Origin of the sequence: Mycobacterium sp., assembly GCF_032162605.1 — a bacterium.
Classification (GTDB): Bacteria; Actinomycetota; Actinomycetes; order Mycobacteriales; family Mycobacteriaceae; genus Mycobacterium.
Window position 1 is genome coordinate 1 of sequence record NZ_JAVROT010000600.1, and the last position, 41,705, is coordinate 41,705.

40 protein-coding genes and 3 pseudogenes are annotated in these 41,705 nt (G+C 68.2%); 16 read left to right on the forward strand and 27 right to left on the reverse strand.

Going from position 1 to position 41,705, the window contains the following annotated elements; genetic code table 11:
* The 7 genes and pseudogenes from QOI01_RS34075 to QOI01_RS34105 form a co-directional block, all read right to left on the reverse strand.
* Positions 1 to 442, reverse strand: a pseudogene (locus tag QOI01_RS34075) (apolipoprotein N-acyltransferase); the annotation flags it as partial.
* A complete protein-coding gene (locus QOI01_RS34080; protein ID WP_526388323.1) occupies positions 435 to 2,048 on the reverse strand; it encodes an amidohydrolase in 1,614 nt (537 codons plus the stop codon). The gene QOI01_RS34080 and the pseudogene QOI01_RS34075, both read right to left, overlap by 8 nt.
* A gap of 1 nt (position 2,049) precedes the next feature.
* On the reverse strand, positions 2,050 to 2,556 hold the full coding sequence (locus tag QOI01_RS34085) for an FxsA family protein (protein WP_526388325.1): 507 nt from the start codon (positions 2,554 to 2,556) through the stop codon (positions 2,050 to 2,052).
* Between the two features lie 33 nt (positions 2,557 to 2,589).
* Positions 2,590 to 2,997, reverse strand: a complete 408-nt coding sequence (locus tag QOI01_RS34090) for a PPOX class F420-dependent oxidoreductase (protein WP_526388327.1) — start codon at positions 2,995 to 2,997, stop codon at positions 2,590 to 2,592.
* A 3-nt stretch (positions 2,998 to 3,000) separates the two neighbouring features.
* Entirely contained in the window at positions 3,001 to 3,384 is a 384-nt protein-coding gene (locus tag QOI01_RS34095; protein ID WP_526388329.1) for a PPOX class F420-dependent oxidoreductase, read from the reverse strand.
* A gap of 34 nt (positions 3,385 to 3,418) precedes the next feature.
* The gene (cobN, locus tag QOI01_RS34100) at positions 3,419 to 7,015 is read right to left on the reverse strand and encodes a cobaltochelatase subunit CobN (protein ID WP_526388331.1); all 3,597 of its coding nucleotides are present in this window, start codon (positions 7,013 to 7,015) and stop codon (positions 3,419 to 3,421) included.
* Between the two features lie 308 nt (positions 7,016 to 7,323).
* The gene (locus tag QOI01_RS34105) at positions 7,324 to 7,926 is read right to left on the reverse strand and encodes a hypothetical protein (protein ID WP_526388333.1); all 603 of its coding nucleotides are present in this window, start codon (positions 7,924 to 7,926) and stop codon (positions 7,324 to 7,326) included.
* 255 nt (positions 7,927 to 8,181) lie between these two features.
* Here QOI01_RS34105 and QOI01_RS34110 point away from each other — a divergent pair, with 255 nt between their 5' ends.
* The 5 genes and pseudogenes from QOI01_RS34110 to QOI01_RS34130 all read left to right on the forward strand — a co-directional run bounded on the left by QOI01_RS34110 (position 8,182) and on the right by QOI01_RS34130 (position 13,233).
* Positions 8,182 to 9,123: a TauD/TfdA dioxygenase family protein gene (locus QOI01_RS34110; protein WP_526388335.1), complete on the forward strand. Its 942-nt coding sequence runs from the start codon at positions 8,182 to 8,184 to the stop codon at positions 9,121 to 9,123.
* A 4-nt stretch (positions 9,124 to 9,127) separates the two neighbouring features.
* Positions 9,128 to 10,246 (forward strand): precorrin-3B synthase, encoded by a 1,119-nt coding sequence (cobG, locus tag QOI01_RS34115; protein ID WP_526388337.1) that lies wholly within the window; start codon positions 9,128 to 9,130, stop codon positions 10,244 to 10,246.
* Between the two features lie 9 nt (positions 10,247 to 10,255).
* Complete coding sequence (locus tag QOI01_RS34120) at positions 10,256 to 10,882, forward strand: precorrin-8X methylmutase (RefSeq protein ID WP_526388339.1); 627 nt, start codon at positions 10,256 to 10,258, stop codon at positions 10,880 to 10,882.
* Positions 10,879 to 12,393 (forward strand): precorrin-2 C(20)-methyltransferase, encoded by a 1,515-nt coding sequence (locus QOI01_RS34125; RefSeq protein ID WP_526388341.1) that lies wholly within the window; start codon positions 10,879 to 10,881, stop codon positions 12,391 to 12,393. Before QOI01_RS34120 ends, QOI01_RS34125 begins: the two co-directional genes overlap by 4 nt.
* Before the next feature lie 53 nt (positions 12,394 to 12,446).
* Positions 12,447 to 13,233: pseudogene (locus tag QOI01_RS34130) on the forward strand (phosphotransferase family protein).
* On the opposite strand, the gene QOI01_RS34135 reads toward QOI01_RS34130, so the two are convergent.
* Genes QOI01_RS34135 through dprE2 form a run of 4 tightly spaced genes read right to left on the reverse strand, consistent with a single transcriptional unit; the run spans position 13,220 to position 16,656 of the window.
* Positions 13,220 to 13,942, reverse strand: coding sequence for a cobalt-precorrin-6A reductase (locus tag QOI01_RS34135; RefSeq protein WP_526388343.1), 723 nt, complete (start codon positions 13,940 to 13,942; stop codon positions 13,220 to 13,222). The pseudogene QOI01_RS34130 and the gene QOI01_RS34135 overlap by 14 nt on opposite strands.
* A complete protein-coding gene (gene cobM, locus QOI01_RS34140; protein ID WP_526388345.1) occupies positions 13,942 to 14,697 on the reverse strand; it encodes a precorrin-4 C(11)-methyltransferase in 756 nt (251 codons plus the stop codon). The genes QOI01_RS34135 and cobM overlap by 1 nt, the downstream gene beginning before the upstream one ends.
* On the reverse strand, positions 14,694 to 15,872 hold the full coding sequence (cbiE, locus tag QOI01_RS34145; protein WP_526388398.1) for a precorrin-6y C5,15-methyltransferase (decarboxylating) subunit CbiE: 1,179 nt from the start codon (positions 15,870 to 15,872) through the stop codon (positions 14,694 to 14,696). The genes cobM and cbiE overlap by 4 nt, the downstream gene beginning before the upstream one ends.
* 31 nt (positions 15,873 to 15,903) lie before the next feature.
* Positions 15,904 to 16,656 (reverse strand): decaprenylphospho-beta-D-erythro-pentofuranosid-2-ulose 2-reductase, encoded by a 753-nt coding sequence (gene dprE2 / locus QOI01_RS34150; protein WP_526388347.1) that lies wholly within the window; start codon positions 16,654 to 16,656, stop codon positions 15,904 to 15,906.
* A gap of 35 nt (positions 16,657 to 16,691) precedes the next feature.
* Here dprE2 and QOI01_RS34155 point away from each other — a divergent pair, with 35 nt between their 5' ends.
* Genes QOI01_RS34155 through QOI01_RS34165 form a run of 3 tightly spaced genes read left to right on the forward strand, consistent with a single transcriptional unit; the run spans position 16,692 to position 17,778 of the window.
* The gene (locus QOI01_RS34155; protein WP_526388349.1) at positions 16,692 to 17,108 is read left to right on the forward strand and encodes a F420-dependent biliverdin reductase; all 417 of its coding nucleotides are present in this window, start codon (positions 16,692 to 16,694) and stop codon (positions 17,106 to 17,108) included.
* Positions 17,109 to 17,168: 60 nt separating this feature from the next.
* The gene (locus QOI01_RS34160; protein ID WP_526388351.1) at positions 17,169 to 17,399 is read left to right on the forward strand and encodes a FitA-like ribbon-helix-helix domain-containing protein; all 231 of its coding nucleotides are present in this window, start codon (positions 17,169 to 17,171) and stop codon (positions 17,397 to 17,399) included.
* Entirely contained in the window at positions 17,377 to 17,778 is a 402-nt protein-coding gene (locus QOI01_RS34165; protein WP_526388353.1) for a type II toxin-antitoxin system VapC family toxin, read from the forward strand. The genes QOI01_RS34160 and QOI01_RS34165 overlap by 23 nt, the downstream gene beginning before the upstream one ends.
* 34 nt (positions 17,779 to 17,812) lie before the next feature.
* On the opposite strand, the gene QOI01_RS34170 is transcribed toward QOI01_RS34165, so the two are convergent.
* On the reverse strand, positions 17,813 to 19,021 hold the full coding sequence (locus QOI01_RS34170; protein ID WP_526388355.1) for a M24 family metallopeptidase: 1,209 nt from the start codon (positions 19,019 to 19,021) through the stop codon (positions 17,813 to 17,815).
* A 17-nt stretch (positions 19,022 to 19,038) separates the two neighbouring features.
* Positions 19,039 to 19,428, reverse strand: a complete 390-nt coding sequence (locus tag QOI01_RS34175) for a VOC family protein (RefSeq protein WP_526388357.1) — start codon at positions 19,426 to 19,428, stop codon at positions 19,039 to 19,041.
* Positions 19,429 to 19,474: 46 nt separating this feature from the next.
* Here QOI01_RS34175 and QOI01_RS34180 point away from each other — a divergent pair, with 46 nt between their 5' ends.
* Both QOI01_RS34180 and QOI01_RS34185 read left to right on the forward strand, forming a co-directional pair.
* Positions 19,475 to 20,332, forward strand: a complete 858-nt coding sequence (locus QOI01_RS34180; protein WP_526388359.1) for a hypothetical protein — start codon at positions 19,475 to 19,477, stop codon at positions 20,330 to 20,332.
* A pseudogene (locus QOI01_RS34185) lies at positions 20,329 to 21,279 on the forward strand (5'-3' exonuclease); the annotation flags it as partial. The gene QOI01_RS34180 and the pseudogene QOI01_RS34185, both read left to right, overlap by 4 nt.
* Before the next feature lie 62 nt (positions 21,280 to 21,341).
* Here the strand turns inward: QOI01_RS34185 and QOI01_RS34190 are convergent.
* The 7 genes from QOI01_RS34190 to pafA all read right to left on the reverse strand — a co-directional run bounded on the left by QOI01_RS34190 (position 21,342) and on the right by pafA (position 29,950).
* Positions 21,342 to 22,100, reverse strand: a complete 759-nt coding sequence (locus tag QOI01_RS34190) for a DUF4333 domain-containing protein (RefSeq protein WP_526388361.1) — start codon at positions 22,098 to 22,100, stop codon at positions 21,342 to 21,344.
* Positions 22,101 to 22,410: 310 nt separating this feature from the next.
* A complete protein-coding gene (locus QOI01_RS34195; RefSeq protein WP_526388363.1) occupies positions 22,411 to 25,206 on the reverse strand; it encodes a DEAD/DEAH box helicase in 2,796 nt (931 codons plus the stop codon).
* Positions 25,190 to 26,140 carry a twin-arginine translocase subunit TatC gene (gene tatC / locus QOI01_RS34200; RefSeq protein ID WP_526388365.1) on the reverse strand — a complete coding sequence of 317 codons (951 nt, stop codon included), beginning with the start codon at positions 26,138 to 26,140 and terminating at the stop codon, positions 25,190 to 25,192. The genes QOI01_RS34195 and tatC overlap by 17 nt, the downstream gene beginning before the upstream one ends.
* A gap of 59 nt (positions 26,141 to 26,199) precedes the next feature.
* Complete coding sequence (gene tatA, locus QOI01_RS34205; RefSeq protein WP_526388400.1) at positions 26,200 to 26,502, reverse strand: Sec-independent protein translocase subunit TatA; 303 nt, start codon at positions 26,500 to 26,502, stop codon at positions 26,200 to 26,202.
* 30 nt (positions 26,503 to 26,532) lie between these two features.
* The gene (locus tag QOI01_RS34210; RefSeq protein WP_526388367.1) at positions 26,533 to 27,516 is read right to left on the reverse strand and encodes a helix-turn-helix transcriptional regulator; all 984 of its coding nucleotides are present in this window, start codon (positions 27,514 to 27,516) and stop codon (positions 26,533 to 26,535) included.
* A gap of 30 nt (positions 27,517 to 27,546) precedes the next feature.
* Positions 27,547 to 28,542, reverse strand: coding sequence for a helix-turn-helix transcriptional regulator (locus QOI01_RS34215; protein ID WP_526388368.1), 996 nt, complete (start codon positions 28,540 to 28,542; stop codon positions 27,547 to 27,549).
* A gap of 49 nt (positions 28,543 to 28,591) precedes the next feature.
* Positions 28,592 to 29,950 (reverse strand): Pup--protein ligase, encoded by a 1,359-nt coding sequence (gene pafA, locus QOI01_RS34220; protein WP_526388370.1) that lies wholly within the window; start codon positions 29,948 to 29,950, stop codon positions 28,592 to 28,594.
* Positions 29,951 to 30,075: 125 nt separating this feature from the next.
* Between pafA and QOI01_RS34225 the strand changes: the two genes are divergently transcribed.
* The 3 genes from QOI01_RS34225 to QOI01_RS34235 all read left to right on the forward strand — a co-directional run bounded on the left by QOI01_RS34225 (position 30,076) and on the right by QOI01_RS34235 (position 32,113).
* Positions 30,076 to 30,354: a DUF7162 family protein gene (locus QOI01_RS34225; RefSeq protein ID WP_526388372.1), complete on the forward strand. Its 279-nt coding sequence runs from the start codon at positions 30,076 to 30,078 to the stop codon at positions 30,352 to 30,354.
* Positions 30,351 to 31,820, forward strand: coding sequence for an alpha/beta hydrolase (locus QOI01_RS34230; RefSeq protein WP_526388374.1), 1,470 nt, complete (start codon positions 30,351 to 30,353; stop codon positions 31,818 to 31,820). The genes QOI01_RS34225 and QOI01_RS34230 overlap by 4 nt, the downstream gene beginning before the upstream one ends.
* A 62-nt stretch (positions 31,821 to 31,882) precedes the next feature.
* Entirely contained in the window at positions 31,883 to 32,113 is a 231-nt protein-coding gene (locus QOI01_RS34235; protein ID WP_526388376.1) for an Rv1893 family protein, read from the forward strand.
* A gap of 61 nt (positions 32,114 to 32,174) precedes the next feature.
* Here QOI01_RS34235 and QOI01_RS34240 read toward each other — a convergent pair whose 3' ends face one another.
* On the reverse strand, positions 32,175 to 32,735 hold the full coding sequence (locus QOI01_RS34240) for a TetR/AcrR family transcriptional regulator (protein ID WP_526388378.1): 561 nt from the start codon (positions 32,733 to 32,735) through the stop codon (positions 32,175 to 32,177).
* Between the two features lie 233 nt (positions 32,736 to 32,968).
* Here QOI01_RS34240 and QOI01_RS34245 point away from each other — a divergent pair, with 233 nt between their 5' ends.
* On the forward strand, positions 32,969 to 33,127 hold the full coding sequence (locus tag QOI01_RS34245; RefSeq protein WP_526388380.1) for a hypothetical protein: 159 nt from the start codon (positions 32,969 to 32,971) through the stop codon (positions 33,125 to 33,127).
* Here the strand turns inward: QOI01_RS34245 and prcA are convergent.
* From prcA to dop, 4 genes are all read right to left on the reverse strand, one after another.
* A complete protein-coding gene (gene prcA / locus QOI01_RS34250; RefSeq protein WP_526388382.1) occupies positions 33,124 to 33,891 on the reverse strand; it encodes a proteasome subunit alpha in 768 nt (255 codons plus the stop codon). The genes QOI01_RS34245 and prcA overlap by 4 nt on opposite strands.
* The gene (gene prcB, locus QOI01_RS34255; RefSeq protein ID WP_526388384.1) at positions 33,888 to 34,793 is read right to left on the reverse strand and encodes a proteasome subunit beta; all 906 of its coding nucleotides are present in this window, start codon (positions 34,791 to 34,793) and stop codon (positions 33,888 to 33,890) included. Before prcB ends, prcA begins: the two co-directional genes overlap by 4 nt.
* The gene (locus QOI01_RS34260) at positions 34,790 to 34,984 is read right to left on the reverse strand and encodes a ubiquitin-like protein Pup (protein ID WP_526388386.1); all 195 of its coding nucleotides are present in this window, start codon (positions 34,982 to 34,984) and stop codon (positions 34,790 to 34,792) included. The genes prcB and QOI01_RS34260 overlap by 4 nt, the downstream gene beginning before the upstream one ends.
* An 83-nt stretch (positions 34,985 to 35,067) precedes the next feature.
* Complete coding sequence (dop, locus tag QOI01_RS34265) at positions 35,068 to 36,564, reverse strand: depupylase/deamidase Dop (RefSeq protein ID WP_526388388.1); 1,497 nt, start codon at positions 36,562 to 36,564, stop codon at positions 35,068 to 35,070.
* A gap of 82 nt (positions 36,565 to 36,646) precedes the next feature.
* Here dop and QOI01_RS34270 point away from each other — a divergent pair, with 82 nt between their 5' ends.
* The gene (locus QOI01_RS34270) at positions 36,647 to 37,792 is read left to right on the forward strand and encodes a hypothetical protein (protein ID WP_526388390.1); all 1,146 of its coding nucleotides are present in this window, start codon (positions 36,647 to 36,649) and stop codon (positions 37,790 to 37,792) included.
* 164 nt (positions 37,793 to 37,956) lie between these two features.
* Positions 37,957 to 39,018 (forward strand): hypothetical protein, encoded by a 1,062-nt coding sequence (locus tag QOI01_RS34275; protein ID WP_526388392.1) that lies wholly within the window; start codon positions 37,957 to 37,959, stop codon positions 39,016 to 39,018.
* Here QOI01_RS34275 and QOI01_RS34280 read toward each other — a convergent pair.
* Together QOI01_RS34280 and arc are read right to left on the reverse strand one after the other, a co-directional pair.
* Positions 39,015 to 39,743 carry an SDR family oxidoreductase gene (locus tag QOI01_RS34280; protein ID WP_526388394.1) on the reverse strand — a complete coding sequence of 243 codons (729 nt, stop codon included), beginning with the start codon at positions 39,741 to 39,743 and terminating at the stop codon, positions 39,015 to 39,017. The genes QOI01_RS34275 and QOI01_RS34280 overlap by 4 nt on opposite strands.
* 16 nt (positions 39,744 to 39,759) lie before the next feature.
* Positions 39,760 to 41,559 carry a proteasome ATPase gene (gene arc, locus QOI01_RS34285; protein WP_526388396.1) on the reverse strand — a complete coding sequence of 600 codons (1,800 nt, stop codon included), beginning with the start codon at positions 41,557 to 41,559 and terminating at the stop codon, positions 39,760 to 39,762.
* Between the last annotated feature and the right edge of the window lie 146 nt (positions 41,560 to 41,705).

Consider the following 41,705-nt stretch of genomic DNA (forward strand, 5'->3'; position numbering starts at 1 on the left):
GCAGCAGCGGCACGTAGAAGGCCACCCCGAACAGGAATCCGTAGCCGAAGCCGCCCGCCTTGGTGGTCGATTCGTGGGTCATCACCCACGTGAGAAGCGCGAAGGCGACGAACGCCAAGAACCACCAGTTGAAGGGCGGAAAGCTGGTGCACACCATCAGTCCGGCGGCGATCGAGGCGGCAATCCGCAACGCCCGCGGGCCCAGGGTTCGGCGCAGCCGGCCGATCACGCACGACGCGACGGCGGACAGGCGTGACCGCGCGTCGGGTTCCGGAGGCGCCGAACCGCCCTGCTCCGGCTCCGGTGCGTCGACGTGTTCTGCGGAGCCTTCCTCGGACTCCATGGTTTCGTTCCAGGGCTCGTCCTCCCCGTCGACGGCGGGGAAGGTGTCGGTGTCGTCGCCTGCCCGTGACCACTCGCGTCGATGACGTCGCTCAGCCATGAATCGCGGCACCCCGGTGGACCGTCTTGCGGCAGACGGGCAGGGGCCCGTCGGGGGCCAGTCTCGGCAGAGCAGGAATCCGGGAGCGTGGATCGGTGGACCACCGTTGTACGGCGTCGGCAGGGGCGGCGACCTCGAGGGCGCCCAGCCCGCCAGGGACGTCCCACACCGCGTACGACCCTGGCGCGCCGGGAGCCAACGTGCCTGCGACTCCGTCGCGGACACCGCCCGCCCGCCAGGCGCCGCGGGTGGCGGCCGCGAATGCGGCCCGCGCCGACATGGCGCTCCCCTCCGTGTGGTGCGCGGTCGCGGCACGCACGGTCTCCCAGGGATTCATGCTGGTGACCGGAGTATCGGAACCGAAGGCGAGTGGCACGCCTTGGGATGCTAACAGCGCGAGGGGATTCAACGGACCAGCGCGCTCGGCGCCCAACCGCTGCGCATACATGCCGTCGGGTCCTCCCCAGAGCGCGTCGAAGTTGGGTTGCATGCTCGCGATCACGCCCCAGGTTCCGAGCAGTCCCGCCTGCTCCTCGGAGACCATCTCGAGGTGCTCGAGCCGGTGGCCGCAGCGTGCGACGGCAGGAGCGCCGTAACGGTCCACCACGCGCGCCAACGCATTCACCACCGAGGTGACCGCGGCGTCGCCGATCACGTGAAAACCGGCGGTGATTCCCGCCTCGGTGCACGAACTCAGGTGCGCCTCGATCGCGGCGGCGTCGAGGTAGGCGTTGCCGACGCAGTCAGGCACATCGGCGTATGGCTGGTGCAGCCACGCCGTGTGCGACCCGAGCGCACCGTCGACGAACAGGTCGCCTGCCAGCCCTCGCACCCCGGTGTCGCCGATCAGCTCGCGGGCGTGGGCGGCCGTCGCCACCGCCTCACCCCAGTAGCCGACGACTTCGACGCCGTGCTCGAGCGCATTGAGCTCCTGCCAGTCGTCGATGCCCCCGATCTCGGGTCCGGCGCACTCGTGCACCGCGGCGATGCCGGACCGGGCAGCCAGGTCGAGGGCGGCGAGCCGGGCCTCCTGGCGCTGCGGCGTCGTCAGCAGAGCTCTGGCCGCTGCCCGCACCAGATGATGGGCGTCCGCGGTCAGGGGCAGTTGGTCGTGGTGTCCGTTCGCGGTCGTCAGATCGCGCACCGTGCGCCGCAACGCAGTTGATGCCATCGCCGAGTGCACGTCCACGCGCGCGAGATAGGCGGGTCGGTCGCCGAGAAGGCGGTCGAGGTCGACGGTGGTCGGCGCGGCAGGCCGAGGCCACTGCGATTCGTCCCAGCCGTGCGCCCAGATGGGCCCGGTCGGGTAGCGACGGGCGTATACACCGATGAGCCGCAGTGCGTCCTCGAGCGAGGTGGCGTGGCGCAGGTCGAGGCCGACGAGCGCGAGGCCGGTCGCGGTGACGTGGACGTGGCTGTCGACGAAGGCAGGCGTCACGAAGCCGCCGTCGAGGTCGACGACCCGGGCATCCGGGAACTGGCCGCGGCCGACGTCGTCGGTGCCCAGCCACGTCACGATGGGGTCGGGGCCGTCGCTGACCGCCATGGCGGTCGCCTCGGGCATGACCGGGTTGTAGACCTGGCCGCCGACCAGAAGCGTCGTCAAGCTAGTCGGGGTGTTTCGGCAGGCGGGGCGGCTCCACGTCGGTCACGTCGATGACCTCTCCGTCGATGTAGTCACCGCGGGCCCGCCGGTGCAGATCCCCCGGTCGCTCCGCTCCTGCCCGCCGGTGCAGATCCCCCGCCGTGGTGACGATCAGTGGAACACGGCCGAGACCGCGGGCGGCGAGCGCCGTCACGGCAGGGCGAGCCGCGGCCCGTGTCGGCGGCAACAGGAGCAGCAGCCCCAGAGCGGACGTGACGAGGCCGGGAACGACGGTCAAAACGGTGCCCAGCGCGACCAGGGCGCCGTCGGACACCGCCCCTTGCGGAGAGGCCAACCCTGACTGCAGACGTTGGACCTGGCGCTTCACCTGCGAACCCGCCAGGGCGAGACCCAGCGCGAAGGTGCCGACCACCAGCAGGAAGGTCCACCCGAACCCAATCGTGGACACCAGACCGACCACCACCGCCAGTTCGACGAGGACGTACACCAGGAAGAGCCGCATAGCCATGACGTGACAACGTTCCGCGGGACCCGTGGGTTCCTAGCCGGCCGCATCCGGGACGGAACGCACTGCTTCAACCTCGATGGCGGCGTGCACCTTGTCGATGCCCCCGCGCAGGAGGGCCTGCGGGATGAAGTACCACGCATGGTTCCAGTAGCGCTTGATGATCTTGTCGAACACCGGCCGCGTCTCTGACTTCGGCAGCATCCGTGCGGACGCCTCCGCCGGCTCGCCCTTCACCTTGCCCAGCATGCCGCATTTCTGGATGGTGACCCGTGGAGTGATGTTGATGCGCTTGGTCTTCCACAGGCCGTCGTCGGTGATGATCAAGAGCCTGTCGCCCTCGGGCACGCCCCACACCGCGGTGGGCTTGGGCTTGCCGTCCTTGGTGAACGTGGTGAGCAGCAGGTACTTCTCGCCGTAGACGTCCTTGAAGGTGGGTGCCACTCGTCAGCTCACCGCCTTCAATTCGATGGTCACGTTCTTCTCCATGCCGCCGCGCAACTTCGAGAAGAGGTTGAAGGTCTTACCGATCAGCCCGTACCTCTTGCCGATCGCGTCATAGGTGGCGCCGTTGACCGACTTTTCGAGGATCGCAGCGGTAGCTTCCACAGCCTCGCCGTTGGGCTTGCCGCCCCGATCGCATCCGGCGATCGTCACGCGCGGCGTGTTCCGGATGCGCTTGACCTTCCACGACTGCTCCTGGGTGATCACGACAAGACCGGCGCCCCTCGACGCTGCCCAGATCGCCGTGGGCTTGGGCCTGCCGTCCTTGGTGAATGTGGTCAGCAGGATGTACTCGGACTTCGCGACCTCGGCGAACGTGACGGGCATGCCCACCAATCTAGCTGCATCGATCCCGCGGCACTCAGCCCTCGAGATCGCCCTCGGTCTCCAACAGCACCTGCCGCAAGCCGTCGAGCGTGGCGACGTCCGGTTCGGCCCACATGCCGCGTCCGGCGGCCTCGAGCAGTCGCTCGGCCATGCCGTGCAGTGCCCACGGGTTGGACTCGTCCATGAATTTGCGGTTCTCGTCGTCGAGCACGTACTCCCCCGCCAGGCGCTCATACATCCAGTCGGCCATCACCCCGGCCGTGGCGTCGTAGCCAAACAGGTAGTCGACGGTCGCCGCCATCTCGAAGGCCCCCTTGTAGCCGTGCCTGCGCATGGCGGACATCCAGCGCGGGTTCACCACCCTGGCCCGGAACACGCGGGTGGTCTCCTCGGAGAGGGTGCGGGTGCGGACCGCATCGGGCCGCGTGTTGTCGCCGATGTAGGCCGCCGGGTCGTGACCCGTCAGCGCACGCACCGTGGCGACCATCCCACCGTGGTACTGGAAGTAGTCGTCGGAGTCGGCGATGTCGTGTTCACGGGTGTCGATGTTCTTGGCCGCGACGGCAATCCGGCGGTACTGCCTGCTCATGTCGTCGGTGGCCGCCGCCCCGTCGAGTCCGCGGCCGTACGCGAATCCACCCCACGCCGTGTACACCTCTGCCAGGTCTGCGTCGTCGCGCCAGTTCTGGCTGTCGATCAGCTGCAGCAGGCCTGCGCCGTACGTGCCCGGTTTGGAGCCGAAGATCCTCGTCGTCGAACGGCGCACGTCGCCGTGCTCGGTGAGGTCGGCCTGGGCGTGCGCACGGACGTAGTTGTGCTCGGCGGGCTCGTCGAGGTCGGCGACCAACGCCACCGCGTCGTCCAACATCGTCACGACGTGCGGGAAGGCGTCGCGGAAGAAGCCCGAGATCCTAACCGTCACGTCGATGCGTGGGCGCCCCAGCTCGGCCAGGTCGATGGACTCCAGGTCGACGACCCGTCGGGATGCGTCGTCCCACACCGGCCGAACCCCCAGGAGGGCGAAGACTTCGGCGATGTCGTCGCCGGAGGTCCGCATCGCGGAGGTTCCCCAGACCGAGAGACCGACCGAACGGGGCCACTCGCCGTGGTCGGTCCGATAGCGCTCCAACAGTGAATCCGCCAGCGCGACACCGGTTTCCCACGCCAACCGCGACGGCACGGCCTTGGGGTCGACGGAGTAGAAGTTGCGGCCGGTGGGCAGCACGTTGACCAGGCCTCGCAGCGGTGAGCCCGAAGGCCCAGCCGGGATGAAGCCACCGTCCAGCGCGTGCAGGATCTGGGAGATCTCGCGATCGGTCTCCCGCAGTCGGGGCACCACCTCGGTGGCGGCGAAGCGCAACACGTCAGCGACCGCCGAGTCCTCGGCGATGCCGTCGACCGCGTTTGCGTCCCAACCGGTTTCGGCGAGTGCGGCCACCAGTTCACGCGCCCGGGTCTCGGCGACGTCGACCGCGCCCCTGAGGTCCGTGCCGTCCTCGGCCAGGCCAAGCGCCTGGCGCAGCCCTGGCACCGACTGCTCGCCCCCGAACAGCTGCCTGGCCCGCAGGATCGCCAGCACCAGGTCGATCTCCGTCTCCCCGGCGGGCGCCTGCCCGAGGATGTGCAGCCCGTCCCGGATCTGGACGTCCTTGATCTCGCACAGCCAGCCGTCGACGTGAAGCAGCATGTCGTCGAAGGAGTCCTCGTCGGGACGGTCCTGAAGACCCAAGTCGTGGTCCATCTTGGCCGCCCGCATCAGGGTCCAGATCTGCTGACGGATGGCGGGCAGCTTGCCGGGGTCGAGCGCGGCGATGTTGGAGTGCTCGTCGAGCAGCTGCTCGAGGCGGGCGATGTCCCCGTAACTCTCGGCTCGCGCCATCGGCGGGATGAGATGGTCGACGAGCACGGCGTGGGCTCGGCGCTTGGCCTGGGTGCCCTCACCGGGGTCGTTGACCAGGAACGGGTAGATCAGCGGCAGATCGCCGAGGGCGACGTCGGTGCCGCACGTCGAGGACATGCCGAGCGTCTTGCCGGGCAGCCACTCCAGGTTTCCGTGCTTACCCAGGTGCACCACCGCATCGGCTTTGAAGTAACCAGGGCAACCGTTTCCGAATTCTCCATCGAGCCAGCGGTAGGCCGCGAGGTAGTGGTGACTGGGCGGCAGGTCGGGGTCGTGGTAGATCGCGACCGGGTTCGCGCCGAACCCGCGTGGTGGCTGCACGATGATCACCACATTGCCGGATTGCATTGCGGCGATCACGATTTCGCCGTCAGGATCTTGGCTGCGGTCGACATAGAGTTCGCCAGGGGGCGGCCCCCAGTGCTTGACGACGGCGTCGGCCAGCTGGGTGGGCAGCGTTGCGAACCACCTCCGATAGTCCTTGGCAGACACCCGGATCGGGTTGTCCGCCAGCTGCCCATCGGTCAGCCATTCGGGATCCTGCCCGCCGCGTTCGATCAGCGCGTGGATCAGCGCGTCACCGTCTTGGGCGTCCACCCCGGGCACCTCACCGATCTGGTAGCCGGCGTCGCGCATCGCGCGCAAGAGCGAGACGGCACTGGCAGGCGTGTCGAGGCCGACCGCGTTGCCGATGCGCGCGTGCTTCGTCGGGTACGCGGAGAACACCAGCGCGACCCGCTTGTCCCGCGCGGCAACGTGACGAAGTCGGGCGTGACGGACCGCGAGACCCGCGACTCGCGCGCAGCGCTCCGGATCGGCGACGTACGAGATCAGTCCCTCGTCGTCGATCTCCTTGAACGAGAACGGCACCGTGATGATCCGGCCGTCGAACTCGGGCACGGCCACCTGCGTCGCGACGTCGAGTGGACTCATTCCGTCGTCGTTGTCGCGCCACTGAGTGCGCGCGCTCGTCAGGCACAGTCCCTGCAGGATGGGAATGTTCAACGCTGCGAGGTGTGCGACGTTCCAGGTGTCGTCGTCGCCACCCGCGCCCACCGTCGCCGGAACGGCGCCACCAGCCGCCAGCACCGTCGTCACCATCGCGTCGACGGTGCCGAGAAGCTCGAGCAGATCGGACTCGGGAGTGCGCAACGACGCGCAGTACACCGCCACCGGCTGCCCACCCGCCGCCTCGATCGCCTGGCACAGCGCCTCGACGTAGGCCGTGTTGCCCGCCAGCTGCTGCGCGCGATAGAAGAGGACCGCGACCCGCGGGCCGCCGATCGCAGGAGCGGGCCGCTCCATCACACCCCAGCGGGGGGTCGACTCTGGCAGGGCGAAACCGAAGCCCGTCATCAGCAGGGTGTCGCTGAGGAAGGCGTGGAGCTGGCGGAGGTTCGTCACCCCGCCCTGGGCCAGGTAGACGTGCGCCTGTAGGGCCACGCCCGCGGGCACCGTCGAGTGGCTCATCAGATCGGCATCGGGCGACTGTTCCCCACTGAGGACGACGGTGGGGACGCCCTTGCCGACCACGGTGTCGATGCCGTCCTGCCAGCTGCGGTACCCGCCGAGGATCCGCACGACGACGACGTCGGCCCCGTCCAGCAAAGAGTCGAGCTCACCGTCGACGAGCCGGGACGGGTTCACCCACCGATAGCGCGCGCCGCTGGCCCTGGCCGTCATCAGGTCGGTATCCGACGTGGACAGCAGTAGAACGGTGGGCTGGTGCACCCACCATTCGTACCGCACCGGCCCCGACCGCCGTCAGCTCGGTGCGGCACGCCTGATCAGCGGTCGTAATTCACCCACCGGCCGTACCACGAGTCCCGGTAGGGAAGACCGAGGATCGCGAGCAGCAGCACTACCAAAGCGGCGAAGGCGAAGAGTCCGAACATTTGGTTCCTCCCGAGTCATCCGCGTGCCTTACGGAGTAGCCGGCAAACGGAGGTTCAGAAAGGAAGCTAGTACCGGCGGTACCGCTTCCGGGGGTTTCGTGTGGGACGGAACACACTCGTCCCGGAGGTGACGTAGGTCACCCCTCACGCGGTGCGAACGTCGAAGTCTCGCGTGTCGGGCGTCCGGAGCAGCGCCCGATGCCGCCCGGGGCGCCACGGGAACAACTCAGGAAGTCCGTCCTTACCCAGGTACCAGCTCGAGCAGCCGGTTACCCAAACCGTCTGAGGCATGCCCGATTTCATCTCGACGTTGTACTCCTTGGTGGCCGCCTCCGTTGGCGCGGCCGAGACCACCCGGCCATCTGCAATCCGCTTGATCCACCACACGGCGTAGTCGGCCTGATCCTCGGCGATCGGGGTCAGCGACTGGCTGCCGACCGGAGAGTGCGGACCCATCAACATGAACATGTTGGGGAAACCGGGTACCGCAACGGACCGGTAGGCGCTGGGCCCGTCGCTCCATGCGTCGGCGAGTGTCGTTCCGTCCTGCCCCACGACGTTCATCGGCCGCACGTAGGCGCGGGCGTCGAAGCCGGTCGCCAGCACCAGGACGTCCAATTCGTGCAGGGTTCCGTCGGCCGTCACGACGCCCGCGCCCTCCACGTGGTCGATGGAGTCAGTGACGAGTGCGACCCCCGGCTCTGGATCGACCGGTAATAGCGACTTGCGAGCACCAGCCGTTTGCACATGGCCTGGTAGTCGGGGGTGAGGCTTCGACGCCGGCCATGCAGATACCCGACATTCCGGCACCGATGATCGCCACCGCCGGCCTCTCCCCCGGCTTCATCACGCGGACCCCTCGCCACCTGCGGATGAGCCGACGCTACGCCCGTCGACCTCGACTATTGACGGGATCGGCCCTCTTCTTGCGCGCGACGCGTAATTCGAATCGTCGTCAGCCTAAGACTGGCAAGGAACCGCGGATTGTGCGGCAATTGACCCATGTCCAACTCCCCAGTCGTCGTCAAGCTCGGCGCCCACATCGGAGCGCGCGTCGACGGCGTCCGGCTCGGCGGCGACCTCGCCGCGGCCACCGTCGAGGCGATCAACGATGCGCTCCTGACGCACAAGGTGATCTTCTTCCGCGATCAGCAGCACCTCGACGACGAGAGCCAGCTCGCCTTCGCCAAGACGCTCGGGACGCCAACGATCGCGCATCCGACGGTGACGTCGCGGGGCGCCGACATACTCCCCATCGATTCCCGCTACGACAAGGCCAACTCCTGGCACACCGACGTCACGTTCGTCGATCGCATCCCGAAGGCCTCACTGCTGCGGGCCATCACGCTGCCCGAGTACGGCGGCACCACGACGTGGGCGTCGACCGAGGCTGCGTACGACCAGCTGCCGCCCCCACTGCGGGCCCTCGTCGAGAACCTGTGGGCGGTCCACACCAACGACTACGACTACATCAAGGACTTCGCAGAAGTTCAGGCCGAGTCCCAGCGACCGGATGAGGACACCGTCCGCCAGTACCGCGAGGAGTTCGTCTCCGACATCTATGAGACGGAACATCCCGTCGTGCGGGTCCACCCCGAGACGGGACGACGGGTCCTGTTGCTCGGACACTTCGTGAAGCGCTTCGTCGGGCTGGGATCGACGGAGTCGACGACGCTGCTTCAGCTGCTCCAGGCGCGGGTCACCAAGCTGGAGAACACGATTCGCTGGAACTGGCAGCCGGGCGACCTCGCCATCTGGGACAACCGAGCCACCCAGCACTACGCCGTCTCCGACTACGACGACCAGTACCGGCGCCTGAGCCGGATCACCCTGGCAGGCGACATCCCAGTCGACGTTCACGGCACACCGAGCCGCGTCATCACCGGCGATGCGTCGCACTACTCGGAGGTCGTGGCGCCGGCACGTCTGGTCGCCGTACCGTAGGTGGGTGCCCCGTTCCCGCGATGACGACGCGTGCCCCGGCGCGCTTCAGGTGCATCAGGCGGCCGACGGCGCCCTGGCCCGGGTGCGGCTGCCAGGCGGAATGATCGACGCGTACCAGCTGGAGGCGCTCGCGCTCGTCGCCGACCGGTTCGGCTCCTCGACAATGGAACTGACGTCGCGCGGCAACGTCCAGATTCGCGGCGTCACCGACCCCGTGGCACTGGCCGACGCGATCGCCGATGCGGGTCTGCTGCCGTCCAGCAGCCACGAACGCGTCCGCAACGTCGTGGCGTCGCCACTGACCGGACGCCACGGCGGGCGCGCGGACGTCCGTGATCTGGTGCGCGAGCTCGACGCCGCGATCCAGGCCAGCGGCGAGCTCGCCACCCTGCCCGGCCGGTTCTGGTTCTCGGTCGACGACGGGAGCGGCGACGTGTCCGGGCTGGGCGCCGACGTCGGCGCCCAGCTCCTCGACGACCACACGGCGGCCCTCCTGGTGGCAGGCGTCGACACCGGCATTCGCACCGACGACGTCGTGTCGACACTCGTCGGCGTGGCGGAGCAGTTCAATAGAGTGCGTGGAAATGCTTGGCGCACAGGTGAACTCACCGACGTCGGGCCCCTCCTGGTCGGGTTGCCGCGCACCGCCGAGCCGGGTGCCACCTGGCCCGCCGTGACGCGACCTCCGGTGGGTTGGATCCAGCAGGACGACGGACGGGTCGCGCTCGGCGGGGCCATCCCCCTCGGCGTGCTGAGGGCACGGGTCGCCGAATACCTGGCGGCGGTGAACGCCCCGCTAGTGATCACGCCGTGGCGTTCGGTCCTGCTCTGCGACCTCGACGACGGGGTCGCCGACGCGGCGCTGCGGGTTCTCGCCCCGCTCGGACTGGTGTTCGACGAGAACTCGCCGTGGCTGGACGTCAGCGCCTGCACGGGAAGTCCCGGATGCGCACACTCGGCCACCGACGTTCGTCAGGACGCCACACGGGCGGTGTACGACATCGGCGGCGCCGAAGAGGGGATTCACCGGCACTACGTCGGTTGCGATCGGGCGTGCGGCAGCCCATCGACCGGTCAGGTGCTGGTGGCGACCGCGAACGGCTACGAGCCGCGTCACCCGTAGGGTGATCGGGTGCTCGACTACATCCGCGACGCAGCCGAGATCTACCGCCAATCGTTCGCGACGATCCGTGCCGAGGCCGATCTGACCCGGTTTCCCGACGACGTCTCCCGGGTCGTGGTCCGGCTGATCCACACCTGTGGCCAGGTGGACGTCGCCGAGCACGTCGCCTTCACCGCCGACGCCGTCGCGTCGGCTCACCGCGCCCTCGCCGCCGGAGCGCCGGTGCTCTGCGATTCCTCGATGGTCGCCGCCGGCATCACGCGGTCGAGGCTCCCCGCCGACAACGAAGTGGTGTCGCTCGTCGCCGACCCTGGGGCGGCCGACCTCGCCGCGCGACTCGGCAGCACGCGGTCCGCAGCAGGCGTCGACCTGTGGGCCGACCGACTCGGCGGCGCGGTGGTGGCGATCGGCAACGCCCCAACTGCCCTGTTCCGATTGCTCGAACTCCTCGACGACGGCGCACCGGTGCCGGCGGCCGTCCTCGGCGGTCCGGTCGGGTTCGTCGGCTCGGCGCAGTCCAAAGAGGAATTGATCGAAAACCCGCGCGGCATGGACTATCTCGTCGTGACCGGCAGGCGCGGGGGCAGTGCGATGGCGGCCGCGGCCGTCAACGCGATCGCGAGTGAACGCGAATGAGCACGAGTCGCACCCCGAGAGGAACGCTGTGGGGCGTCGGGTTGGGTCCAGGCGATCCGGAGCTGGTGACGGTCAAGGCGGCCCGCGTCATCGGCGAGGCCGACGTCGTCGCCTATCACAGCGCCCGGCACGGACGCAGCATCGCGCGGGCCATCGCCGAGCCCTATCTGAGGCCGGGTCAGATGGAGGAGCACCTCGTCTACCCGGTCACCACCGAGGGCACCGATCACCCCGGCGGCTACGCCGGAGCGATGGAGGACTTCTACGCCCTCGCCGCCGAACGCATCGCCGCCCACCTGGACGCGGGCCGCGACGTGGCGCTGCTGGCCGAGGGCGACCCGCTGTTCTACAGCTCGTACATGCACATGCACACCCGGCTGACGGAGCGATTCAAGGCCGTCATCGTGCCGGGGGTGACGTCGGTGAGCGCCGCGTCGGCGGCGACCGGGCAACCGCTCGTCCAGGGCGACGAGGTGTTGACCATCCTTCCCGGAACGCTGGCACCCGACGAGCTCCGGCGGCGTCTGATCGACAGCGACGCCGCCGTGGTGATGAAGCTCGGGCGCTCGTATCCGGCTGTGCGGGAAGTTCTTTCCTCCATCGGCCGGCTCGACGAGGCGTACTACGTCGAACGCGCGAGCACACCGCAGCAGCGGGTGCTTCCGGCCGGCGAGGTGGACGAGACGACCGTGCCCTACTTCTCGCTGGCCATGTTGCCGGGGATGACGGCATTTCCCCCGTCGCTTCGCTCGCCCTTGGCGCGCAAGGATCCCGTCGGCAGCGTCGCCGTCGTCGGCCTGGGGCCCGGCGACGTGGACTGGATGACGCCGCAGTCGCGCCGTGAGCTCGCTGCGGCGACCGACCTCATCGGCTATGGCCCCTACCTGGACCGGGTCCCCGTCCGCGTCGGTCAGACGCACCATCCGAGCGACAACACCGACGAGCCCGCCCGGGCGCGGCTGGCCTGCACGCTGGCGCAGCAGGGGCGCGCGGTCGCGGTGGTCTCGTCCGGCGACCCCGGCGTGTTTGCGATGGCGACGGCCGTGCTCGAGGAGGCGGAGCAGTGGCCCGGCGTCGACGTCAGGGTGGTCCCGGCGATGACGGCGGCCCAGGCCGTCGCGAGCCGGGTCGGCGCGCCACTGGGACACGACTACGCAGTGATCTCGCTGTCCGACCGGCTCAAGCCCTGGGACGTGATCGTCGGCCGGTTGCGCGCCGCCGCGGCGGCCGACCTGGTCCTGGCGATCTACAACCCAGCGTCGAAGAGCCGCACCTGGCAGGTCGGCGCCATGCGTGACCTGTTGCTGGAACACCGTGATCCGGGCACCCCCGTCGTCATCGGCCGCGACGTGTCGGGACCCCGCGAGGAGGTCAAGGTGGTCCGGCTGGCCGAATTGGCCCCCGAGGACGTCGACATGCGATGCCTGCTCATCGTCGGGTCGTCGCGGACCCAGTGGCAGTCCCTCGATGACGGCGACCGCGTCTTCACCCCGCGTCGCTACCCGACTTGACTACTGTCAGAGATCGTTGACAGCTGTCAGCACGCCGATTAGTGTCCGGCGTCATGACCAGGCCCTGGCCGCGGGCCCTGTCCATCCCTCGCAGCCCGACGGACGTGACGCCGCAATGGTTGGAATCCGTGCTGCAGAGCGAGGTGCGCTCGGTTGAGGTGACTCCGATCGGAACCGGTCAGACGGGTGCCACCTACCGCCTGGCGGTGGGCTACGGGTCCGACCTGGTGCGACCCCAGGTGGACCGACTTCCCCGGCCTGGCCATGTCACTGGCGAGCGAGGACGCCATCAAGGGCCTCGGCGACATCGCGGTGATGGCAACGCAGATCACGCTGGAACGGCTCGGGGCGCGGATGACGGCCGAAGACCGCGAGACCGCGACCGAGGCCATGTCGATGGCCACGCCCTGGCTGATGGCCGACCGGCAACGATTCTCGCTGATGCACGGCGACTACCGGCTCGACAACATGCTCTTCGATCCCGACCGAACAAAGGTCACCGTCGTCGACTGGCAGACGCTGGGAGTCGGTCTGCCCGCCCGCGACCTGGCCTACTTCACGGGCACCAGCCTGCTTCCCGAGGCGCGGTCGCGGGCGGACCAGGACCTCGTCACCGCCTACCATTCGGAGCTGCTGGCCTACGGCATCACGGATTACGACCGCGACACCTGCTGGCGTGACTACCAGGTCGGCATGCTGCAGGTGCCCCTGCTCACCACCCTGGGCTGCGCGTTCGCCATCTCCACCGAACGCGGTGACGACATGATGCTGGTGATGCTCGAGCGGGGTTGCCGGGCCATCAGGGAACTCGGCAGCCTGGACCTCGTCAGAGCGCTCTGACCCACGCCGCAGCACCCGCCACGGTGGACACCGTCCGGAGGCCTGCGGGCAGTTTCGGCCGATCGACCATCACGACGGGAATTCCCAGCTCGTCGGCGGCATCCACCTTCGACCGCGTCATGTCGCCACCGCTGTTCTTCGTCACCAGTACCTCGATGCGGTAGTCCACCAACAGCTTCCGCTCGTCGAGGTAACGGTACGGGCCGCGCGAGAACAGCAGTTCGTGTCGCCTTGGCAGGGTGTCGCCTTCCGGCGCGGTCACCGCTCGGATCAGGAACCACGCGTCGACGCCCGCGAACGCCGCGCTGCCCGAACGCCCCGTGGTCAGGAACACCCGCGAAAAGTGCTTCCGCGCTACGACGTCCGCAGCAGCGACGTCCGAGTCGACCACGATCGCGTCACCCCGCGGCCACGCCGGACGGGCCAGCACGACATGCGGCACGCCCAACTCCCGGCATGCCTCGGCGGCGTTGGCCGTGATCGTGGCGGCGAACGGGTGGGTGGCGTCGACCACCGCATCGACTCGACCATCGCGCAGCCAGCGACGGATTCCGTCGGCCCCACCGAACCCGCCGATGCGGACCTCACCCACCGGCAGCGCCGGATCGGGAACCCGGCCTGCTAGCGAACTCAACACCCAAACTTCCGGATGCAACTCGGCGGCGAGCCTGCGCGCCTCCGCCGTGCCGCCGAGCAGCAGTACCCTCACTAGTGTCTGCTCCCACGACGGCGCCCCGTCGAATACAGGTAACTGTCGGCGAATCCGTCGGCGGCGAGAACGTCGCCGACGATGATGACGGCGGTGCGGGTGACACCCGCGGCGTGCACCTCCTTGGCAAGCTCGCCGAGGCCGCATCTGAGCACCTTCTCCTGCGGCCACGACGCGAAGGCGACCACCGCGCAGGGGGTTTCGGGGCCGTACCCGCCGGCGAGGAGGTCAGGCACGATCGCGTCGATCTGCGCGGCCGCCAGGTGCAGCACCAGCGTGGCTCCCGGCGCCGACAGCGAGCGCAGGTCCTCCCCTTCGGGCATTGCGGTCGACAGGGTTGCGACCCTTGTCAGCGTGACGGTCTGCGCAACCCCCGGCGCCGTGAGCTCACGGCCGAGTGCGGCCGCTGCGGCAGCGAAGGCGGGCACGCCGGGCACGACTTCGTAGTCGACCCCTTTCGCGTCGAGTCGGCGGCACTGCTCGGCGAGCGCGCTGTAGATCGACGGGTCGCCGGAGTGAAGTCGGGCCACGTCGAGACCGGCGGCATGGGCGTCGGTGAGCTCCGCGACGATCTGATCCAGCGTCAGTGGCCCGGTGTCGATCACGCGCGCGTCCGGCGGGCAGAGTGCCAACAGGTCCTCGGGCATGATCGAGCCTGCGTAGAGACACACGGGGCACCGTCTGAGCAGTCGCTCGCCGCGGACGGTGATCAGATCGGCGGCACCGGGTCCCGCGCCGATGAAGTAGACGGTCATCGCTTGGTCACCGCCCACTGGGTGACGGGCATCGCGGGGCGCCATCCGGTGAAGTCGCCGACGGGCTCACCGCGATAGTGCTGAAACCGACGGAGTTCACCACCTACGCGCGAATACCATTGCGCAAGAACGGCTTCAGACTCGAACGTGACCGCGTTGGCGACGAGTCGGCCACCGACCGGGAGCCGCTCGAAACAGGCGTCGAGCAGCCCGGGCTGGGTCAGTCCACCACCCACGAAGATCACCAGGGGCGCCGGCACCACGTCGAACGCCCCTGGTGCGCCCAGACGCACGTCGACGTGGACGCCGAATGCGTGCGCATTCTCGGCGATGCGTTTGCGGCGCCCCTCATCGCGCTCGAACGCCACGGCCCGACAGCCAGGTCCGCTGCGACTCCACTCGATCGCAATACTGCCCGAGCCCGAACCCACGTCCCAGAGGAGCTCGCCGGGCCTTGGCGCCAACGCGGCCAACGTCACCGCACGCATCGACTGCTTGGTGAGCTGCCCGTCGTGCGCGAACGCGTCATCGGGCAACGTCGCAAACCGCCGATCCTCGGGCAGGTAGCGCACGGCCATGACGTTGAGGGGGTCCATGTCGCCCGGCGGCCGGGTCGCCCACTCTCGCGCGGTGGCCGAGCGACGCAGTTCCCTTGGCCCACCGAGTTGTTCGAGCACGGTCATCTCGGAGTCCCCCCGTCCGGTCTTGGTGAGCAGCTTCGCCAGCGCGGCTGGACTGGTTTCGTCGCGAGACAACACGACGGCCTGGCCGCCGCGGCGCACCGCCGTGTGGGGTTGAGCCGTGACGAGGCTGATGACCTCGGTGTCCTGCACCGCCCAGCCAACCCGTGAACACGCCAACGTCACCGACGACACGTGCGGCAGGACGGCGACCACGTCCCGCCCGTGCAGGCGGATGAGTACGCTCCCGACTCCGTGCAGCAGCGGGTCACCGCTGGCGACCACGTGTACGTCGCCCTCGGTCTCCTCGAGCAAGGTGCGCAGCGCGGGCAGCATCGGCGAGGGCCACGAACGCCTCGCGGCGGAGATGCTTTCGTCGAGTAGGTCGAGTTGGCGTCGCGAGCCGTAAACGACCGTCGCCCTCATCAATTCATTCCGTGACGACGGCGGTAGGCCCGCCATCCCGTCGGCGCCAATGCCAACCACGATGATCACTGGTGCCCCCTGCTCTTCGCGCAAGCACTACTCATCGCGGCAACCTCCGCCACATCGCCCTCGGCACCAACCGCAGCCCGAACACGAGTGCGCCCAGCGTCCGAGGCACCCAGATCTCGTCGCGGCCCTTCGCCAGCGCCCGCGCCGCCGCGTCGCCCACCTGCTGCGGTGTACTCGACAGCGGGGCCGGTGACATGCCCTCGGTCATGCGGCCGACGACGAAGCCGGGCCGGACGAGCAACAGCCGAACCCCGGAGCCGTGCAACGCGTCGGTCAGGCCGCGGGCGAACCCGTCCAAACCCGCCTTGGCCGAGCCGTACACGTAGTTGGCCCTGCGCACGCGGGCGCCCGCCACCGACGAGAACACCACGATGGCGCCCCGGCCCGCCGACCGCATCGTCGCGGCCAGCACCGTCAGCAGGCTCACCTGCGCGGTGAAGTCGGTGTGCACGATCGCGGCGGCGTGGGCGGGGTCGGTCTCGGCGCGGGTCTGCTCACCCAGGATCCCGAACGCCAACACCGCGACCCCGATCGGACCGTGCTCGGCGACGATCGACTCGACGAGCGGGCCGTGCGAGGCGAGGTCGTCGGCGTCGAACTCCGCGACGCGAACGCCCGCGGCGCCCGCCGCCGTCACCGCGGCGATCTCGTCGGTCAACCGGTCGGCGCCCCGCGCGGCGAGCACGACGGTGCTGCCTCGAGCCAACCTGGTCGCCAGTTCGAGCCCGATTTCGCTGCGCCCACCGAAAATCACCACCACGCGGGTGCCAGCCGTGTCCTCCATGGCTGCGATTATGTCCTGCGCTAGGTTGGACAACGATGGCGAAGGCAACTACGCGGCTCACCAACGACGCGCTGGCGTTCCTCACCGAACGGCATCTCGCCATGCTGACCACCCTCCGCTTGGACAATTCACCGCACGTCGTCGCGGTCGGATTCACGTTCGACCCCAAGACTCACGTCGCGCGGGTCATCACGACGGGCGGCTCGCAGAAGGCGGTCAACGCCGATCAGCGCGGGATGGCCGTGCTCAGCCAGGTCGATGGCGCCCGCTGGCTCTCGTTGGAGGGCAGCTCGTCGGTGAACGCCGACCCGGCCGCGGTGCGCGACGCCGAACTGCGATACGCCCAGCGCTACCGCACGCCAAGGGTCAACCCGCGGCGCGTGGTGATCGAGGTGCGGATCGAACGGGTGCTCGGGTCTTCGGAACTCCTGGATCACGGCCGCGACGCCTGACGCTGCTTGGAATTCCGCGAATCGCTTGTATTCTGGCGCCATTGGCGCCAGAATGGAGCCATGACGAGCGTGCAGATCAAGGATGTTCCGGAGGAGACACACGCGGTCTTACGGCAGCGCGCAGCACGCGCGCACCAGTCGCTTCAGGAATACCTGCTTACCCGGTTGATCGAGGAAGCGCGGATGCCAACCGTAGAGGAAGTGCTGGAGCGGGTCGCTGGTCGTACGGGCGGCTCGGTGCCGCTGCCGGCCGCCGTGGAGGCAGTCCGTGGGGAACGTGATCGTCGTTGATGCCAGCGTCTTGACGGTGGCGCTTGGTGACGACGAGGTGGACGGCCGCACTGCGCGGGCCCGTATCCACGGGGAATCTCTGGCCGCGCCCGAGTTGATCGACCTCGAAGTGGCGTCGGTATTGCGCCGTCGCGTTGCTGCTGGGTCGATGTCTGCAGAGCGTGCGAGACTGGCTCTGGCAGACCTCACCGAGCTACCGATGCAACGAGCTTCTCACCGGCCGTTGCTGTCTCGGTGCTGGGAGTTGCGTCAGACCGTCACGGTGTACGACGCAGCCTACGTCGCGCTGGCTGAGATGCTGCAGGTTGTTCTACTGACCGCGGACAGTCGATTGTCCCGAGCGCCCGGAGTCCAGTGCGTCATCGATGTCATCAGCTGATCCAAGAGTCTGCTTACCAGAACCCTGGCTCCCGTCAGATGGGTACCACCAGCAGGTCGTGCGGGCGCTCGTTGACCGACATCGCCCCGTCCGCGGTGACGATCACGATGTCCTCGATGCGGGCGCCCCATTCGCCGGGGAAGTAGATGCCGGGCTCGACGCTGAATGCCATGCCCTCCTCGAGCGGCAGATCGTTTCCTGCGACGATGTAGGGCTCCTCGTGCACCGACAGCCCGATCCCGTGCCCGGTGCGGTGCACGAACACCTCCGCCAGGCCCTCGGCGGCCAGGACGTCGCGGGCTGCAGCGTCGACCTGCTCTGCGGTGACTCCCGGCCGCACGGCCGCCACCGCCGCACGCTGGGCTCGCTGCAGAGCCGAATAGCGCCTCGCCACCTCACCGTCCGGTTCGCCGATGCTGTAGGTCCGTGTCGAGTCCGAGTTGTAGCCCGGCTCGTAGGGCCCACCGATGTCGACGACGACGATATCGCCCGCCACCAGCCGGCGGTCGGAACACTCGTGATGCGGATCGGCGCCGTTGGGACCTGACCCGACGATGATGAATGCGACTTCCGAATGCCCTTCGGCGACAATGGCTTCGGCGATGTCGGCGGCGACGTTCGCCTCGGTGCGGCCCGGCACCAGGAATTCGGGCACCCTGGCATGGACGCGGTCGATCGCCGCTCCGGCTTCGTGCAACGCCTTGATCTCCGCGCCGTCCTTGATCATCCGCAGCCGCCGCAGCACGCCGGTGGCCAGCACCGGAACGACGCCGAGGACGTCGGCCAGCGGCAGCAGATGTAGGGCGGGCATCGAATCGGTGACGGCCGTTGCGACCCGCCCACCGCCGAACGCGTCGGCGACCAGCCGGTACGGATCGTCGCCGTCGACCCAGTCCCGCACCGCCAGACCCAGTTCGGTCACCGCGGACTCCTTGAGCGACGCCAACTCCATGCGAGGCACCACGACGGCGGGTTCACCGAAGTCGATTCCCCGGTCGCTGCGCTCCTGCCCTCCGAACTCGATTCCCCGGTCGCTGCGCTCCTGCCCTCCGCTGGCGGGCAGCACCAGCGCCGTCAGCCGCTCGAAGGTCTGCGCCCGCGACCCGACGAGATAGCGAAGGTCGTAGCCGGGCGTGATCACCAGACCGGCCAGCCCGGCATCGGCAGCTGCGGTGGCTGCCGCCCGCAGCCGTCCGGCGTAGACGTCAGTGCTGAATCGGCCTTGCTGTCCACTGAAGTCCATGGCGTCGAGGTTAATCTTCAGCGCCGATAGCTGGCGACCTCGATCAGGTTGTCATCGGGATCGCGGCAGTAGTGCGACGTCATCGGGCCGGCAGCGCCGGTCTTGGCGACCGGCCCCTCGGTGATCTCGACACCGGACTCGCGCAGGTGCGCCCCGATCGCGTCGGGATGCGCGTCCACGATGAAACAGAGGTCGAGGGTGCCCGGCTGATCCACCGCCGCCGTCACCCAGTTCTGCGCGCCAGTGGGTCGCAGGTTGAGCTTCTGATTGCCGAACCGCAACGCGGTCCGGCCCTCGCCGAACGTCTCGCGCTTCATGCCGAGGACCCGGACGTACCAATCCGCGGTTGCCTCGACGTCACGGCAGTTGACGACGACGTGATCGATGCGGTCGACGGTGAAGTCCATGGCTCATGCATACCCCACTGCCCGACCGCACATTACTGTGACTCAGATGCTCAGAGACATCCGCGATCTCACCGACGAGCGCGTCGCCTACGCCGACGAACTGCGGCGCCGCTGGGGTGGTCTGCTCAGCTACCGCTACATCGGCCGTCGGTACGCGTCGATGGACCCGCGCGCCGTCGAAGACACGGTCACGCTGCGGCACGACATGCGCAACCCGACCGGCGGCCTGCTGCTGGCGGTGCTCGGCATCTCGGCTCCCGAGAGCGGGCTCGTGTCGGATCTGGAGGCGGTGCCCAACCCCGTCATCCACTCCTGCCAGATCGTCGACCCCGGCCGCGACGTGCGGCGCATCGAGATCGTGTCCGAGCCGCTCAAACGTGGCAGGCAGATGGGCTACAGCCGAGCCAAGATCGTCGATGCCGACCGGCCCGACCGCGTGCTCGCCCTGATCGAGGGCCAGGGCGTCACCATCGGCACGCCGCCGGACGGGCTGCCGAAGATGGAGGTCGACAACATCGAGGTCGTCGACTCACCGGACCTGCCGCCGCTGTGGCGGGTGTTCGGAGGCCACCAACGCTCCGACGGGCGCTGGGCACTTCCGGAACTGTCCGGGGAGGTGGCGTCCCCCGACGCCGCCCTGCACATCGGTCCCCAGTTCGTCATCCTCGAGACCGCTGCCGCCGATGCCGCCGCGGCAGTGGTGAACACGGATCTGCTGCAGGGCGTGTCGTCACACGTGATGTTCCTCGCGCGGGGCAAGGTCGGCCCGTTCCGGGTGCAGGCGGAGCCGTTGGCGGGCGCTGACGGTGCGGTAGCGGTCAGGGTCGTGCTGCACGACGAAGGCAGCGACGACAAGCCGATCACCGCGGGCTCCTACCTCTTCCGGATCGAGACGCACCGATGACCGCACCCGTGATGCTGCTCGACGGCGCCAGCATGTGGTTCCGTTCCTTCTTCGGCGTCCCGTCCTCGATCACGGCACCCGACGGACGGCCGGTGAACGCGCTGCGCGGGTTCCTCGACACCGTTGCGACGCTGGTCACCCGGGAACGCCCGGCACGGCTGGTGGTCTGCCTGGACCTCGACTGGCGGCCCCAGTGGCGGGTGGATCTGATCCCCTCCTACAAGGCGCACCGCGTCGAGGAGGAACGCTCGGGCGCCCAACCGGACCTCGAGGAAGTGCCCGGCGACCTCACCCCGCAGGTCGACATGATCATGGCGATGCTCGACGCCTTCGGCATCGCCACCGCGGGCGCCCGAGGCTTCGAGGCCGACGACGTCCTGGGCACCCTCGCAGCCAGGGAGCGACGCGACCCCGTCGTCGTTGTCAGCGGCGACCGGGACCTGCTCCAGCTGGTCGCCGACGAACCCGTCCCAGTCAGGGTGTTCTACATCGGGCGCGGACTCGCACGAGCGACGATGTTCGGCCCCGAAGAGGTGGCCGAACAATACGGCGTGCCCGTCGACCGCGCCGGCGCCGGCTACGCGGAACTGGCGCTGCTGCGGGGGGACCCATCCGACGGCCTGCCAGGGGTCGCCGGCGTCGGCGAGAAGACGGCGGCAACGCTGCTCGGCCAGCACGGTTCACTCGAGCGGATCATGTCGGCGGCGGCCGATCCGTCGTCGAAAATGCCTGCGGCGCAGCGCAAGAAGCTGCTGGCGGCGACCGACTACGTGATCGCTGCCGAGCAGGTCATACGGGTCGCCACCGATGCGGAGGTCACCATGTCGACCGAGTCGGATGCGCTGCCCTTGACCGCCCGACACCCGCGAAAGGTCGCCGAACTGGCGGGTGAACTCGGCGTCACGTCGTCCATCGCGCGACTGCAGAAGGCGCTCGACGCGCTTCCGGCGCTGGGTGTCCCCCCGCTTGCGGGCGAGAGCGAAGCGACCGGGGGGAAGGAACCGTCGGGCTAGCGGGGTCGACCGACCTCGTAGGTACCGCTGTCGTCCTGGAACGTCACCGTGACCTGGCGCTTGGTGCCGTCGACGCTGACCTCGCAGTCGAACGTGCCGCCCTTGACGACCTTGGGGTTCGCCCCGTTGTTGCAGTTGACGCCCTCGACGTTCTTGGCGCCGTAGCCGTTGGTCTGGTCGCTGAGGATCTGCTGCACGCCGGTCTGCGCGGCCTTGACGTCGAGGTTGGTGGTCACGAACCAGCCGGGGGTCCAGAAGCCCAGGACGCCGACGACGATCAGGACGATGACCACGAAGGCCCCGACCACGCCGAGGACGGCGTTCGTCGACTTCTTAGACCCGCCGGGGCCGCCCGTTGACAAGTACGGCGAGAACTGCTGATTGGGGTCGTACTGACCGGGCTGCTGGCCGTACTGCTGGTTCGGGTCGTACTGGCCGGGCTGGCTATACGGCGGCTGCTGTCCGTACTGCCCCGGCGGCTGGCCGTACTGCGGGTTGGACGACGGGCTGTACGCGGTGGGCTGCTGGCCGTACTGCTGGTTCGGGTCGTATTGGCCGGGCTGACCGTACTGCGGCTGCTGGTACGGCTGGCCGCCGTAGGCGGGGGGCTGCTGACCGTAGGCGGGAGGCTGCTGCCCCCACGCAGGCTGCTCGGTCGGCGCCTGTTCAGGAGTCTGGGGCTGCTGCCACGCGGGGTCGGCCGGCTGCTGACCCGCCCACGGCTGAGTGGGGTCGGATCCCTGCGGTCCGCTCATCGTCACTCCTAGGTGCGTCTACTCGTCGAAACCGAAACGTCTACCTGCACACTACCGTCACCTCAAACGCGACTGTCTCAATGACTTGGCATTGTGACTACTCATTTGAGGCGGCCTCGCCTTTGGACGAGGCATTCCCACCGTCATCGGCGCTGTCTCCTCCTGCCTCTCGGGTTCGGATTTCACTGCCACCAGCGTCACCGTGAGGTGACGGCTTACAGTCGTCTCCGCCCGTGACGACGGCTAGTCCTTGAAGAGACCGCCTTCTGCTACGAGCCCAACCAACCACCGCGTACCGGCGGACAGCTCACTACCCTGCGTCAACCGCGACGACGCCGCGCCGAATCGCCCCGATCGCGCGTTTCGCTCCTGTCCGCAATTCCGGTGTCGGGGCGGCGTTTCGCACCTGGTCGAGCAGATCGAGCACCTGTCGGCACCACCGGACGAAATCGCCTGCCGACAGCGGTGATCCGGTACCCGAGGCGTCGGAGGCCGCCAACGACGCCGACAGATCACCCGTCGTCGCCCAGCGGTGAACTGCCGCCACGAAACCCGGGTCGGGCTCGCGACTCGCCGGCAGGCGGTGGCGCTGCTCGTCGGCCCTGATCTCGGACCACGACCTGCGGGTCTGTGACAGGGCGCGCCGCATACCGGGTGTCGCCCCCTCGACAACCGGTGACGCGCCCGGCGTGTCGCCTCGCGACTCGAACAGCACGGAGGACACGACCGCGGCCAGCTCCGCGGCTTCCATACCGTTCCAGGTACCGCTTCTCAGGCACTCCGCGACCAGCAGATCGCTCTCGCTGTAGATGCGCGCCAGCAGCAGGCCGTCGGCGGTGACCTTGAGATCGTCGGCGCCGTCCTTACCCGCCCCCGGCTCGATGAACCCGCGCTCGGTCAACAGCAGCACGATTCTGTCGAACGTGCGCGCCAGCGAATTGGTTGCTGCGGCAACCTTCTTCTGGATCTCGGCGTTGTCCCGCTCGATCCGCAGAAAGCGCTCCGCGATGCGGACCTGAGCCTCACGGTCGGCGAGGTAGTGCGCGGGATGGGCGCGCAACTGCTCGCGCATCGCGGCCAGATCTGGATCTACGTCGTGGTAGTCCGCGTCGCGGGGCAGCTGGCCACGCTTGGACCTTCCGGCAGGCACGGCCAGGCCCGCCGCCGCCGACCGCAGCGCGGACGCGACGTCGCGGCGGACCCTCGGCTGCCGGTGCTCGACCCGCTTCGGCAAGGTCATCGACCCCACCCGCGCGGAGGATCCACTGAAGTCCGTCGACGAAATACGGCCTGCCCAACGATCTTCGGTCAACACCAGCGGCCTCGGGTCCTCACGATCCCCCGCCGGTTCTAGCACCACCGCAAGCCCACCTCGGCGGCCCTGCCCGATCGTGATGATGTCACCGCGGCGCAGCGCGGCCAGCGCGTCGTTAGCCGCGTTCCGCCGTTGCAGCCGCGATGCCCGCCCCTGCGCCCGCTCGCGCTCGGAGATCGTCGCGCGCAGCCGCGCGTACGCGAGGATCGGAGCGTCCCGGCCGCCGAAGTCGGCGGCGAGCTCGTCCATCATCCGTTCACCGCGTGACACCCCACGAACCAGTCCAACCACGGAACGGTCCGCCTGGAACTGGGCGAACGATCGCTCCAACAGCTGATGGGCCTGTTCCGGACCCATCTGGTGCGCCAGGTTGATCGTCATGTTGTACGACGGCGCGAACGAGCTGCGCAGCGGAAACGTACGGGTGGACGCCAGACCCGCGACGTCGGCGGGCTCCACGTCGGGGTGCCACAGCACCACGGCATGCCCCTCGACGTCGATGCCACGTCGGCCCGCCCGGCCCGTCAGCTGGGTGTACTCCCCCGGTGTCAACGGAGCATGTTGCTCACCGTTGAACTTCACCAGCCGTTCGAGCACGACGGTGCGCGCGGGCATGTTGATCCCCAGCGCGAGTGTCTCCGTGGCGAACACGGCCTTCACCAGCCCTGCGGTGAACAACTCCTCCACGGTGTGACGGAAGACGGGCAACAGCCCCGCGTGGTGGGCGGCCAGGCCGCGAAGCAGCCCCTCTCGCCATTCGTAGTAGCCGAGCACCACCAGGTCGGCATCGTCGAGATCGGCACATCGTCGGTCGATCACCTCGGCGATGCTGGTGCGCTCGGCGTCGGTCGTCAGCCGAAGAGGCGAACGCAGGCACTGCTTCACTGCCGCATCGCAACCAGCGCGGGAGAACACGAACGTGATCGCGGGCAACAGGCCCTCCTGGTCGAGGGCGCCGATGACGTCGGGTCGCGACGGCGGCCGGTAGATCGTCGGCCGCTCGCGTTGGCCCGGGCGACCACGGTTTCCCGACCTGCCCCGCGGCTGCCAGTCCGCCAGCCGGTCCGCTTCTCGCCGGTGGGTGATGTGACGGAGCAGTTCTTTGTCGACCAGAGAGGGGTCGGCCTTCGCCTCGGAGCCCTCGAACAGGTCGAAGAGCCGCTTGCCGACCATCATGTGCTGCCACAGCGGGACGGGCCGGTGCTCGTCGACCACGACGGTGGTGTCACCGCGGACGGTCTGGATCCAGCCGCCGAACTCCTCGGCGTTGCTCACGGTCGCCGACAGGCTGACGAGCCGCACGTCCTCGGGCAGGTGCAGGATCACCTCCTCCCACACCGCACCGCGCATCCGGTCGGCAAGGAAGTGCACCTCGTCCATGACGACGTGGGAAAGTCCGTGTAGCGCATTGGAATTCGCGTACAACATGTTGCGAAGGACCTCGGTCGTCATCACGACGACCGGGGCATCACCGTTGATCGACTGATCACCCGTGAGCAGGCCGATCCGCGCGGCGCCGTAGCGCTGCACCAGATCGTTGTGCTTCTGGTTGCTCAGCGCCTTGATCGGCGTGGTGTAGAAGCACTTTCGGCCCGCAGCGAGCGCGAGGTGTACCGCGAATTCACCGACCACCGTCTTACCCGCGCCGGTGGGGGCGCATACCAGGACACCATGCCCGTTCTCCAGCGCCCTGCAGGCGCGGAGCTGAAAGTCGTCGAGCGAGAACGGCAGCTCCCCCGCGAAGCCGTCGAGCTGGCTGGTACCGGGTGTCTTCTCAGGTTGCTTGATCATCGATGCCCAGCCGGGATGGGGTCGGCACGGCACTCGGCGGTTCGACGGGTTCCACGTCACCCAGCGGGGCAGCCATGTCGTCGGGGACGTCCTCGAGCGCGGCGCGGCGGGCCTTGCGCTTGTCGTTGACGCGAGCCACCTGGATGGCGAACTCCAGTAATAAAGTCAACGCCAACGCCAACGCCAACATCGAGAACGGATCCGAACCCGGCGTCGCGAAGGCGGCGAAGACGAACATGCCGAAGATCAGCCCACGCCGCCAGGCCCTGAGCCGCTCGTAGGGCAGCATGCCGACCAGGTTCAGCATGATGATCAACAGGGGGAATTCGAAGCTGATGCCGAACACCAGAAGCAGGTTGATCAGGAAGCTGAAGTACTGGTCGCCCGACAGCGCGGTGATCTGGACGTCGCTGCCGACGGTGAGCAGGAAGCTCAACGCCTTGGACAGCACCACGTAGGCCAGCACCGTGCCGCCGATGAACAGCGCGGCGCCGAAGGCGACGAACACCGACGCGAACCGGCGCTCCTTCTTGTAAAGGCCAGGCGTGATGAACGCCCACAGCTGATGCAGCCAGACCGGGCAGGCCAGCACGACGCCCGCGGTCAACGCGACCTTGAGCCGCAGCATGAACTGGTCGAATGGCGCCGTGGCCAACAGGCGGCACTCACCATCGGGAGCAATGGTCGCGCGCGCCGACGGCGGCAACGAACAGTAGGGCGCGCGTAGCCAGTCGCCAAGGCTGGGCAGGCCGAAGGCGCCGTGGGTATACCAGAAGAATCCGACGGTCGTGGTGGCCAGGATCGCGACGACCGCGATCAGAAGACGGTTGCGGAGCTCCTGCAGGTGGTCGACAAGCGACATCGTGCCGTCGGGATTGGCCTTGGCCCGTCGACGGCGCGGATCGAGCCTCTTGAAGATTCCGGGGGTTTGCACGGGTCCTCTGGACGCCACCTAGCGGCGCGGCCTCGCGGCGCGCCGAAGGTTTGGTTTGGTCAGGCCGGTCGCTGCTCGGTGGGCTGCTGTGGCGCCGGTGCGGGCTCGTGCCTGATTCCCGGGTCGCTTCGCTCCTGCCCTCCGACGCGCTCCGACGCGATGGGCGTCGGCGCCGGCTTGGCCGCCCCGCTTTGGACGTCGTCGTCCGGCTTCCCGTCCGACTGCATCTCCTTGATCTCCGACTTGAAGATGCGCATCGACTTGCCGAGCGAACGCGCAGCATCGGGGAGCTTCTTAGCGCCGAACAGCAAGACGAACACCGCGATGACGATCAACCAGTGCCACGGTTGTAGACCACCCAATTTGGACACCTCCAGATGTTGGGAGCGAGTCTACTCGCCCTCTCCCGTACTACGGACTTCGTAGGCCTGCAGCGCGGCGACGGCCGAGTCGCGCACCCGGTCAGCCAGGGATCGAGGTTCCAGGACGCGGACCGCCGAACCGAAGCCGAGGACGAACCTCGCCATCCAGCCGTCAGAGGCGTACGTCATCGCCGCCTCGCAGGCGCCATCGGGCAGTTCGCGCAGCACGCGCAGCGGGTAGTAGTCGAACATCCACGCGGCGGACCGGTCGATCAGCAGCGTCGCGGCCGGCAGTGACGGGTCCGCGTCGAACAGCGACGTGTCGGGCCTGGCCTGCACGGCGGGCTCGGGAGGCGCCGACCGCTCGCCGAGCACGCGCGCGTCGACGATGCGGTCGAACCGGAACAGCCTGACTCCCTCAGCGGTGCGGCACCACGCTTCGAGGTAGGTGCGGTCACCGACGAGCACCACGCGGATCGGGTCGACGACGCGGCTCGACAGCGTGTCGTGCGACGCCGAGTAGTAGTCGAGGGTCAGCGCGCGACCGTCCCGTACCGCGGCGCGCACGGCAGCGGCGGCCTGGCTCTCGATCGGTGCCGGCTCGTCGGTCGCGGCATCGGCGCCCTCGCGGGCGCCGGTGGCCGTTCCGGCCGCGGACTCGATCTTCGCGATCGCGCTGCGCGCCGCTTCCGGATCGACGATGCCGGGCACCTCGAGAAGCGCCCGCAGCGCCACCAGGATGCCCGTCGCCTCGGGGGACGTCAGTCGCAGCGGGTGGTCCATCCCGGCCGAGAACGTCACGTCGATCGTGTCACCGGAGAACTCGAAGTCGATGAGATCGCCGGGCCCGTAGCCGGGCAGTCCGCACATCCACAGCTGATCGAGATCCAGGGTGAGCTGTTGCTCGCTCACCCCAAGCTCGGCGGCCGCCTCCGCGCGGGTGATCCTCGGGTTGGCCCGGAGGTACGGGACCATGTTGAGCAGCCGCACCAGGCGGGTCGACACACTACTCATGAGCGATCCGCTCCGCTTCTCGCTGGGCCCTCAAGAACTCACCCCTTCAGCTTGCGCGCGCAGCCGCGCAATTACGTCGTCCCGCAACGACTCCGGCTCCAAGACCACGGCGTCGGCGCCGTAACCCGCGATCTCCCTGGCCAACCGGTCTTGCCTGCCGATGTCGAGCGCGATCTCGTCACCGCTGCGCCCCGCCAGTGTCCTGGCGCTCACCAGCGCGGCCTGTCGCCGCAGCGCTGTACCGCGACCGTCGGCGACCCAGACCCTGGCCTTCGCGCTTGGCGGCAAGTCGGCCACCGCCCGATGGACGATCTCCCTGAGGTCGACGCCGTCGGGCCGGCGCACCGCGCCCTTGGATCCGGTGGCCTTGACGTCGGCATCGATGCGCGACAGCCGGAATGTCCTGGTGGCGTCGCGGGTGCGGTCGTGCCCGACCAGGTACCAGCGGCCGCGGTGGGTGACGACCCCCCACGGCTCCACCGTGCGGTCGGTGTGCGGCTCGCTGCGGGAGGCACGGTGCTTGAACTGGACCGCCTGGCCGGAATCGATCGCGGCCAACAGGATTCCCAGTACGTCCTCCGACCCGCGTAGGCCGGGCATCAACGCCGTCGCGGTGATCGCGCCGCCGGACTCCGGCGCGTCGACGTCCACACCGGCCGCGCGAAGCTTGAGCAGCGCACCCTGGGTGACCGTCACCATCTCCGGCGATTCCCACAGCTGTGTCGCCATGGCGACGGCGGCAGCTTCGTCGGCCGTCAGCTCCACCGGGGGCAGCGCATACGCCTCCCGGTTGATCTTGTAGCCCTCCGTGGGATCGAGCGACGACACCCGCCCCGTCTCCAACGGGATGCCGAGGTCGCGCAACTCGTTCTTGTCGCGCTCGAACATCCGGGAGAACGCCTCGTCACTGGGGCTCTCGGAATACCCGGACACGGTCTCGCGGATGCGTTCGGCGGTGATGAACGTGCGGGTGGACAGGAGCGCGATGACGAGGTTCATCAAGCGCTCTACTTTTGAGATCCCCACCCCTGAGAGCTTAGGGCCCTTCGGGTCCCAGGCCGCGACGGCCCGCGGACTACATGCTGGCGATGAGCCGCTTGACCCGCTCGTCGACGGACCGGAACGGGTCCTTGCACAACACCGTGCGCTGGGCCTGGTCGTTGAGCTTGAGGTGCACCCAGTCGACGGTGAAGTCACGGCCTGCGGCTTGCGCCGCGCTGATGAACTCGCCGCGGAGCTTGGCGCGGGTGGTCTGCGGCGGCTCGTTGACCGCCGCCTCGATGTCCTCGTCGGTGGTGATGCGCGCGGCCAACCCCTTGCGCTGCAGAAGATCGAACACGCCGCGACCGCGCTTGATGTCGTGGTACGCGAGGTCCAGCTGGGCGATCTTGGGATCCGCCAACTCCATGTCGTACCGGTTCTGGTAACGCTCGAACAGCTTCTTCTTGATCACCCAGTCGATCTCGGTGTCGACCTTTGCGAAGTCCTGGCTCTCGACGGCGTCGAGTTGTCGGCCCCACAGATCGACGACCTGCTCGATCTGAGCATTGGGCTCGCGGGTCTGCAGGTGTTCGACGGCGCGGCCGTAGTACTCCCGCTGGATGTCGATGGCACTGGCCTGCCGTCCGCCGGCGAGCCGCACGGGGCGGCGTCCCGTCAGATCGTGGCTGACCTCGCGGATGGCCCGGATCGGATTGTCCAGCGAGAAGTCGCGGAAGGGCACGCCCGCCTCGATCATCTCGAGCACCAGGGCGGCGGTGCCGACCTTGAGCATCGTGGTGGACTCGCACATGTTGGAATCGCCGACGATGACGTGCAGGCGCCGGTACTTCTCGGCGTCGGCATGCGGCTCGTCGCGGGTATTGATAATGGGGCGTGATCGGGTCGTTGCCGAGGAGACGCCCTCCCAGATGTGCTCGGCACGCTGGCTCAGGCAGAACGCCGCGGCCTTGGGCGTCTGCAGCACTTTGCCCGCGCCGCAGATCAATTGGCGCGTGACCAGGAAGGGCAGCAGTACGTCGGAGATCCTGGAGAATTCGCCGGCCCGCACGATGAGGTAGTTCTCGTGGCAGCCGTAAGAGTTGCCCGCAGAGTCGGTGTTGTTCTTGAACAGGTAGATGTCACCACCGATGCCCTCGTCGGCGAGCCGCTGCTCGGCGTCGATGAGCAGGTCCTCCAAAACGCGCTCACCTGCGCGGTCGTGGGTGACGAGCTGAATGAGGCTGTCGCATTCGGCGGTCGCATACTCGGGGTGCGAACCCACGTCGAGATAGAGACGGGCGCCGTTGCGGAGGAACACGTTGGAGCTGCGGCCCCAAGAGACCACGCGCCGGAATAGGTAGCGGGCAACTTCGTCGGGGGACAGGCGCCGGTGGCCGTGGAAAGTGCACGTCACACCGAATTCGGTCTCGATGCCCATGATTCGCCGCTGCACCTCAACGAGCTTACGGGTTACCGGTGCTGCACGTAGTGACACCCGCTGCCATCTCCGTGAACGCAGGCTCTGAACACCTGTGGATGAATCGTGCGAACCCGCCCTCGAATCCGTCAACATCGGGCATGGTGACAATGAGGATGGACGCGGCGGCGGTGCGGGCGCTTGCCGAAAGCGTGCTCGACGGAGCAAATCATCTCGACGCAATCCATTGGCCCGCATTGAGTTCCGAGGGCATGTCCGGCTCCAGCGTGCTGCCGGCCGCGGCGTGTCCGTCGGCCGAGGATCGGCTCGCGGACGTCGTCGCTCACATGCGCACCTGGGCGGCGGCGGCGAGGGCGGCGGCAGGTGCGGTCCAACTGGCCGAGGAACAACAGGCCGGCCGCCTCGGCGCGCCACGATGAGTCGGCCGACCCTGACCCAGGCGTCGCAGTGGCGACCAGAGGCGCTCCGAAGACTGGCGGACTCCTGGGACGAGACCGCGCGCGTCATTCACGCCCACGTCGTCGCGGCTTCGCGCGCCGGGCAGGACACTGGGCCGGTGTGGGCGGGGGCCAGCGGCGACGCGGCGCGCCACGACGCCAAGGCCTTCGCAGTGAACGGTGACGCCGTTGCGCGGGCGCTGGTGCTGGCGGCCGTCGCCGCGCGCGACGGAGCCGAGCAGATCACCGTCGCGAAGTCGGACGTCGCGGCGCGTGTCGACGTCGCACGTGCGGAGGGCTTCCTGGTCGGCGACGACGGATCCGTCGTACCGGACGCCGCGCCGTCGACCCTGCTGATCACGTTGTCCGGCAACGACGTCGGAGTCGCCGCACAGATGCTCGTCGGGCGGGCCACCGTACTGTCCGGACAGATCGCCGACGGACTCGACCGGCTCGGCAACGCCGACGATGACGCCGCCCTGGACATCCGGGAGGCTCTCCAGTCAGTGAGCCGCACCGCAGACACCGCGTTGGGCAACACCGATGGAGTCCCATGGGACGTGCGCATCGGGGCCAACCGCACGAACATCGCGCAGGCGATCGTCGAGCACCTCGGTGACCGCACTGCCTCCGGCCGCAACGGCTTCTACCGAGGCCTGCTCGGAGAGGTCGACGACCCTGCGGGCAGTGGGCAGCGCATCGATCGCAAAATCCTGGCGTTCGATCCCGGTCGAGACTCGCTGGTGGAGCTCAACGGCGAGCTCGGCGTCGCCACCAGCGTCGCGGTGCTGGTGCCGGGCATGAACACCACGATCGAGGGCTCCGCCGCCAACACCAGGACGGCTCGGCAGCTGGTGTCCGCGACGCGGGGCGAAGTCGCCGCGATCACCTACCTCGGCGGCCCCTTTCCTGAGGACGGCTCGATGGTGGGTGCGCTCGTCGAGGCGGCCAGCCCGCGTTTCGCGATGGACATGGCGCCGCGGCTGGTCGCGTTCAGTCGCGACGTCGACGCGGCCGTGGACGCGACCGGCCTGGCCATCCCGGTGACGTACGTCGGTCACTCCTACGGCGGGGCGATCCTCGGCACGGCGGAGGCCATGGGACTGACGGCCGACAGGACGCTGTACGCCGCCGCGGCGGGTGCGGGCCTCGGAGTCGAGGGCCCCGAAGACTGGCACAATCGCAACCCCGACGTGCTGCGCTTCTCGATTACCGCGCCGGGAGATCCCATCCAGCTCGTCCAGGGCATCCCCGGTGGCCCACACGGCGCCGACCCCGACGAGATGCCCGGGGTAATCCACTTGGCGACAGGGCGTTACGACGACGGGCGCCTGATGGCCGGCCCCCGCGCTCACACCGACGTGGTGAACGCCACGGGGTCGGATGCCTGGCGCAACGTGCTTGCGGTCATCACGGGAGACAGGGCGCACATCGTGCTGGCCGGCTGAAGGCCGGCGGGAGCCGCCGGGGGCTACGCTCGGCCAAGGTCATCACGCTTAAGGAGAATCCGATGGGCTTCAACCCAAAAGACGCGATCGAGTCGGTGAAGGACATCGCGACGAACGCCGTCGAGAGGTCGGCAGACATCGTCGACAGTGCAGGCCACATCCTCAAGGGTGACATCTCCGCGGGAGTGGAGGGCATCGTGCAGAGTTCGATCGACATCGCCACCTATTCGGTCGAAAAGGTCAGGGAGATCGTCACCGGCAGAGACGACGGGTTCGACGAGCCAACCGACTGACCGATCCCTGTGGTGTCAGGCCTGGCTGGAACCCATGGAACACCATCTGCGCGAACAGAATTCACACCGCTGAGCGCAGCCCATCCAGCACGAACCCGAGATGGCGGCGCCAGACCGCGTCATCACCACCTGACATCGAGATCACCTTCGACATCGCACACACCAGCGTTGCCAGGTCGGCGGGACCGAAGTCGAGCCGCAACGCCCCGGCGTCCCGTGCCCGCTGCGCCACGGCATCCAACACACCCCCGGCCCTGCCGCACTCCGCGGCAACGTCGACGGCGCCCACCGGACTGCGGGCTATCGCCTCGTTCATGGCGCGATCCCTGGTTTGCATGACGAATACGCCATCGAGGAACTGGACGAACCCGTGCCAGACATCCGGGTCGGCGGCCGCCGCCTGGGCCAGTACGTCGAACGCGGCCAGCCGATCCGGCAGCACCGCGTCGAGAAGCGCACCACGGTTCGCAAAGTGGTTGTACAGGGTGCCGATGCTCACGCCTGCGCGCCGTGCCACCTCGTCGAGCGGCACGTCCACCCCGCGTTCGGCGAACAACGCCGCCGCCGCAGCCGTCAGCCGGTTGCGGTTGCGCACCGCATCGGCACGCATGGCACCAGGCACGGTTCGATGATACCTAAGTTGAGCCCTGCCTCATGTTGTACTACTAAGTTGAGTATGACCTCAACTTCTGCCCGCCCCATTCTCGTAGTCGTCGGCGCCGGACCCGGCCTCGGTTTGTCGGTGGCCCACCGCTTCGGGTCCGAGGGCTACGCCGTCGCCCTGATCTCCCGCTCCGCCGACCGGCACGGCGACTATCTCCGTTCACTCGCGGACGCGGGCGTCGAGGCCGCGGCGTGGGCTATTACGGACCCGCGGCGGCGGCGCCACTGGCCGGCATCACCGAACTCGCGACGACCGCCCTACTGAGCGTGGTGCCCGCGGTGGACTTCGCGTCGTCGCTGCCGCCCGAACTGACGAGCCGCTGCACCGTCGTCAACGCGCTGCCGGCTTAGCTGCCGGATTCCGGTCCCGGCTCTGATTCGTCGACCGGGAGAAGCGCTTCCAACGCCGAACCCGTGATGCGCCGGAACGCGCGCCGCGGGCGATTGGCGTCCATGATCGCGATCTCCAGTGTGGCGGGCCCCAGTGTGCGGGGTTCGGCTCCAGCGCCGGTGCCGGTGCCGGTGCCGACGCCGGCCGCGATACCTGCCCTGAGCGCGCCGACGGCAATCTTCGCGGCCTCACTCAGGCTGGCGTTCTCCTTGAAGGAGTCGTTCAGCGCGGTGATGATCGGTTCCGTGGTTCCGCCCATGACGACGAAGTGCGGTTCGTCGGCGATGGAGCCGTCATAGGTGATCCGATACAACTCCGGCGGTTTGGTCTCGCCGTAGTGCGCCACCTCGGCAACGCAGAGCTCGACCTCGTAGGGCTTGGCCTGCTCGGTGAAGATCGTTCCAAGCGCCTGCGCGTACCTGTTGGCGAGCTGGCGGCCGGTGACGTCGCGGCGGGAATAGGCGTAACCCTGGCTGTCGGCGAGCTGGATACCGCCGCGACGCAGGTTGTCGAACTCGTTGAACCGGCCGACGGCGGCGAAGCCGACGCGGTCATACAGTTCGGAGACCTTCTGCAGCGATCGCGAGGGGTTCTCGGCGACGAACAGAACACCGCCGGAGTAGGCCAGCGCGATCACACTTCGGCCCCGGGAGATGCCCTTGCGCGCGAGCTCGGAACGCTCGCGCATCGCCTGTTCAGGCGATATGAAGTACGGGAAGCTCACAGGTCCACTTTCCCAGCGTCAGTACCGTCGTCAGGGCCGAACGTGTCGGCACGGGAGCGGTTTTCGATCACCTCACGCGCCAGCTGGGCGATGCGCTCCTCCGCGATCTCCTCGGCCCCCTCGGCCCCGATGACCACGGCCGTCGGGTAGATACCACGCACCAGGTCGGGTCCGCCCGTCGCCGAGTCGTCGTCCGCTGCGTCGTAGAGGGCTTCGATGGCGACTGCCAGAGCTGAGTCGGCCCCGGTCACCCGGGGGTACAGCTTCTTGATCGATGACTTCGCGAAGATCGAGCCCGACCCCACCGACTGGTAGCCCTCGAGCTCGACGTTCCAGCCGCCCGCCGCGTCGAACGACACGATGCGTCCGGCCGCCTGCGGGTCGGGATCGTCGAGGTCGTAGCCCACCAGCAACGGCAGGGCCACGAAGCCCTGCAGTGCCGCACCGAGGTTGCCGCGCACCATGATCGCCAACCGGTTCACCTTGCCCGCGAACGTCAGTGCGACGCCCTCGAGCTTCTCGTAATGCTCCAGTTCGACGGCATACAACCTCGCGAACTCCACGGCGATGGCCGCCGTGCCCGCGATGCCGGTCGCGGTGTAGTCATCGGTGACGTAGACCTTCTGCACGTCGCGGCCGGCGATCATGTTGCCCTGGGTCGACCGACGATCGCCCGCGATCAGCACACCGCCGGAGAACTTGAGCGCGACGATCGTGGTGCCGTGGGGCAGCGCATTGCTGACCGTGATGTCATCGGCCCTCGCGCCCACCGGCAGCAGATGCGGAGCCTGTCGGCGCAAGAGTTCAGAGAACGACGACGTGTCCATCGATAGGGAATGCGCTCCGGGGGCTCCCGGCATCTGTGGGGTAGGTGACAGCCGATCGTTATGCGGCCAGGTCACTGTCCGCCCTTTTGGACGTACGCGCGAACGAAGTCCTCGGCGTTCTCTTCGAGCACGTCGTCGATCTCGTCGAGCAGATCGTCGGTCTCTTCGGTGAGCTTCTCACGACGCTCCTGGCCAGCGGCAGTACTGCCGGTGGCTTCGTCGTCATCGCCGCCGCCACCACCACGCTTGGTCTGCTCCTGAGCCATCGCTGCCTCCTGCTTGTCTTCAGCGGACTCACAGGGCCCGCCGGTTCTTCCACACTACCGGTCGACCGCCGGAATGCCGGTTGTCAGGTGGTGAGCTGCGCGACGAGTTCCGCGGCGCTGTGCACGGAATCGAGCAGTGCTCCCACGTGGGCTTTGCTCCCCCGCAACGGTTCCAGGGTTGGAATCCTCACGAGCGAGTCGCCACCCAGGTCGAAGATCACCGAATCCCAGCTGGCCGCGGCGATGTCCGCGCCGAATCTGCGCAGGCACTCGCCGCGGAAGTACGCGCGTGTGTCGGTGGGCGGGTTGTCCACGGCGTCGAGGACCTGCTGCTCGGCGACCAGGCGCTTCATCGAACCCCGCGCCACCAGCCGGTTGTAGAGGCCCTTGTCGAGTCGGACGTCGGAGTACTGCAGGTCGACGAGATGCAGCCGGGGCGCCGACCAGCCGAGGTTCTCCCGCTGCCGGAAGCCCTCGAGGAGCCGCAGCTTGGCGGGCCAGTCGAGGATCTCCGAGCATTCCATCGGGTCCCGCTCGAGCAGATCGAGCACGTTCGCCCACGTTTCGACGACGCGGCTGGCGGCCGGGTCGGGGTCGCGCGAATCGACGAGTTTGGCCACCCGGTCGAGGTAGATGCGTTGCAGCGCAAGGGCGGTCAGCTCACGCCCATCGGAAAGGGCGATGGTCGCGCGCAGCGACGGGTCACGGCTGACCACGTGTACGGCGTGGACGGGACGGGCCAGCGCGAGATCGGTGAGGTCGACCCCCTCCTCGATGAGATCGAGCACCAGCGACGTGGTCCCGACCTTGAGATAGGTCGATGTCTCGGCGAGGTTGGCATCGCCGATGATGACGTGCAGCCGCCGGTACTTGTCGGCATCGGCGTGCGGCTCGTCGCGAGTGTTGATGATGCCGCGCTTGAGCGTGGTCTCAAGGCCGACCTCGACCTCGATGTAGTCGGCACGCTGCGTCAGCTGGAATCCGGGTTCGTCACCGGACGGACCGATGCCGACGCGCCCCGAACCCGTGACGACCTGGCGCGACACCAGGAACGGGGTGAGGCCCGCGATGACGGCGGAGAACGGGGTCTGCCTGCTCATCAAGTAGTTCTCGTGCGATCCGTACGACGCACCCTTGCCGTCGACGTTGTTCTTGTACAGCTGCAGCTTGGCCGCACCGGGCACGCTCGCGACGTGGCGCGCCGCCGCCTCCATCACCCGTTCTCCCGCCTTGTCCCAGATCACCGCGTCCAGCGGATCGGTCACTTCGGGCGCCGAGTACTCCGGATGGGCATGGTCGACGTAGAGCCGCGCGCCGTTGGTCAGGATCATGTTGGCCGCCCCGACCTCGTCGGCGTCCACGATCGGTGGCGGCCCGCTGGCGCGGCTCAGGTCGAACCCCCTGGCGTCGCGCAGCGGCGACTCCACCTCGTAGTCCCACCGAGTCCGCTTGGCCCGCTGGATCCCGGCTGCCGCCGCATAGGCGAGAACCGCCTGCGTCGACGTCAAGATCGGATTCGCGGCCGGATCGGACGGCGACGAAATACCGTATTCGACCTCGGTACCGATGATCCGTTGCATGGCCACAGCCTAGGGGACGGTCGCGGGAGGCGGTCACGGCCCATGGTTGCGGTTTGGGACCTTTGGTTGGTCAACTAACGCCGTGCCTGAGCCCGCGGACCGCGTCGCCGCCGAGACCTGGTTCCTGCAGCGCGGTTTGCCTTCGGTGCTCACCCGGCGCGCGCGGTGGCGCCGGCTGTGGCGCCGTTCGGCGCCGGTGATGGCGGGCGGCTCGACGCTGGTGGTCTCGATCGGCGTCGTCACGTGGGCGGCGGGCGGCCGGACGATCGACATCGACGACGACCCGTCGACGTTGGAGTGGGTCATCCTGGCCATGTTGGCCGCGACGGTCCCACTGCTGCTGGCGCTCGCCTGGCTGGTGTCTCGTGTCGAGAGCGCACCTCGCCGCTCGACAATCGCCACGGTGTCCGTCATCGCGGCATTCCTGGCGGACCTGCTGAGCGGGTCCATCGGCACGAAGGCCGAGAGCCTGTTCAACACAGCGCTTTTCATCGCCGCGATCCTGCTGCTGACGGGACTCGGCCTCGGATCGGTGCTCGGGTGGGCGTTGCGGCTGACGGCGTCGAATCTGGCGAGCGCGGGCGCGTTGGTCGCCAGGGCACTGCCGGTCGTCCTGCTCACCGTGCTGGTGTTCTTCAACGGCTACGTCTGGTCGATGGCGACCAAGATCGGCCGCGACCGCATGTGGCTGGTGATCGGTTTCATGGCGCTGATCGCCGTCGCCTTCCTCTTCGGCGGCGTGATCGAGCGCGCGCGACCAGTGCTGGAGGGCAGGAGTACCCGCGAACCCGACGCCGGGCGTCTCGCCGACAGCCCGTTCGCCGCGATGCCCGACCCGGAGGTGGGCGACGCGTTGCGCCGCGGGGAACGGGCCAACGTGATCTTCGTCGTGATGGCGTCTCAGATCACCCAGATCGCGACCGTCGCCGTCGTGACGGCGGCGATCTTCTTCGTACTGGGACTGCTGGTGCTCAGTCCGGAGGTCCTCGCGATGTGGACCGCCAACGGGTCCGATCAGGGCATCTGGTTCGGCATGACGCTGCCGGTTCCGCAGGCGCTGATCCACGTCACGATGTTCCTGGGAGCGTTGACCTTCATGTATGTCAGCGCCCGCGCGGTCGGCGACGGCGAGTACCGCAAGGAGTTCCTCGACCCGTTGGTCGACGACCTGCGCCTGACCCTCGTTGCCCGCAATCGCTACCGCGCGCACGTCGAGGAAGGTCATTGATCCATTGGCCCAGCGAGTTCGCTCGCCATGACGGCCACCGGTCCCTCACAATGTTTGCCGTGCCCGATGTCCAGTAGGTCCATGAGTGTTTCCTGCATCGCGGCCTGCCCCTCGTGCTCACCCGCCGCGTCCGCTCGCGCGACCTCGTCGCACGATCGGCCCCGATGGTCAGCGGAGTCGGCGCGCTCACCGCCGCGACGATGCTGCTGGCCGACCTCACCGGCGGCACCTCAGATTACGGCTACGTGCTGCGCCTGGGGATCATCGCCGTAACCCTCGTCGCCGCGCCCTTCGCGCTGTACGTTCTGCACCGCAGCAACACGACGCGCGGCGAAGCCGGCCGTCGAACGGCGGCGCTCCTGGTGATGGCGATCTTCGTCGTGGTGATGCCGGTGACCGTGAGCGGCTGGTCGGCGGCCGCAGCGGCCGAGGCGCCCACCTTCGTCGTCATCACCCTGCTGGCGATCTGGCTCACCTGCATCGGGTTCGGGTCGATCGCGGGATGGGCATTCCGGTTCGCCTGGGTGCAGTTGGGCGCACGGGGAACGCTGATGAGCCGGGCCCTGCCGCTGCTGATGCTGACCGTGGTCGTTTACTTCACCGGTGAATTGTGGCAGCTCGCCGTACGCATGACGCGCCAAAGACTCTGGCAGGTAATCGGTTTCCTGGCGCTGGTCGCCCTGGTCTTCGTCGTGACCACCATTCGCGACGAGGTGCGCGCACTCCGCGACGACAGAGCGGAGCGCAACGACCCGGCCAGTCTGCTCGCGGGTACGCCGCTGGCCCTCTCAGCGAGCGAGCCGATCCCCCGCACCGACCTGTCGCGCGCCGAGCAGATCAACGTCGTCGCCGTGATGGTGGTGGCCCAGGCCATCCAGGTCGTGTTCTTCACCGCTGGCCTCTTCGCGTTCTTCCTGGCCCTCGGCATCATCGCGATCCCCGACGACGTCGCGGTGCTGTGGTCCGCCGAGCAGTCCTGCGCGGTGGGTCAACCACCATGTGCGGGAACGTGGTTCGGCGTCCACATCCCGATCCCGCAAACCGTCGTGCACATGTCGTTGTTCGTCGCGGTGCTGTCCGGTCTCTACTTCACCGTCAGCACCAGCGTCGACCCGCTGTACCGGCAGCGCTTCTTCGATCCGCTGATCGCCGACGTGGCGGTGAGCCTCGCGGGAAGGGACGCCTACCTGCGGCTCGAACTGGAGGAACCGCGGGAGGCGGCCTAGCGCTGCCCGGCAGGTCGCACAATGATCTCGTTGACGTCGACGTCGGGTGGCTGGCCGATCGCATACGAGATGGCCGAGGCGATCGCGTCTGCCGGAATGGCGACGGCGCGGTAGCTGCGCATGGCCTCCTTGGCGGTGGGATCGCTGATGATGTCGGCGAGTTCGGACTCAACGACACCGGGCGAGATGGTGGTGACGCGGATGCTCGGGTCGCTTTCCTGGCGCAGTCCTTCGGTGATCGCCCACGCCGCGTACTTGCTGGCGCAGTAGACCGCACCGGTCGCGACGACCTCGTGCGCCCCGATCGACGCGACCGTGACGAAGTGGCCACCGCCCTGGCTGGTGAACTGAGGCAAGGCGGCGGCGATGCCGTGCAGCAGACCCCTGATGTTGACGTCGATCATCTGGTTCCACTCATCGACGAGCAGCGCGTCGAGTCGCGACAGTGGCATGACGCCTGCGTTGTTGACGAAGACGTCCACGGTGCCGAATTCCGCAACCACACCATCGACGAGCTCCTTGACGTCGTCGCGGTCCGTCACGTCGACAGCCCGCGCGACGGCGGTCCCGCCACCGGCGGTGATCCGCTCCGCCGCGTCGTCGAGACGATCCGTCCGTCGGGCCGCGAGCACCACCCGGTAACCCTCGGCTCCGAGATGCAGTGCGGTCGCCTGGCCGATCCCGCTGCTGGCACCCGTGATGACGACAACCTCATTGGCCATCATCACAATATAGAACCGCTTAGAGGTACTGGCCCAGGTTCGATTCGGTATCGATGGCCCGCGACGCACTCGACGACTTGCCGGTGACGAGGGTGCGAATGTAGACGATCCGCTCCCCCTTCTTGCCCGAGATCCTGGCCCAGTCATCGGGGTTGGTGGTGTTGGGCAGATCCTCGTTCTCGGCGAACTCGTCGACGATCGAGTCGAGCAGGTGCTGGATGCGCAGCCCGTGCTGACCGTATTCGAGCACCGACTTGATCGCATACTTCTTGGCGCGATCGACGACGTTCTGGATCATGGCGCCGGAATTGAAGTCCTTGAAGTACATGACTTCCTTGTCACCGTTGGCGTAGGTGACCTCCAGGAACCGGTTGTCGTCGATCTCGGCGTACATCCGGTCGACGATCTTCTCGATCATCGTCTTGATCGTCAGTGCGCGATCGCCGCCGAACTCGTCGAGGTCGTCGCTGTTCACGGGCAGGTTCTCGGTGAGGTACTTGCTGAAGATGTCTTGCGCTGCTTCAGCGTCGGGCCGCTCGATCTTGATCTTGACGTCCAGGCGGCCGGGCCGCAGGATCGCCGGGTCGATCATGTCCTCACGGTTGGAGGCGCCGATCACGATCACGTTCTCCAGGCCCTCGACGCCATCGATCTCACTCAGGAGCTGTGGGACGACGGTGGTCTCGACGTCCGAGCTGACGCCCGTACCGCGGGTGCGGAAGATCGAGTCCATCTCGTCGAAGAACACGATCACCGGGGTGCCCTCGGACGCCTTCTCACGGGCCCGCTGGAAGATGAGCCGGATGTGGCGTTCGGTCTCACCAACGAACTTGTTCAGAAGCTCCGGGCCCTTGATGTTGAGGAAGTACGACTTGGCCTCGCGGGCGTCCTCCCCGCGCACTTCTGCCATCTTCTTGGCCAGCGAGTTGGCCACGGCCTTGGCGATCAGAGTCTTGCCGCAACCGGGAGGGCCGTACAACAGCACACCCTTGGGTGGCCGCAGGGAGTACTCGCGGTAGAGGTCCTTGTGCAGGAACGGCAGCTCCACCGCGTCGCGGATCTGCTCGATCTGACGGGTCAGGCCACCGATGTCGTGGTAGCTGACGTCGGGCACCTCCTCGAGCACGAGGTCCTCGACCTCGGCCTTGGGGATGCGCTCGAAGGCGTAACCGGCCTTCGTGTCGACGAGCAGGGAGTCACCGGGCCGCAGCTTGCGGGGACGAAGGTCGTCGTCGACGCCTTCATCGACCTGCGACGGCAGGTCCTCGATGGCCACCAGCGGTTCGGCGAGCCAGACGATCCGTTCCTCGTCGGCGTGTCCGACGACAAGCGCCCGATGGCCGTCGTTCAGAATCTCGCGCAGCGTCGAGATCTCGCCGACCGCTTCGAACTTGCCTGCCTCGACCACGGTCAAGGCCTCGTTGAGACGAACCGTCTGGCCCTGCTTGAGTTCCTTGACCTCGATGTTCGGCGAGCAGGTCAGCCGCATCTTGCGGCCGGACGTGAACACGTCGACGGTGTCGTCCTCGTGGGCGAGCAACAGCACGCCGTAGCCACTGGGCGGCTGTCCGAGGCGGTCGACCTCTTCGCGGAGCGCCAGCAACTGCTGACGAGCCTCCTTGAGGGTGTCCATCAACTTGGCGTTGCGCGCTGCAAGGGAGTCAATGCGCGTCTCGAGCTGGTGGACGTCTCGCGCACTGCGAAGGCCACTGTCCGGCCCTACCGCCTGCTCCAATTGTTCGCGAAGCGCGGCAGCTTCACGACGCAGTTCTTCCAACTCGGCAGCGTCCTCGCTGGACATGGGCTCTGACTCACTCATGTTGCGCCCCTCCCCGCACCGGAAGTTGGTGCAGTAACAACATCAAAGCTACCGGCGATTCAGCCTTTGTGTGTGGTGTAGGGATTCGACACACCAGCGACACTTGTTAACCTGATGCTTGAGTTCGGCCAATCGAAAGGAAAGAC

Coding starts and splice junctions, on each gene's coding strand:
- QOI01_RS34085 (WP_526388325.1), bottom strand. CDS start 2,556: ATGGCTATGCGGCTCTTCCTGGTGTACGTCCTCGTCGAACTGGCGGTG.
- QOI01_RS34095 (WP_526388329.1), bottom strand. CDS start 3,384: ATGCCCGTCACGTTCGCCGAGGTCGCGAAGTCCGAGTACATCCTGCTG.
- QOI01_RS34110 (WP_526388335.1), top strand. CDS start 8,182: ATGTCCAACTCCCCAGTCGTCGTCAAGCTCGGCGCCCACATCGGAGCG.
- QOI01_RS34125 (WP_526388341.1), top strand. CDS start 10,879: ATGAGCACGAGTCGCACCCCGAGAGGAACGCTGTGGGGCGTCGGGTTG.
- cobM (WP_526388345.1), bottom strand. CDS start 14,697: ATGACCGTCTACTTCATCGGCGCGGGACCCGGTGCCGCCGATCTGATC.
- dprE2 (WP_526388347.1), bottom strand. CDS start 16,656: ATGGAGGACACGGCTGGCACCCGCGTGGTGGTGATTTTCGGTGGGCGC.
- QOI01_RS34155 (WP_526388349.1), top strand. CDS start 16,692: ATGGCGAAGGCAACTACGCGGCTCACCAACGACGCGCTGGCGTTCCTC.
- QOI01_RS34160 (WP_526388351.1), top strand. CDS start 17,169: ATGACGAGCGTGCAGATCAAGGATGTTCCGGAGGAGACACACGCGGTC.
- QOI01_RS34170 (WP_526388355.1), bottom strand. CDS start 19,021: ATGGACTTCAGTGGACAGCAAGGCCGATTCAGCACTGACGTCTACGCC.
- QOI01_RS34175 (WP_526388357.1), bottom strand. CDS start 19,428: ATGGACTTCACCGTCGACCGCATCGATCACGTCGTCGTCAACTGCCGT.
- QOI01_RS34180 (WP_526388359.1), top strand. CDS start 19,475: ATGCTCAGAGACATCCGCGATCTCACCGACGAGCGCGTCGCCTACGCC.
- QOI01_RS34190 (WP_526388361.1), bottom strand. CDS start 22,100: ATGAGCGGACCGCAGGGATCCGACCCCACTCAGCCGTGGGCGGGTCAG.
- QOI01_RS34195 (WP_526388363.1), bottom strand. CDS start 25,206: ATGATCAAGCAACCTGAGAAGACACCCGGTACCAGCCAGCTCGACGGC.
- QOI01_RS34210 (WP_526388367.1), bottom strand. CDS start 27,516: ATGAGTAGTGTGTCGACCCGCCTGGTGCGGCTGCTCAACATGGTCCCG.
- QOI01_RS34225 (WP_526388372.1), top strand. CDS start 30,076: ATGGTGACAATGAGGATGGACGCGGCGGCGGTGCGGGCGCTTGCCGAA.
- QOI01_RS34230 (WP_526388374.1), top strand. CDS start 30,351: ATGAGTCGGCCGACCCTGACCCAGGCGTCGCAGTGGCGACCAGAGGCG.
- QOI01_RS34235 (WP_526388376.1), top strand. CDS start 31,883: ATGGGCTTCAACCCAAAAGACGCGATCGAGTCGGTGAAGGACATCGCG.
- QOI01_RS34260 (WP_526388386.1), bottom strand. CDS start 34,984: ATGGCTCAGGAGCAGACCAAGCGTGGTGGTGGCGGCGGCGATGACGAC.
- dop (WP_526388388.1), bottom strand. CDS start 36,564: ATGCAACGGATCATCGGTACCGAGGTCGAATACGGTATTTCGTCGCCG.
- QOI01_RS34275 (WP_526388392.1), top strand. CDS start 37,957: ATGGTCAGCGGAGTCGGCGCGCTCACCGCCGCGACGATGCTGCTGGCC.
- QOI01_RS34280 (WP_526388394.1), bottom strand. CDS start 39,743: ATGATGGCCAATGAGGTTGTCGTCATCACGGGTGCCAGCAGCGGGATC.
- arc (WP_526388396.1), bottom strand. CDS start 41,559: ATGAGTGAGTCAGAGCCCATGTCCAGCGAGGACGCTGCCGAGTTGGAA.